The organism is Paenibacillus brevis (assembly GCF_018919145.1).
GTDB classification, from domain to species: domain Bacteria; phylum Bacillota; class Bacilli; order Paenibacillales; family Paenibacillaceae; genus Fontibacillus; species Fontibacillus brevis.
Map to the genome: position 1 here is coordinate 1 of NZ_JAHLQJ010000005.1, position 56706 is coordinate 56706.

57 protein-coding genes are annotated in these 56706 nt (G+C 48.6%); 15 read left to right on the forward strand and 42 right to left on the reverse strand.

From position 1 onward, the window contains the following. Positions 1-229: 229 nt before the first annotated feature. The 4 genes from KQJ23_RS06915 to uptA form a co-directional block, all read right to left on the reverse strand. Positions 230-613 (reverse strand): hypothetical protein, encoded by a 384-nt coding sequence (locus tag KQJ23_RS06915; RefSeq protein WP_044482212.1) that lies wholly within the window; start codon positions 611-613, stop codon positions 230-232. Positions 614-1104: 491 nt separating this feature from the next. Then, entirely contained in the window at positions 1105-1731 is a 627-nt protein-coding gene (locus KQJ23_RS06920; RefSeq protein ID WP_216478123.1) for an MBL fold metallo-hydrolase, read from the reverse strand. Position 1732: 1 nt separating this feature from the next. After that, the gene (locus KQJ23_RS06925) at positions 1733-2302 is read right to left on the reverse strand and encodes a thioredoxin family protein (protein ID WP_216478125.1); all 570 of its coding nucleotides are present in this window, start codon (positions 2300-2302) and stop codon (positions 1733-1735) included. A gap of 1 nt (position 2303) precedes the next feature. Then, on the reverse strand, positions 2304-2918 hold the full coding sequence (gene uptA / locus KQJ23_RS06930) for an undecaprenyl phosphate transporter UptA (RefSeq protein WP_216478127.1): 615 nt from the start codon (positions 2916-2918) through the stop codon (positions 2304-2306). Positions 2919-3074: 156 nt separating this feature from the next. Between uptA and KQJ23_RS06935 the strand changes: the two genes are divergently transcribed. Next, positions 3075-3386 (forward strand): dehydrogenase, encoded by a 312-nt coding sequence (locus tag KQJ23_RS06935; RefSeq protein ID WP_430522287.1) that lies wholly within the window; start codon positions 3075-3077, stop codon positions 3384-3386. On the opposite strand, the gene KQJ23_RS06940 is transcribed toward KQJ23_RS06935, so the two are convergent. From KQJ23_RS06940 to yyaC, 5 genes are all read right to left on the reverse strand, one after another. Then, positions 3383-5626, reverse strand: a complete 2244-nt coding sequence (locus KQJ23_RS06940; RefSeq protein WP_346779359.1) for a tetratricopeptide repeat protein — start codon at positions 5624-5626, stop codon at positions 3383-3385. The genes KQJ23_RS06935 and KQJ23_RS06940 overlap by 4 nt on opposite strands. 180 nt (positions 5627-5806) lie before the next feature. After that, positions 5807-6973 carry a class I SAM-dependent methyltransferase gene (locus KQJ23_RS06945; RefSeq protein ID WP_216478130.1) on the reverse strand — a complete coding sequence of 389 codons (1167 nt, stop codon included), beginning with the start codon at positions 6971-6973 and terminating at the stop codon, positions 5807-5809. Positions 6974-6994: 21 nt separating this feature from the next. Then, entirely contained in the window at positions 6995-7654 is a 660-nt protein-coding gene (locus KQJ23_RS06950) for a DUF6483 family protein (protein WP_216478132.1), read from the reverse strand. Positions 7655-7682: 28 nt separating this feature from the next. Further along, positions 7683-8471 (reverse strand): alpha/beta fold hydrolase, encoded by a 789-nt coding sequence (locus KQJ23_RS06955; protein WP_216478134.1) that lies wholly within the window; start codon positions 8469-8471, stop codon positions 7683-7685. Between the two features lie 310 nt (positions 8472-8781). Then, positions 8782-9321, reverse strand: a complete 540-nt coding sequence (gene yyaC / locus KQJ23_RS06960) for a spore protease YyaC (RefSeq protein ID WP_216478135.1) — start codon at positions 9319-9321, stop codon at positions 8782-8784. Positions 9322-9470: 149 nt separating this feature from the next. Between yyaC and KQJ23_RS06965 the strand changes: the two genes are divergently transcribed. Then, positions 9471-9704: a DUF1128 domain-containing protein gene (locus KQJ23_RS06965; RefSeq protein WP_216478137.1), complete on the forward strand. Its 234-nt coding sequence runs from the start codon at positions 9471-9473 to the stop codon at positions 9702-9704. A 16-nt stretch (positions 9705-9720) separates the two neighbouring features. Here KQJ23_RS06965 and KQJ23_RS06970 read toward each other — a convergent pair whose 3' ends face one another. Together KQJ23_RS06970 and KQJ23_RS06975 are read right to left on the reverse strand one after the other, a co-directional pair. Continuing rightward, positions 9721-10440, reverse strand: a complete 720-nt coding sequence (locus KQJ23_RS06970; protein ID WP_216478139.1) for a pirin family protein — start codon at positions 10438-10440, stop codon at positions 9721-9723. 102 nt (positions 10441-10542) lie between these two features. Then, the gene (locus KQJ23_RS06975; protein WP_216478140.1) at positions 10543-11547 is read right to left on the reverse strand and encodes an asparaginase; all 1005 of its coding nucleotides are present in this window, start codon (positions 11545-11547) and stop codon (positions 10543-10545) included. Between the two features lie 185 nt (positions 11548-11732). On the opposite strand from KQJ23_RS06975, the gene KQJ23_RS06980 reads away from it, so the two are divergent. The 3 genes from KQJ23_RS06980 to KQJ23_RS06990 all read left to right on the forward strand — a co-directional run bounded on the left by KQJ23_RS06980 (position 11733) and on the right by KQJ23_RS06990 (position 12846). After that, positions 11733-12179: a YtxH domain-containing protein gene (locus KQJ23_RS06980; protein ID WP_216478141.1), complete on the forward strand. Its 447-nt coding sequence runs from the start codon at positions 11733-11735 to the stop codon at positions 12177-12179. Between the two features lie 80 nt (positions 12180-12259). Further along, on the forward strand, positions 12260-12580 hold the full coding sequence (locus tag KQJ23_RS06985; RefSeq protein WP_212939846.1) for a DUF5665 domain-containing protein: 321 nt from the start codon (positions 12260-12262) through the stop codon (positions 12578-12580). 41 nt (positions 12581-12621) lie between these two features. Further along, on the forward strand, positions 12622-12846 hold the full coding sequence (locus tag KQJ23_RS06990) for a hypothetical protein (protein ID WP_216478142.1): 225 nt from the start codon (positions 12622-12624) through the stop codon (positions 12844-12846). Positions 12847-12890: 44 nt separating this feature from the next. On the opposite strand, the gene KQJ23_RS06995 is transcribed toward KQJ23_RS06990, so the two are convergent. From KQJ23_RS06995 to KQJ23_RS07045, 11 genes are all read right to left on the reverse strand, one after another. Further along, a complete protein-coding gene (locus tag KQJ23_RS06995; protein ID WP_216478143.1) occupies positions 12891-13862 on the reverse strand; it encodes a magnesium transporter CorA family protein in 972 nt (323 codons plus the stop codon). Between the two features lie 13 nt (positions 13863-13875). Then, the gene (locus KQJ23_RS07000; RefSeq protein WP_216478144.1) at positions 13876-14649 is read right to left on the reverse strand and encodes a sigma-70 family RNA polymerase sigma factor; all 774 of its coding nucleotides are present in this window, start codon (positions 14647-14649) and stop codon (positions 13876-13878) included. Then, a complete protein-coding gene (gene rsbW, locus KQJ23_RS07005; RefSeq protein ID WP_216478145.1) occupies positions 14646-15089 on the reverse strand; it encodes an anti-sigma B factor RsbW in 444 nt (147 codons plus the stop codon). The genes KQJ23_RS07000 and rsbW overlap by 4 nt, the downstream gene beginning before the upstream one ends. A gap of 16 nt (positions 15090-15105) precedes the next feature. Further along, positions 15106-15444, reverse strand: a complete 339-nt coding sequence (locus KQJ23_RS07010; protein WP_216478146.1) for an STAS domain-containing protein — start codon at positions 15442-15444, stop codon at positions 15106-15108. A gap of 59 nt (positions 15445-15503) precedes the next feature. After that, a complete protein-coding gene (locus KQJ23_RS07015) occupies positions 15504-17168 on the reverse strand; it encodes a response regulator (protein ID WP_216478147.1) in 1665 nt (554 codons plus the stop codon). 18 nt (positions 17169-17186) lie between these two features. Continuing rightward, positions 17187-18053 (reverse strand): CheR family methyltransferase, encoded by an 867-nt coding sequence (locus KQJ23_RS07020; RefSeq protein WP_216478148.1) that lies wholly within the window; start codon positions 18051-18053, stop codon positions 17187-17189. Between the two features lie 57 nt (positions 18054-18110). After that, a complete protein-coding gene (locus tag KQJ23_RS07025) occupies positions 18111-21779 on the reverse strand; it encodes a response regulator (RefSeq protein ID WP_216478149.1) in 3669 nt (1222 codons plus the stop codon). Continuing rightward, the gene (locus tag KQJ23_RS07030) at positions 21776-22948 is read right to left on the reverse strand and encodes a SpoIIE family protein phosphatase (protein ID WP_216478150.1); all 1173 of its coding nucleotides are present in this window, start codon (positions 22946-22948) and stop codon (positions 21776-21778) included. Before KQJ23_RS07030 ends, KQJ23_RS07025 begins: the two co-directional genes overlap by 4 nt. Positions 22949-23134: 186 nt before the next feature. After that, a complete protein-coding gene (locus KQJ23_RS07035; RefSeq protein ID WP_044482237.1) occupies positions 23135-23476 on the reverse strand; it encodes a YflT domain-containing protein in 342 nt (113 codons plus the stop codon). Positions 23477-23558: 82 nt separating this feature from the next. Then, positions 23559-24092 (reverse strand): hypothetical protein, encoded by a 534-nt coding sequence (locus KQJ23_RS07040; protein ID WP_216478151.1) that lies wholly within the window; start codon positions 24090-24092, stop codon positions 23559-23561. Between the two features lie 65 nt (positions 24093-24157). Further along, the gene (locus tag KQJ23_RS07045; protein ID WP_216478152.1) at positions 24158-24658 is read right to left on the reverse strand and encodes a DUF948 domain-containing protein; all 501 of its coding nucleotides are present in this window, start codon (positions 24656-24658) and stop codon (positions 24158-24160) included. 229 nt (positions 24659-24887) lie between these two features. Here KQJ23_RS07045 and KQJ23_RS07050 point away from each other — a divergent pair, with 229 nt between their 5' ends. Beyond that, a complete protein-coding gene (locus KQJ23_RS07050; protein WP_216478153.1) occupies positions 24888-25052 on the forward strand; it encodes a DUF1328 domain-containing protein in 165 nt (54 codons plus the stop codon). Between the two features lie 86 nt (positions 25053-25138). Here the strand turns inward: KQJ23_RS07050 and KQJ23_RS07055 are convergent, their stop codons facing one another. Next, positions 25139-25711, reverse strand: a complete 573-nt coding sequence (locus tag KQJ23_RS07055; protein WP_216478154.1) for a hypothetical protein — start codon at positions 25709-25711, stop codon at positions 25139-25141. A 112-nt stretch (positions 25712-25823) separates the two neighbouring features. On the opposite strand from KQJ23_RS07055, the gene KQJ23_RS07060 reads away from it, so the two are divergent. Beyond that, positions 25824-26150 (forward strand): hypothetical protein, encoded by a 327-nt coding sequence (locus tag KQJ23_RS07060; RefSeq protein WP_216478155.1) that lies wholly within the window; start codon positions 25824-25826, stop codon positions 26148-26150. Positions 26151-26251: 101 nt separating this feature from the next. Here KQJ23_RS07060 and KQJ23_RS07065 read toward each other — a convergent pair whose 3' ends face one another. Beyond that, complete coding sequence (locus KQJ23_RS07065) at positions 26252-27259, reverse strand: C40 family peptidase (protein ID WP_216478156.1); 1008 nt, start codon at positions 27257-27259, stop codon at positions 26252-26254. Between the two features lie 283 nt (positions 27260-27542). Here KQJ23_RS07065 and KQJ23_RS07070 point away from each other — a divergent pair, with 283 nt between their 5' ends. Further along, positions 27543-29537, forward strand: coding sequence for a methyl-accepting chemotaxis protein (locus KQJ23_RS07070; RefSeq protein ID WP_216478157.1), 1995 nt, complete (start codon positions 27543-27545; stop codon positions 29535-29537). A gap of 167 nt (positions 29538-29704) precedes the next feature. Here the strand turns inward: KQJ23_RS07070 and KQJ23_RS07075 are convergent, their stop codons facing one another. Continuing rightward, entirely contained in the window at positions 29705-30604 is a 900-nt protein-coding gene (locus KQJ23_RS07075; RefSeq protein WP_216478158.1) for a cation diffusion facilitator family transporter, read from the reverse strand. A 141-nt stretch (positions 30605-30745) separates the two neighbouring features. Between KQJ23_RS07075 and KQJ23_RS07080 the strand changes: the two genes are divergently transcribed. Next, positions 30746-30946: a hypothetical protein gene (locus KQJ23_RS07080; RefSeq protein WP_101781221.1), complete on the forward strand. Its 201-nt coding sequence runs from the start codon at positions 30746-30748 to the stop codon at positions 30944-30946. Positions 30947-31085: 139 nt separating this feature from the next. On the opposite strand, the gene KQJ23_RS07085 is transcribed toward KQJ23_RS07080, so the two are convergent. Beyond that, positions 31086-32711 (reverse strand): ABC-F family ATP-binding cassette domain-containing protein, encoded by a 1626-nt coding sequence (locus KQJ23_RS07085; RefSeq protein WP_216478159.1) that lies wholly within the window; start codon positions 32709-32711, stop codon positions 31086-31088. Positions 32712-33517: 806 nt separating this feature from the next. Between KQJ23_RS07085 and KQJ23_RS07090 the strand changes: the two genes are divergently transcribed. The 4 genes from KQJ23_RS07090 to KQJ23_RS07105 are packed head-to-tail and all read left to right on the forward strand — an operon-like array spanning position 33518 to position 36521. Next, on the forward strand, positions 33518-34624 hold the full coding sequence (locus tag KQJ23_RS07090) for a helix-turn-helix domain-containing protein (protein WP_216478160.1): 1107 nt from the start codon (positions 33518-33520) through the stop codon (positions 34622-34624). 12 nt (positions 34625-34636) lie between these two features. Then, on the forward strand, positions 34637-34840 hold the full coding sequence (locus KQJ23_RS07095; RefSeq protein ID WP_216478161.1) for a PLDc N-terminal domain-containing protein: 204 nt from the start codon (positions 34637-34639) through the stop codon (positions 34838-34840). Beyond that, the gene (locus KQJ23_RS07100) at positions 34837-35760 is read left to right on the forward strand and encodes an ABC transporter ATP-binding protein (protein WP_216478162.1); all 924 of its coding nucleotides are present in this window, start codon (positions 34837-34839) and stop codon (positions 35758-35760) included. Before KQJ23_RS07095 ends, KQJ23_RS07100 begins: the two co-directional genes overlap by 4 nt. Next, positions 35757-36521: an ABC transporter permease gene (locus KQJ23_RS07105; protein ID WP_216478163.1), complete on the forward strand. Its 765-nt coding sequence runs from the start codon at positions 35757-35759 to the stop codon at positions 36519-36521. Before KQJ23_RS07100 ends, KQJ23_RS07105 begins: the two co-directional genes overlap by 4 nt. Positions 36522-36650: 129 nt before the next feature. On the opposite strand, the gene KQJ23_RS07110 is transcribed toward KQJ23_RS07105, so the two are convergent. The 5 genes from KQJ23_RS07110 to KQJ23_RS07130 are packed head-to-tail and all read right to left on the reverse strand — an operon-like array spanning position 36651 to position 43455. After that, positions 36651-38420, reverse strand: coding sequence for a glycoside hydrolase family 2 protein (locus KQJ23_RS07110; protein WP_216478164.1), 1770 nt, complete (start codon positions 38418-38420; stop codon positions 36651-36653). Positions 38421-38434: 14 nt separating this feature from the next. Next, positions 38435-40192 (reverse strand): glycoside hydrolase family 2 protein, encoded by a 1758-nt coding sequence (locus KQJ23_RS07115; RefSeq protein WP_216478165.1) that lies wholly within the window; start codon positions 40190-40192, stop codon positions 38435-38437. A 32-nt stretch (positions 40193-40224) separates the two neighbouring features. Beyond that, on the reverse strand, positions 40225-41655 hold the full coding sequence (locus tag KQJ23_RS07120; protein ID WP_216478166.1) for an ABC transporter substrate-binding protein: 1431 nt from the start codon (positions 41653-41655) through the stop codon (positions 40225-40227). A gap of 48 nt (positions 41656-41703) precedes the next feature. Then, a complete protein-coding gene (locus KQJ23_RS07125) occupies positions 41704-42537 on the reverse strand; it encodes a carbohydrate ABC transporter permease (protein WP_216478167.1) in 834 nt (277 codons plus the stop codon). A gap of 15 nt (positions 42538-42552) precedes the next feature. Then, entirely contained in the window at positions 42553-43455 is a 903-nt protein-coding gene (locus KQJ23_RS07130; protein WP_216478168.1) for a carbohydrate ABC transporter permease, read from the reverse strand. Between the two features lie 342 nt (positions 43456-43797). Here KQJ23_RS07130 and KQJ23_RS07135 point away from each other — a divergent pair, with 342 nt between their 5' ends. Further along, entirely contained in the window at positions 43798-44847 is a 1050-nt protein-coding gene (locus KQJ23_RS07135; protein ID WP_216478169.1) for a GntR family transcriptional regulator, read from the forward strand. A 53-nt stretch (positions 44848-44900) separates the two neighbouring features. Here the strand turns inward: KQJ23_RS07135 and KQJ23_RS07140 are convergent, their stop codons facing one another. From KQJ23_RS07140 to KQJ23_RS07150, 4 genes are all read right to left on the reverse strand, one after another. Then, the gene (locus tag KQJ23_RS07140; protein ID WP_216478170.1) at positions 44901-45830 is read right to left on the reverse strand and encodes an MBL fold metallo-hydrolase; all 930 of its coding nucleotides are present in this window, start codon (positions 45828-45830) and stop codon (positions 44901-44903) included. Positions 45831-45935: 105 nt separating this feature from the next. Then, positions 45936-46046: a cytochrome bd oxidase small subunit CydS family protein gene (gene cydS / locus KQJ23_RS24155; RefSeq protein ID WP_392391862.1), complete on the reverse strand. Its 111-nt coding sequence runs from the start codon at positions 46044-46046 to the stop codon at positions 45936-45938. A 7-nt stretch (positions 46047-46053) separates the two neighbouring features. Further along, on the reverse strand, positions 46054-47085 hold the full coding sequence (locus KQJ23_RS07145) for a cytochrome d ubiquinol oxidase subunit II (RefSeq protein ID WP_216478171.1): 1032 nt from the start codon (positions 47083-47085) through the stop codon (positions 46054-46056). Next, positions 47082-48431, reverse strand: coding sequence for a cytochrome ubiquinol oxidase subunit I (locus tag KQJ23_RS07150; RefSeq protein ID WP_216478172.1), 1350 nt, complete (start codon positions 48429-48431; stop codon positions 47082-47084). Before KQJ23_RS07150 ends, KQJ23_RS07145 begins: the two co-directional genes overlap by 4 nt. A 386-nt stretch (positions 48432-48817) precedes the next feature. On the opposite strand from KQJ23_RS07150, the gene KQJ23_RS07155 reads away from it, so the two are divergent. Next, a complete protein-coding gene (locus KQJ23_RS07155) occupies positions 48818-49948 on the forward strand; it encodes a virulence factor (protein ID WP_216478173.1) in 1131 nt (376 codons plus the stop codon). A gap of 285 nt (positions 49949-50233) precedes the next feature. Here the strand turns inward: KQJ23_RS07155 and KQJ23_RS07160 are convergent, their stop codons facing one another. The 7 genes from KQJ23_RS07160 to KQJ23_RS07190 form a co-directional block, all read right to left on the reverse strand. Continuing rightward, the gene (locus KQJ23_RS07160) at positions 50234-50407 is read right to left on the reverse strand and encodes a hypothetical protein (RefSeq protein WP_216478174.1); all 174 of its coding nucleotides are present in this window, start codon (positions 50405-50407) and stop codon (positions 50234-50236) included. Positions 50408-50428: 21 nt separating this feature from the next. Further along, positions 50429-51121 carry an ABC transporter permease gene (locus KQJ23_RS07165; protein ID WP_249529579.1) on the reverse strand — a complete coding sequence of 231 codons (693 nt, stop codon included), beginning with the start codon at positions 51119-51121 and terminating at the stop codon, positions 50429-50431. Further along, the gene (locus KQJ23_RS07170) at positions 51114-52037 is read right to left on the reverse strand and encodes an ABC transporter ATP-binding protein (RefSeq protein WP_216478175.1); all 924 of its coding nucleotides are present in this window, start codon (positions 52035-52037) and stop codon (positions 51114-51116) included. The genes KQJ23_RS07165 and KQJ23_RS07170 overlap by 8 nt, the downstream gene beginning before the upstream one ends. An 83-nt stretch (positions 52038-52120) precedes the next feature. Continuing rightward, on the reverse strand, positions 52121-53071 hold the full coding sequence (locus tag KQJ23_RS07175) for a sensor histidine kinase (RefSeq protein ID WP_216478176.1): 951 nt from the start codon (positions 53069-53071) through the stop codon (positions 52121-52123). A 1-nt stretch (position 53072) separates the two neighbouring features. Next, complete coding sequence (locus KQJ23_RS07180; RefSeq protein WP_216478177.1) at positions 53073-53789, reverse strand: response regulator transcription factor; 717 nt, start codon at positions 53787-53789, stop codon at positions 53073-53075. Positions 53790-53987: 198 nt separating this feature from the next. Continuing rightward, positions 53988-55115 (reverse strand): transglutaminase domain-containing protein, encoded by a 1128-nt coding sequence (locus KQJ23_RS07185; protein ID WP_216478178.1) that lies wholly within the window; start codon positions 55113-55115, stop codon positions 53988-53990. Between the two features lie 221 nt (positions 55116-55336). Then, the gene (locus KQJ23_RS07190) at positions 55337-56461 is read right to left on the reverse strand and encodes an RNA-guided endonuclease InsQ/TnpB family protein (protein ID WP_216478179.1); all 1125 of its coding nucleotides are present in this window, start codon (positions 56459-56461) and stop codon (positions 55337-55339) included. Positions 56462-56706 lie beyond the last annotated feature (245 nt).

Genomic DNA, 56706 nt, shown 5'->3' on the forward strand with positions numbered 1-56706 from the left:
GTGCCAAAAGGCATTAAAATCCACGGCTGGAGCCGGGCCGAGCACATTTTAGTGCCAAAAGGCATTAAAATTCGCTGCCGGGGCCAGGCTGAGCTTATTTAAGTGCCAAAAGGCATTAAAATTGCGCCGACGTGGCTGGGTGGAACGAATTATATGTATAGAATAGGGGCCCCTTCGTCACCCACGTGACTTTGAAAGGGCCCCATTCATCATATTAGAAGCTTCAATTCTATATCCATGCCCGCAGATTAACTTGCTTAATAAACTCTGCCGTAGACATAGCTTCCTTTGTTGGTTCCTTCTGCTCATCCACATCATGGTCTTCACCATTTAACACATGCAGAAACAGCTTCTCGTTATGCGTAGCCAATGCGTAATCAATTAACGCTTCCTGCAGCGCCCGTTCTGCTTCCCATTCTATCAGCACTGCTTCCGATTCGACATCTTCGGCAGGAACATAATAGTTCCGTCCTGTCTTCGGAGAGCGGATCACATAATCAAAAGCATTATCCGGATTACGGTCATAAGCAATCACGTAACCATATTCCCCAACAGGAAGATTCTGCTCAAAGGCATCACCGACGAATACAATCTTTTCTCCCAACTGTAGCATCGTCTTCCTCCCTGAAATTAAAATGAGTGTTCAAAAAGTCAGATTTTCAGCGCCGAGAAGATTGGATAAAGCCAGGACTGAGCAGCGGAGCTACACGTTTTCGAAGAAAACAACTTCGGAAGCATGCGCTTGGCAAAACCTGCGTGAGTCAAATGCTTTCAAAGGAAAGGCATGCCCCGCAAGCAATGGCTCGGACGGCCCGGCTGAATTCAAGATTCGACGTCGAGTCTGCTTCATGATCTACTTCGCGATCAAAAGATGACTTTCAGAACTACCTCTTAAAGTTATTATATAATCCTACTAAAAAAAATAAAGAAGGGCAACTAGTCAAAAAAAAGAACGCAAACCGGGACAGGCCGCAGCTTGCGTGCTTCGCAAAGGTTACAATTAATTAATGATTAAATATTAGCAAAGCGCTGACAGCTTGTCCAGCCTTTTTGCATTTTTTGCACAGAAATTTGTTGTAAATGCAGAATACCCGTCGAGAAAGCTTAAGATACATAAGGATTGTTCTGCTTCTCAAACCCGATCGTCGTCGTTGGGCCGTGGCCAGGATAGACCTTCGTGCCCTCAGGAAATTTGAATAATGTGCCTCTGATCGAGTTATACAAGTCCGCCTCTCTGCCTCCTGGCAGATCGGTACGGCCAATGCTCATTTTGAACAGGCAATCACCCGAGAATAAATGCTCTCCGCACAAGAAGCTTACACCCCCAGGGGAATGTCCCGGTGTATGAAATACTGTAAACTCATGCCCCGCCAGCTTCAGCTTCTGACCTTGCCCCAGATCATACTCGGCCTCAGTCGTCGCGATCGGAACGGTTACATTAGGCCAGAGCAGGGAGCCATTAAGCTTAGGGGTTGTAAGCCATTCCGCTTCCGAAGGATGGAGGTAAACCGGACAGCCTTTCAGCTTCCGGATTTCGTCCACTCCTCCAATATGGTCGAAGTGGGCGTGCGTCAGTAAAATTGCTTCTATCTCGATATCCTTGATCCGCTTAATCAGAGCGCCAGGGTTCATGCCAGGATCGATAATAATCGCCTTCTGCTTATCCTCTCCATAGATCAGATAGGCGTTGGTCTGGAGCGGGCCAAGCGAAAAGCTCTCTACATTCAACATGCTAGATTAACCCGGAGATCAATTTGCGCAATTCGGTTACGACCGATCCGTTCACTCCGGCTCCTTCCTCATACTTCACAGCCATCGCTTTCCGGACTTCGCCGATCTTCACATCGTAATCCGGTGCCTCCCGGTCGGGATTCTGACGCTTGAACTCAATCATCAGCGCCTGTACATGCTCCGGTCTTGGCCCCCATTGGCCCAGTACCTGCCCCTGGTCGTCGGCAAAAATGATGATCGGAACGGAACGTCCTCCGTTCGTCAGGAAATGCTCCATAAGGTCCTGATGCTGCTCCAGAATAAATACCTCCACCGTTAAGCCCGAAGCTTCAAGCACTTGAAAGACGACGGGTACACTGCGCACCACATCCCCGCACCAATCCGCGGCAAGAATCAGTACGCGCAAATTACTCTTGCCTTGCAGTCCCTCAAAAAAGACAAGGTCTTCTTCACTCTGCCAAGCAAATTTGTCATAATTGGCTTGAAAAGCCTCCTTATTCTTCTGCATGCCCTCCATAAATTGAAGAGGCGTTATTCCAGCTCCGAACTTATACGCAACATTTACACTCATATTAGGCATCCCCTTTCTTTTTTGAAGCTCCGTACCATTTTACGAGAATATACACAATGAACAATGCCGCGGCAACCAGCAAAATCGGAATAACAAGCGGGCCAGCCTTTTCATCTACATGCTGCCAGCCTTCACCCAGCTTGAGTCCCAGATAGACAAACAACACGGACCAAGGAATAACCGCGAGCGTTGTCAGCGCGACAAATTTACCCAAAGGCATCTTGGCCATCCCGGCGGGAATAGAGATCGCATGTCTGGCCACCGGAATAAATCTAGCCGTAAAGATCACGCCAGGACCATATTTTTCGAACCATGTCTCCGAGACATCGATATGCTTCTTTTGAATTAAAATATATTTGCCGTAGCGCTCCAAAATGGGTCTTCCTCCATAACGCCCGATCCAGTAAATAAATATTTGAGCAATCACGCCGCCGACGACACCGAAGATGACAGCCCCTATAAAGTTAATATACCCGCCGTAGACTAAATAGCCGCCATAAGCCAAAACAATTTCGCTCGGAATGACTTCAATCATCAGTCCGAACATAATTCCAAAATACCCCATCTGCTGAATCCACTCCAACAGCACGCTAATCACTTGATTAATCCATTCCACTGCGATTGCCCCGCTCCCTGATTTCCTTTTTCACCAGTCTATTCTATCACAGCCCGGGACATGCATTCTACTTAAGCAAACGAATCCCATTTAGCTTGAGGGAATGTGCCCTTTCAACATTCAGAGGCATATGCTGAAGAGAAGGAGGGAAGCAAGATGATGCCCAAACCCGGGAAACACACTTCACCGCTGCCCACGCCCAGAAAAATCCGCCGCAGCTGCAGCAAGGAGCTGTATCGCACAATCAAGCGGCTGGACACTTATATTCCGGAGGAGCGTATTCAGCAAGGAGAAGCTCTATATTACCGCAAGGTCATCGGCAATCTGCTATGGATCGCGGAAAATATAAGCAATCGGCGGCTGCTCGCCGACTGGTGGGATGAAGCCGTTAGTGCAGAGCTCGCCAAGCTGTGGCAGGTGGACCGAGAGAATCTATCCAAAGCCTTCCGGTCCGCATTTGGCGGCTAATGCGGACCAGGCTGACTGGCGGAATCTGAACCGGGACTCATTCGTAAAGCCGGCAGCGACTCTCTCATTCTCCGAAACTGCTCGCCAAGCCGTGCCACTGTCTCCTCTCTTCCGAAATCCAGATCATTTCTCCGCCAGGGCCCTCCCGCTGTGAATTCCAAATAACGATCGTAAAGCTCCGCTCCTGCGGTGAGCGCTTGCCAGGCAGCCTGCTGCTGTGATTCCCGGTCTGCCATCGTCATTTCTGCCAGCCGGGAGGCTTCCGACAGTGCGGCAACCCATGTCTTATTACTATAGCGATTCAATTCCGTTGCCCGCCGCAGATGCTCCAGAGCGGCCAAATCTCCGCTCCCGGCAAGCAGCTTGCCAAGCGCCAGTTCAAGCTCCGGCTGCCCTCGCTCATAGCTGAGTCCGCGCTGCAGCCAGACGGCGGCGCCTTCCGCATCGGAGCGTGCAGCAAGGGCAAGGTACAGCCCGGGCCTTGCGGGAGCCAAGGCGCTCGCCTGCCGGAGCAGCTTCTCTGCTTCTCGTGGATGCTGAGCCTCTATGGCAAGAGCCAGTTGCTCCCGCCGCAGACTCACTGCTTGTCCAAAGCACAAGACGGCGGCGCAGAGCAACACCAGTACAGCGGCGCCGGGCAGCAGAATACGAAAGAAGCGAATACTTCGGGAATGAGCCAGCAGGACAAGCCGATACATTAACGAATGCGTGAGCAGGCGTCGCCACCTCTGTGGCAGTAACGAAGTTTCTTTCGATGAAGTAATTGGGGCCTCGGCCTTGGCCCAGCGGAACAGCCAGATGAGCAGAAGCCAGATCAGACCATAGCTAAGGTCGAAGTCGATGAGGCTGTGAAGCAGGAGGAGCAAGACGCTGGGCAGCAGCCGGCAGCGGCTCTGGAAGGCGGAGCGCAGAGCCGGGATGATCCAGGCGAGCGGCACCAGCAGGCCTGCAAGCCCGAGATCCAGCAGCAGGTCGAGATAGCCGCTGTGCACCTCGCTGCCCGTATATGGGCTGCTCTGCACGCTGCGATAGACGCTGCGCCAGGTGTCCCCGCCCTGGCCGAGCCAGGGCGCACCGCCGATGAGCCGCAGGGCATCGGCATACATGTCGCCGCGCGCGAGCAGCGTCGCGGCGCCCGTAAGGCGCTGCGGCAACGCCTGCAGCGCGGCGGGCCGTGCCGCCGCCAGCGCCAGCAGGCCTGCGGCTGCGGCGAGGGCGGCAACACCGGCAGCGCAGCGCTTGCCGGTGATACAGCGCAGTGCGCGCGGGCCTGCGGCGGCGAGCGCTGCGCTGACTGCGGCCCAGCCGCCGAGGACGGCGGCAAGGGCCGCAAGGCCCTGCAGTGCGGGCGGGGCCAAGCCCGCACGCATGAGCGGCGCCGCCAGCAGAGCGCCGGCGCCAAGGGCAGCCGCGCTGTGCAGGGCGAAGCGCAGCCGCTCCCCGCGGCGCAGCAGGAGGGCGGCGACGGCCCAGGCCGCCGCAAGCGCCGCGAAGGCGCCGCGCGACTCCGTCAGCAGCAGGCACAGCGCAAAGGCCGGTGCCAGGGCACCGGCTCGCTGCCCCTGCCAGCGTCCCGCGCGGCTGAAGGCCTGCCGGGGCAAGGCGGCAAGGGCGGTCAACCGCTCCAGCAGCGCAGCTCCCATCACGGCTCCGAACGTATTCGGATACTGGAGCAGACCGCCAAGCCTTGCCCCGGCAGCAGCCACCTCGCGATCCGCTGTGCGCAGGATCGCGCCAGGCCACGGCAGGCAGCCATAGACGACGGCCAGTGACGCAAGCGCCAACAGGCCCGTGGCCAGCAGCCAGCCGGACTCCAGAAAGCGGGCAGCCCTTCTTCCTCCGGAAGAGGCTGCCTGTAACGCGGCTGCATAACCCGACGCGAACAGCCAGAATACCGCGGACAAAATAGTCGCTTGTACAGAAGCAGGTTCGAGGCCCAAGTGCAAGATATAAAGAACAGCTAGAGCAGTTGGAGCCAGAACAGCTGGAACTGGAGCCGCCTGACGCAAAGGAGCCGTCATCGGCTCGGATTGGCGAACTTTTGGAGATACTCTCGAGCTTTTTTGAATCCACCTAAGCGCAATAATGATTGTCATCCCTGTCATCCAGAAGGCTATAAGCAGAAGGGTCGCGCTATCCTCAAGAAAGAACATTCCGCCCAATGCGCAGGTGGCAAGCAGAGTAAATACGAGTACGGATCTTAACCCCGCAACAGCCCATCCGCCCTCTCCCGTCCCCATCTTTATTCCCTCCCATTTCTCACACCTTATTTCAGAAACCACGCAAAAAAAGCCAACACTATAAGTGTTGACTTCCTGCTCCCGGAACAAACCGGGATCCTCTAATGATTGCAAGTAGCGGCATGAGCCGGCATCCTGGTAACGATTATCTCTTAACCAGATTCCTATGCCCGATGACAATTACATCATGGGAAGCAAATCGCGGCAGGCCCGTTCCAAATAGGGGGAAGCCCCGAGGAAATCCCGGAACACCATGTATTCCTGCCATAATCTGTCGCGGTCTCCGCTTTCCGATCGAACCGCACGGATCAATATATTTTTCGGGGTATGTTCCATATCAATGAACTCCAGCAGCTGCGTCTTGTAGCCCATCAGATCAAGCAGCTTGGCCCTAATCGCATCGGTTGCCAGTGCCGAGAAGCGTTCCTTGAGAATGCCATGCCCCAACAACGGGTCTAATACAGGCTGCTGAACCTGCTCGAACAACTCATGCTGACAGCATGGTACCGAGAGAATGACGGAGGCGTCCCAGCGGATTGCCTTTTCCAGTGCCGCATCGGTTGCCGTGTCACAGGCATGCAGCGTAACAACCATATCTACCCGCTCTAATTCATCATAGTCCGCAATATCGCCGACAAGAAACTTCAAGTTTTGATAATTCAGCTTTTTCGCCAGCGATCCGCAATGTTCGATGACATCCGCTTTCAAGTCGAGTCCGACAATATTCAATTCTCTTTTCAACTCGATCGACAAATAATGATATAAGGCGAAAGTCAGATAGGACTTGCCGCAGCCGAAATCAATGATAGTTAGCGGACGGTCGGCCGGTAAATGAGGGAGCACATCCTGAACCATTTCTAAAAAGCGATTGATTTGACGAAACTTGTCATATTTCTTGGCAAGCACTTTGCCTTCCGAATTCATGATCCCCAATTCTACAAGAAAGGGTACAGGTATACCCTCATCGAGGATATACCTTTTGGTCCGGTTATGGGTAAGCTCCCCGGGCTTTTTAGTAGCTTGCTTTTTAAGGATGGAAACCTTGTATTTTTTGCTGATCAGGATCTGGTAATCAGCTTCAGACGTATAGATTTGCGCTTGACGGAAGGTCTGCTCGAATAACGGCATTACCTGTCTGCTCAATGAGCCTGCCGGAATATTCTCATGAGTAACCTTGTTTTTATAATGATAAGTCAATTGGTAATTCAGCTTCTGCTTCAGCAGGACGGGCTTAATGACGACTTTGGTGTAGCTCTCCTCATCAGCTTTGCGCTGCTGGCTTAATATAGCCGTAATCAAATGCCCCTGCTGGTCCGTATGCTCTAATAATTCAATCAGCTTGTCCAATCATATCACGCTCGCTTTCTCTTACACTTGATGCTCCCAGGCGGCCAGCCAGGCCAGTTCTCCCTCTTGCACCTCTTCCGGCGGAAGCCCTCCCCGGATCAGTTCTTCCGGAGAGAGGAGAGAGAGTCGCCGGTAAAAGAGGATGCCTTCCTCTTTGGTGATGGCCTTGCTCTTTAATAACCGATAAAGTGTATCCTCCGCCTGATCATACCTGCGAAGTTCCTCCTGATAGTCCAGAAGCAGCCGTTCAGTATCAACGGGCAGCACATAAGGCTTCAGCAGAATGCGCAGGTCGTCTACAGAAGCCTCCAGATTCCATAATTCCCGCTGGGTACCGTACTGGCTGGCAGCCAGGAAAAGATGAAGGGCTTTGATCTGTCTGCGAATTCCCTGATCAGGATCTCCGGAGGATAGAAGGATATCGCCCTCCTCCTTGACCAGCTTGGCCAAGCTTTGCAGCTTATCGGATTCGACGGATCCTCCCGATCTCATCAGTTCAACAAGATCTCTGGCAGACAGCCCTCCGATCAGGTCCGAGTTAAGTCTGAACAAACGCCGATACAGATCATCGATCTGCCAGAGGGCATCGATCCATTTACGCTGCTGCTTCAGGTCAAATATCTTTCCGATCATTTCCGTCATTTCTTCAATCATACGAACCAGATAGTCCTTGCGCAGCATAAGCTGTCCATCCTCCCAAAATCGGCACTTATTGAAGCCCGCTCGCAAACTCCCTGATGATATCGGCGAGCCGCTGCGGTTCTTCATACATACTCATATGTCCAGCCTCATGAATAACTGCCTTGGTAACATGCTCTTTATCTGTTGTGAAAGTTCTTTCCGGAGGGATAATGCCGTCTTTCCCTCCGGCAACAAGAAGCACCGGAATCGGAGCAGAGGAGAGCACATCTCTGCGGTCTTCCCGTTCACGCATCGCCATCGCCGCTCCAACAGCTCCTTGCGGCGGTGTTTTATAGCCAAGTTCCTTCACACGGTCAACAGCCGCAGACAGCTTATCCAGCGACTTCGGAGCAAACAGACCGGGAACCAGCCCGTCAATAAAGGGGGTAATCCCTTCGGAGTTAATGGTCGCTATGGCCTTTACGCGCTTTTCTTTAGCTTCATCACTGTCCGGATATGCGGTGGAATGAACAAGGCCAAAACCGCTGAGACGGCTGTTGTAACGTTGTGCCAGTGACAGAGCGATATATCCGCCCATTGAATGGCCGAGCACCGCATATTTCTCCACGCCAAGCTCTTCCAGCAACAAGGCAACATCGTCCGCCATTTGTTCTATAGTATACGCACCCAGCGGCGCATCCGAAGCTCCATGTCCCCGAAGATCAGGCATAATAACACGGAAGGAATCCGCCAACAGCGGAGCGACATTCTCCCAATAGGCCGAGCTTCCGCAGAAGCCGTGCAACAGGACGAGAACCTCTCCTTCTCCTTGCTCTTCATAAGCGATCGTCAAGCTGCCAACTGTCACTTTCTCCATTATGAGCCCTTCTTTCCTTTAAATTACTATTCATCTCGGATCAACTTGCACTATTAAAAGCATGTGTTCAAAAAGTCAGCTTTTCAGCACCGAGAAGGTTGCGAGAACCCGACGAAGGAGGAACGGAGTGTAGGCAAAACCTACAGGAGTGAAATGCTTCCAATGGAAGCATGCATCGTAAGCATTCGCTTGGACTTCGAGGGTGAACGCAAGATTCGATGTCGAATCACTCCCTTGAAATTCTTCGTGATCAAAAGATGGCTTTTTGAACTACCTCTAATATGGTTCTTTTCCATATCATTAAGCTTGATTAGCCTCTTTGAAACCCTTTGGCGGCCGCGAGCGCAATCTGCTCCGCCATCTGCATAACCAAATGAAGAGAAGTCATCTGCAACGTCCAGTAAGGCTTGGGACTATTAACATTGACCACAGCCGCCACACTGTAGTTGCCAACCGCCGGGAGCTTTGTCCCCACGGATCTTGCAGGGTACAGCGGCTGCTCCGATACAAGAAAGGAGCCTACCGAGGCTGGGGAACCGAGGCAAGCGTCGATAGCAATAATAATACTTTCCGGCGGAATATCGAGAATAAGACGCTCCAGGTTGGCCGCGTCGCAGGGATTTGGCATGGTTCCTATTACATAGTTGAAGCTAAGCTCCATAAGCCGCGAGCCTACCAACGGACCCAGCGCATCGCCGGAGGAGCGGTCGGTTCCCACACACAGAAAGACGACATGCTCTCCGTGGTGGCGCCGCCTTATTCCTTGAAAGAAGTCCGCCAGTTCGTCTCCGGATATTCTTTTGTAATCCGAGCCGGTTGCTGACAATTTGCGGTTATCGTCAAGCAGCATATTCTCCCCCTCTCCTCAAGCTTTTCCAATATGTAAGATAGTATGATTGTATCGCAAGAGATTAGGGACCGCAAAGCAATCGGTTGTGCGATTCAGTCAATAACATGGTACAATAGCCGGGATAATACGATGAAGGGAAGAAGTGAAGAATGGATTTAAGCCAGAGAAGCCAAGAAAATGTGGAGTATATGATTGAAGCCATCAAGACCAAGCTGAAAATGGCAACCGGTGCTGCAATGAACGCTTCCGCCTTCCATGTTGGCCAATATGATGACATTATGGATATTTACGAGCTCGTTATAAACAAAGAAAGGCTCAGCATCTCCGAGGTGGAGGCGCTGGCCCAGGAACTTGGTCATCTTCGAAATAACAGCAAAGCTTAAGCGACGAACATCCCGGTCAGGGCATCTCAATAATCAATAGTTCAGCCGGGTCTTCACCTGTTTTGCCGATACTGATTTCTTCCTTACTTTGAATGCGGGCCGCATCTCCAGGATGCAGAGAAAATGTCTGTTTGCCGCAACTGAAGTCTGCGTGTCCCGCTATCAAAAACAGGTGTATCCGGCGTCCGTCCGGTGACAGATGGACCGGCTTCTGATCCGTTAGAACCGGAGCATAGATCATGACGTCTTGACGGATCTGCAGATTCTCTCCTGTACCGGCATCGCTGCTGATGACAGGCTCCACCCTGCCAACCCGCTGCTCTTTCGGAAAGCATCTATGGCTTAACTTTGGCGCCAAGCCGCGATCCTCCGGCAAGAACCACATCTGCAGATATCGCACAGGCTTGCCGCCAACGGGAGCATGCTCCGAGTGGGTTACGCCCGTCCCTGCACTCAACACCTGAAAGCTTCCTTCTTCCAGCAATTCCTTACTGCCTGCGGACTCCAGCTTATGCAGCAGTTGTCCGGAAAGAACGTAGGTTACGATTTCCAGATCCTGATGAGAGTGAGACTCCAGGCTATGCCCAGGAGCCATCATATGATCATTCAGAACCAGCAGACAGCCAAAATGGGCATTCCCCGGGTCGTCATAGTCGGCGAAGGAAAAGCTGTATTCACTATGAACAGGGCCTTCTTTGGCCGTATGGCGCTCTGCGGAAGTTACAACTTTTATCATCCTGATCCTCCTACCTCTCTTTTAACCTCTGACTGGGATTTATATGTTTTTACCCCTATCGCCGTTCGGTTAATCAAGGCATCCAAGACATGGCTGACTACCCTATTCCAACAAAAATTCCGCTTCCGAGCTCCCGACCTCCCATCCTTCATCATTGTGAATGATCCCGCTAAATGATTCTTTCAGGCGCTGAAGAGTAACGGTATTTTGATACCCCAGCTGCCGCAGGATTTCCTGCACGATCAGACCCCATTCCTCCTCTGAACCGTCCATGATTTTAAAGGCGATTCCCAGACGTTCTTTGCGCAAGCTGAAGGCATAGACCCCTTTGAATCCGCCCTTGGCTACGATGTTATCGTCCTCCAGCAGCAGCGTATCAATACGGCCGCTTCCGCCTACCATCTCAGGATGCTTGTTCATCGCCGCTCCGATCGACCGGGCAGCCTCAGCCGTCTGCGGATCTTCAATCCGGTCCGGGCAGGCAAGCTTCATATATGCCGTTGCCAGCGAGGAGAGCGGCAAATTAAATACGGGTAATCCACAGCCGTCTGTGGCAAGCCGGATATCCTCGGCAGGATAATCAGCCAAATCCGCAAGCACCGCCAATATTTCCCTTTGAACCGGATGCGCGGGGTCGTTATAGTGTTCCTGCGTCATGCCGGCCATCTTGCAATAGGCCTGAATTCCAAGATGCTTACCGGAGCAATTATGATACAGCTTTCTTGAATCTCCTCCGTCACGCAGCAATTGAGCCCGTGCCTTTCTGTCCAACGGCAGGGCAGGAGCACACACCAATCCCTGCTCCTGCAGGCCGGTCTTCCGGAGCAGGCTCTCCAGGGTCTCCACATGGTGATGCTGGGCGCGATGGGAGGCTGTCATAATAGCAACTTCAGCTTCATTTAACCCATAATGCGGAATCAACCCGGCGCGAATCCCGGGTATCGCTTGAATCGGCTTGGCTGCCGAACGGGTAAACACCCGAAAGCGCGGATCTCCTGCCTGTTTCCTTATGGTTCCATGCTCATCAACAATACATATATGTCCATTATGGATGCACTCCAGCATGCCGCCGCGATATTCCTTCACAAGCAATGCTTCCCTTGTCATTCTAATCCCCTCTTTGCAGTGATGTACTCCATTAACTATCCGTCACTACAGTATAGTACAGCGCCCCTCCAATCGCCACATCCCTTTGTTTCACCCTATTCCCTCACGTTTATATACCAAGTAACAGCCTGTAAATATCAAGGCGCTATATTCATTAAATTTATATAAAAAAGGAGCGGATTTTCATGAACGAAGCGGAAAAAGAATATCCAGTGCATAGTAGTGCAACCTTCACGAAAGGACTTGTTATCGGTGCCTTGCTCGGCGCTGCCGCAGCCTTGCTGTGTGCTCCAAAGCCAGGACGCGAGCTTCGCAGCGACCTGTCCGAAAAGATTAGTGTCGCAACAGACAAAACGAAGGATCTGGCTGCGGTAGCATATGATAAGGGCTCGGATTTGGCCAAGACGGCCGTGTCCAAGACAACAGATCTGGCAAAGACCGTAAGTGACGGTGCCAGTTCAATCGTATCCAGCCTGAAGGAGGCTTCCTCGGATGTCACGGAAGATGTGAAGAAGGAAGCGAAGGAGGTATCCGAGAAAACAGAGGATACGGTAAAGGATTTGAAGGATGAAGCCAAAAAGACGGCTGACGAGACCAAGCGCGAATTGGGTTCATCATCTAACTCCCTGTAACGGGGCTGTCTTTAAAAGCGCCAGCTGCCGGCTGGCGCTTTATCATTTTACCGGCAAATCTGCCGCCCAGGAGGTATCCCATGGCCCAATTGAATCCCTATGATACAAAAGAACACCCCTTTGAGCTTCGGCATGAAGTCAAACGTCTGAACGGACGGCTGGATCAAATTGCCGATATGCTGGAAAAGTCGGAATTCAAGGATATTCTCGAAAATTATACGAATCCTAAAAAGCGTGTCATTTCTAACTTTATGGCAGGCATGTCCCGCGGGTTGGGATTAAGTATCGGCACCTTTGTTGTTCTCGGTTTGCTTGGGTGGCTGCTCTCCCTATTTGTGGATCTGCCGATGGTCGGTGACTACATCAAGAATTTACAGGATTACATTCAGTCGCAGCCTTAAGCTCCCCTGAATCTATTTTCAATGAAACGGAGGCCTCTCTGATGCGAAAACAGCCAGGCAAGGAAGAGATCGGCGCTTATACCGAGCGCCAGATTCGTGAAGCTGATCAAGGAGAGTATCCTGGGCATAAAAGCATCGAAACCGCTGAGAATGGCTCCATGGTGAATGATATGGAGGATTTGAAGCAATTAGGTGAGGATATGGAGGAGATGCATACCTCCAGCGAGGATCACAAGCAGGGAGTTCATGTTGATCCGGAACAGTAATTGCAAAAAACCTGAATCTCTGCCATAGGCGAGATTCAGGTTTTTTATACGTTTTCGTCTTTACTTTTTGCTTTTAGCAAATCACCGGTCCAGCCCTTGGCTCGAATCCAGAAGTACATCCCTCCAGAAAGCAACAAAATAATTCCGCACATCAACGCAAATCCGAAGGACCCTAAGTCGTCCCAAGGAAGACGCTTAAAATTCATTCCCCATAACGCTCCGATAACGGTGGCAGGAGTAAAGACAGAGGTCACAATGGTTAATGTCTTCATGATGTCATTACCGCGGAAAGCAGTCACTGCATCATCAATCGAGATAAGGGTATCCATCTCTTTCTCGTAATGCTCAACCAGCTCTTGCATCCGATTACCCCGATACAAAAAACGCAGGTAAATCGGACTTTCTTCAATCTCCTTCAAATAGGCTTCCTTTACTGCAGTAGCGATTTCCCTGCAGGGTACGAACAAATTCGACCAGTATAGGAGCTCAAAGCGAGCGGAGATAATTTGATCCAGCAAATATTTATGATTATTCTTCTGCATCGTTTCTTCAACTTCACGCAGCTTCTTTTCAAATTGATCCATGCCGGAATGCAAATAATGCATCAGCATTCGAATGATGACCAGCAGTCCTTCTGCAGCAAGCGGGGCGGATTTCAGCATATTCAGATGACCCTGCTGCTCCAGATGCCGTCTTGTCTCACCATCCAGGTTTATCGTAATCAGCTTGTCCTTGTTGACATAAAAATGAAGCAACAGGCAAGAATCTTTTTCTTGCATTTCTTCGGAATTTGTATAGAGCAGAGAACCGAACAGAACAGGTTCTCTGCCATCCGGGAAGCGAACCGTTAAATAATTGGTCTCCTGCTTTGAAATTATATCCAGCCATGTCCGGGTATCCGGATGATCCCGGCGCAATTGTTCAATCCCAGGGGAATCCCCCTCGTGGTCTTGGAGATCAAGCCATATCCAATCGTGATCTGTAGGGATTTGCTTCAGCGCGCTAATCTTCTCCAAAGCCAGTCTCACCTCAGGTAAATTCAGAATTGGACATGATCAGTTTCAGCTTCTCGGTTGCCCGTTTCTGAATACGGGATACACTCATTTGCGAGACCCCAAGCTTCTGGGCGATGGCCCGTTGGGACTGTCCCTCCTGGAACGCAAGGAGAAGTACTTGCTGCTCCTGATCCTTTAGTTGACTAAGCGCCTGTTGTAGATCCATGCGTTTTTCTACCGTATCGTAATCATCCGCCTCGGAGCTGATCAATTCGCCGAGCGTTGCGGCACTCTCCTCTTGAGATAACGGGGAGTCCAAAGATACGTAGTGATAGCATTCCCTTCCTGCCAGCACCTCCACAGTCTCTTCAGCTGACAGATCAAGAAATTCTGCAATTTCCTGCACGTTTGGCGATCGTTCCAGCTTAACGGTTAGTTCATCAATGGCCTGCTGAACCAACGCTCCCTTTTCCTTGATTCTCCTTGGCACCTGGATATACCAGGACTTGTCCCGCAGAAAATTTTTCATATGGCCAATCATGCTTTTCATGGCGTAAGGCTCAAAGGGAATGCCCATCTCGATATCATACTGTTGAAGCAAACGAATTAATGCCATTTGCCCCACCTGATATAAGTCCTCATAGAGATCCGGGCGGTTGCGGGCGATTTTCCCTGCCGCCATCTTGACCATGGGTTCATATTTTTTGATCAGGACGGTAGCAATTTCATTGTCCTTTGTCTGCTGGTATTCCCAGATCAGACTGGTTGATTCATTCATGGACTCAGGGGGAGTCACTTTATCGGTCATACCCTTTCCTCACTCTTCACGAGGCGCCTTGTCATAACTACCTTGGTGCCCTTACCGGCTTCGTTCACCACTGAAACGTCATCCATCAGTGCCTGCATTAAATAAAAGCCAAGTCCACCAATTTGCGCGTCGCTAAGATTCTTGTCATGCAACGCCGAGCGTTCTCCCCACGACTCAAAGCTCTCCCCTTCATCCTTGACCGTAATGGACAATGCCTCATTCTGAACTTCAAAGACAACTTCCATCATTCCGGCTCCATCCTTATAGGCATAGAGAACGGAATTATTACACGCTTCGGAGACAGCGACCTTCATGTCCTCTATCTCCTCGTAAGAAAAACCCATCTTTGATGCAATCCCGTACAGGTTTAGCCTTACGATATCGACGTACTCTGCATTTGCCGGCAAACTGATAACTATCTTCTGTACCTCATCAATCATGTGACTCTTTCCTTTCCTATTGGGTGTTCTCCTGAGCGGCAAAGAACTTTGCGATTCCTGTCATATCGAACAATTTCTGAATTTGATCGGGTACTTCTGTTACGAGAAATCCGGCGGCCATTCCATGTCTTGTCTTGAGAATGGACAGCAGAATACCAATGCCTGTGCTGTCGATGTACTTCAAATCCTTCAGGTTCATCACAAGGTCCTGCTTCTCATTTACAGCGAGAGGTTCCATTACCTGGCGAAAATCGGGTGCAACAGACAGGTCCAGTTCACCGCGCAGATACACGGTGCAGGTTCCATTCTCCACTTGCGACGTAGCGGTAAACTTTTCATTTTTATTCATATTCATAGACACTCTCTCCTGAAATATGTTTTCTTTATAGATAACCCGCCAAGCAGGGAATTGAATCAACCAATTCCTGCCTCTGCCTGAAAAGCATTGCTGTACTGAGTCAGCACAGTTTTGACAGAGCCTAGCTTTAACGGTTTGCTGATGTAATCATTCATCCCCGCCTCAATACAACGCTCCCGGGTACCATCCATGACATCCGCGGTCATAGCTACAATCCACGGACTCTTCCCCGAAACCATCTGATCGGCATAGGCTCTAATCTTTTTCGTAGCGCCAATCCCGTCCAGAATCGGCATTTGCAAATCCATAAAGATCATATCGAAGCCCTGTTCACTCTCAAGGGCCATTTGAACGGCCTGATGCCCATCTTCAGCGACCTCGGTCTCATACCCCAGCTTGCGCAGCATACTGACCATAAGCCGCTGATTGACCGGGTGATCGTCCACAACCAGCATCGTGCTTTTGGGCGAAGAGGATCTTTCGACAGCCGCCTCCAGCACAGCACACGAGGAATCATCCGTCTCTTCCTGAAAACGGGATACCTCGATGGTGAATACAAAGGTAGCCCCCTTCTCTTCCAGCAATTCAGCCCGAATACTTCCGCCCATCAGATGCACAAGAGTCTGGCAGATGGCAAGCCCCAGGCCTGTCCCGCCATATTTTCTCGTCATCGAAGAGTCCACCTGGGAGAAGGGCTGGAACAACCGCTCTACCTTGTCGGGAGCAATTCCAATGCCTGTGTCCTTTACTGTAAACTCGAGAATATGGCTATTCTCTCGGGTCTCATGCATGGTAACAAGCAAATAAATCCCGCCCTGATCGGTGAACTTGATACTGTTGGCAATCAGATTTATTAGCACCTGGCGCAGCCGCCCCATATCTCCGAACAACACCGGGGGGACCTGGTCATCAATGAAATGAACCAGTTCCAAGGCTTTTTTACCCGCTTCCACCGAAAAGAGGTTAATGACCTCCTTTATGACGGAATTCAACTCGAACGGAGTCTCTTCAAGCTCCATCTTGCCGGACTCCATCTTCGTAAAGTCGAGAATATCATTTATAATGGCGACCAAGGTATCCGCACTGTTGCGGATAATCTCGGCATACTCTATCTGCTCGCCCTTCAGCTCCGTCTCCATGAGCAGATCGATCATTCCGATGACTCCGTTCATCGGGGTCCGAATCTCATGGCTCATCATGGCCAGAAATTCCGTCTTGGCCTTAGCTGCAATCTCAGCCTCTTCCTTGGCCTGGACAAGCTCCTCATTGATTCGCTCAAGCTCCATCGTCTTCTGCTGGAGCAGCGCGCTCTGGGTCTTCAAACGCTGGTTCGTCAAATACATATCGACAAAAGCATCGATTTTAGAGCGGAGAATCTGCGGGATAAACGGCTTGACCATATAATCAATAGCCCCCGCGGAGTATCCGGCAAATAAATGCTCCGCTTCCTTGCTGTTCGCTGAAATAAAAATGATCGGTATGTCCTTCGTGCGGTCTCTTGCCTTAATCAGCTTGGCTGTCTCGATACCATCCAGTCCAGGCATCTGAACATCGAGTACAATGACAGCAAAGTCATCCTTGAGCAGGCGTCTCAAGGCTTCCTCGCCCGAGGTTGCTTTGACCAGTTCGTAATGCTCGCTTTCCAGAACCGCTTCCAAGGCCATCAGGTTCTCGGGACGGTCGTCAACCAGCAAGATATGAATGGACTCTTGGATTTCCATGGCATCCTCCCGTAGGGTTCATTTTATTTTCCGATAGATCTTCTCCACCCTGTCCAGCGGCTCATAACTATCTGAATACTCTGTAAAATGAAGAGACTCTTTCGATCCTAATACCAGAATGCCAAAATGACTAAGACTTTCGTGAAATAGCGAATGTACCCGATTACGCAATTCATCATCGAAGTAAATCATCACATTTCGGCAAAAAATGACATTGAACTCATTGAATGAGCGATCTGTAGCCAGATTGTGCTCCGCAAAAATCATGTTCTTGCGAAGAAACGGATTAAAAATGACGGAATTATACCTTGCCGAGTAATAATCCGAAAAAGAACGGGTGCCTCCGGCCTCCAAATAATTTTTCGTATACTGCTTCATTTTCTGGATGCCGAAAATCCCTTCCTTGGCGAGCTGAAGCGATCTGGCATTCATATCCGTCGCATAAATTCTGGATTTCTCATATAGCCCTTCTTCATGAAGAATGATGGCCGTCGAATACACTTCCTCACCTGTAGAACAACCAGCATGCCAAATGCGGATATAAGGATAGGTTCTGAGAATCGGAATGACCTTTTCCCGGAACGCTTTGAACAGCGGAGGATCTCTGAACATCTCAGTAACGGGGATCGAAAGGCTGTATACCAGTCTTTCGAAAGCATCCCGATCATGAAGCACCTTGTCCTGAAGTCCGGATATTGTTAATACATGCTCAGCATGCACCTGGTGCCAGATCCGCCGGCGCAGAGAAGGAAGAGCATAGTTGCGGAAGTCATAGCCATAAAGACGGTGAACCCCTTCCAATAACAGCTCGATCTCCAGAAGCTCTACCTCTTTGTCTACCGATGGTATGAATGTATCTATATCCGAAAAATCACTAGGTGCCATAAATTCATCTCCGATATTGATTTTCTCTTGCTACTACCCTTTACCCGTTCATCTCCATTACGAATACAACCACACGCGCATCAAGGAGAGAAGCTGATCGGTCTGTATAGGCTTCTTCACGTAATCGGAAGCGCCCGCCTCGATACACTTGAAGCGGTCATCCTTCATGGCCTTCGCGGTCAAGGCAATAATCGGCAGTTTGCTGAATTCCGGCATTTGCCGGATTTGCCTCATCGCCTCATAGCCGTCCATTTCCGGCATCATCATATCCATCAGGACAAGATCGATATCCCCGTTCTCCTGCAGCATTTCAATGGCCTCCCGACCGTTTTCAGCGTAAATCACATTCATCCGGTATCCTTCCAGCACACTGGAGAGCGCGAAGACATTCCGCACGTCGTCATCCACCAGCAGGATCTTTTTACCTTCAAACAGTTCTTCTTTATTGTGAAGCTTCTGCAGTATCCGCCGTTTATCCTCCGGCAAATCCGCCTCAACGCGATGGAGGAATAGCGTCGTCTCGTCCAGAAGCCGCTCCGGAGATTTTACGTCCTTAATAATGATAGACTCCGCATATTTCCGAAGACGGGTCTCCTCCTGTTTGTCCAGATCCTTGCCTGTATAAATAATGATCGGCAGATCCCGCAGATCCTCGTCGTCACGAATTTGATCAAGCAGATCAAATCCGGTAATATCGCTCAGCATAAGGTCCAGCACCATACAGTCATAGTGCTTCTCGCGCAATTCCTTGAGCGCCTCGCCGCCGGTTGATACGGCCGTAATGATGACATCGTCATGACCGATCAGTTCGATAATCGAATTACGCTGGACATCGTCATCCTCAACAACCAGCAGATGCTTCAGGCTCTTCTCCGTAAAGGACTCGATGTCGGTAAAGGCCTGCTCCAAATGCTCGCGGTCGGACGGCTTTCTCAGGAAAGCAATCGCCCCCATCATCAAGCCATGCTTAGCCTCATCCACGACAGAAATCACATGGACTGGAATATGCCGGGTTTCTGCATTCCCCTTTAGATCATTCAAGATCGACCAGCCATCGAGCACAGGCAACTGAATATCCAGAATGATCGCATCCGGAATGTATTCCTTGGCCATATTCAATCCGATATCCCCTTGAACTGCCACCAGCGTCTTGAAGCCGTGTGCGCGGGACATATCCAGCAGTATCTTGGCAAATTGAATATCATCTTCGACAATGAGCATCCATTTCCCGCCCGCTTCTCCAAGCTGGTCGCGATCATCATCCAACGGATTGTCAATGACAACCGGATGCTCAACAGGACGTGCAAAGCTGCTCTTAGGATAGAACGAGCTCACGGCCGGATTAGTCGTCACGGCCGCCTCCTGCTCGGCCAGAAATAGATGAGACGGCGCCTCTTTAGGCAAGTACAAGCTGAAGGTACTTCCCTCACCCTCTATAGAGGTGACGTCGATTCTTCCACCCAGCAATCCGGCAAGGCCTTGACTAATGGATAGCCCCAGACCCGTACCGCCGTATTTGCGGCTCGTCGTTCCGTCCACCTGCTGGAACGCTTCAAATATGATATCCATCTTATCCGAAGGAATACCGATACCTGTATCCTTGATCGATAGCTTCAAGTATTCCCGCTCCTTGTCCAGACCGTAGGGAAGCTCTTCTCTGCTTGCCGACTGAATAATTAGCGATACGGTCCCCTGCGTCGTAAACTTAAACGCATTCGATAGCAAGTTGCGCAATATTTGCTTCACCCGGTGTCCGTCAGTCACAATTTCCCTAGGGACGCTGCTCTCCACTTCGGTATACAGCTTAATATTTTTGCTCAATGCAACCGGCTCAAAGTTCTGGCTGACAAACCGCGTCATTTCTTCCAGCTTCACCGTCTCCCGGCTGATCTCCATTTTTCCCGCGTCAACCTTGGACAAATCGAGAATCTCATCGATCATCTTTAACAGATCGGCACCGGACATATGAATCGTCTGTGCGTATTCAATCTGCTTCTCGGATAGGTTATCCTCTTTATTCTCATATAGAAGCTGGGACAAAATCAGCAGGCTGTTCAACGGGGTGCGCAGCTCATGGGACATATTCGCCAAAAATTCAGACTTATATTTACTCGTAACTGCCAGTTGGGCGGCGTGCCGCTCCAATTCACTCTTGGTCTGCTCAATTTCCCTGTTCTTCTCTTCCACTTCTTGAACTTGTTCTTCAAGTGCTCTTGTCTTAGCAATTAATTCCGTATTAAAATGCTCCAGTTCCTCCTGTTGACGCTGGAGCAGCTCTTCCGAGCGTTTGAGCGCCACCGTCTGCTTCTCCATGCTTTCATTGGATCTGCGCAGCTCCTCTTGCTGGGATTGGAGTTCCTCCGACTGAACCTGTAATTCCTCGGTCAACGCCTGCGATTCTCGGAGCAGTTCCTCTACACGCAGCCGGCGGTTAATATTGTTCAGGATGATACCCAGGTTAGCTGCCAGCCCGGCTAACAATTCCTCCTGTACAATGGAGAATCCCTCAAAGCTGGCAAATTCCAGCACGGCCAGCACTTCATCCTCAAAGACCGCCGGGTAAATTCGAATATGGTTCGGAGCGGCTTCGCCAAGGGCAGAACGAACCGAGATATACTGTTCCGGAGCCTCATTTAACGAAATCGGTCTTTTATCCAGAGCAGCCTGACCTATAAGGCCCTCGCCAGTGTGAAAGGTCGGCGGCGCATCAAGCTCTCCTTGTCCCCCATAGGTAGCCATCAGCATAAGCTTGTCCGGATCCATATGTTCTTGCTTAAGATAGATGGCTCCATACAGCGCCCCTAACACAGGAGTAAACTCACTGATAAACATCTGCGAGACCTGTTGCAATGAGTTGACACCGTGGAGCAGTTCAGTTACCCGAGCCAAATTCGAATTCACCCAGACCTGATTTTGCTGCATCTCCAAATATTTCTGCTCAGCAGCCTGCTTCTCTTCCAGATCCTGAGACATCTCCTGGAAGATCACGGCTACCTCTCCGATTTCATCCTCGGTCCCCACGGGTACCCTCTGAATTGCACTAAGCTCGCCCCTGCCAAAATACTGCATCATGGCGTTCACGCTGCCGAGCCCGCGGGCGATGCTTGGCAATACCCACAGTATAATGGCAAGCCCAAGCAGCAGGCCGACGGCCATCGTAGCTGTAGTCAATTGAATGGAGCTATCATACGCCGCATTTGCAGAAGCGAGTGCTTCATCAATTTTCACATCATAAAAGTCTCTCATATCATTCAGTTTATCCAGCAAATTATCTTGAATGACTTGACCGTTCTCCAGGCGAAGCTTTATTGCCTGCTCATATTGCTCTTTCTGAAGCAACGCGATGACTTGGTTCTTGTAATCAGTAAAAAGTTCGATTTGCTTATCGACTTCCCCAATCAAACGCTGCTCATCGGTTCCGCTCATCTTGTTCCTGATCGAATCGTAATACCGGAAGGCTTCTTCCATCTTGCTTTCCAGCTTTGGAGTCTGAGATTCTATAAAGGAGACCTCAGGCTCCTGAAGAAGGTTAGTCAGAATGCGGGCTACATCATTGAATTCGCCGCGCATACTGGTTGCTTCTTTAATAATGGTATAGTGGTTTGAATACAGTACATCCAGTTCATCATTCATATACTTCAATCTGTCGTAGCTGATAAATGTCAGCACAAGCAGAATGGCCATCAGTGAACTGAAGCCAATTACAAGCTTACTCCTTATCTTCATCCTTGCTCGTTTCCTCCTTCTAATGTAATCCACACCATACATTTGTCATCTTCACGATCTTGAGGCTGTTCCTCTGCAAACATTAACTCCCTCATATCTTCCTTAGGAAACACATGATCTCCTGCCAGCTGCCGCTCCAGCCAATCCAATTGTTCTTCCTGGGTTCCTTCGACACTTTCGGTTAATCCGTCGGTATACAAGACCAGATGACCGTTTCCTTCATACGTAATCGTCTGTGTAGGTGCTTCAATTTTGTCGAATAGACCGACAGGCGGGCATACCGTCCCCAGCTTCACTACTTCCCCGTTCTCCTGATAGAACAAACCGGGAGGATGCCCTGCATTTACATAATCTATTTTTTTGTAGCGGGTATCAATAACCAGATAGATGGCGGTGAAATAGTACTGCACAAGTTGATTGTCAATATAGAGCATATTAAATCGCCGGTTCAGCTCTTGAATGACCTTCTCCGGTTCCACATAGGTGCTTACCGTGTCCTTCAGAACGGAAGCAATAAACATACAGAACAATGATGAAGAAATCCCATGCCCCATCATGTCCAGCAAAATCACGCCATATCTGCCCTCCCCTAGCGAATACCATGAGTAGAGATCGCCAGCCAGTTCAAAGGAAGGCTTATATAGTGCATCAATTTGGAAAAGCGGATCGGAAATCGGCGAGCTCAGCACTGCGTTTTGTATCAAGGCAGCCAGCTTTAGCTCCTCCTGAATTCTTTGATCACGCTCTTTGTGCCAATCTTTCTCCTGCTTCAGACGTAAAGCCGATCGGATTCTGGCCATGAGCTCCACTTTGTTAATTGGTTTCGTGACATAATCGACCGCTCCGGCATCCAGTGCTTCTGCCAGCTTCTTGGAATCGCCAACCGCTGTAACCATAATGACGGGTATATCCTTCATTCTCTCTCTCTGCTGCAGCAGACGGCAGGCCGAGATTCCATCCATCTCCGGCATCATCATATCCAATAAAATCAGATCCACATCTGACTTCGAGGCTGGACTTGAAAGGGGAACGTCATCGTAGTATCCCAATCGTGCCAGCATCTCTCCGGCCGAATTCATGGACTCCGTATTTCGGTAGCCCTCCTTCTTCAATATTTCGCGAATAATAATAATGTTGGTAGGATTGTCGTCAACGATTAAAATTTTCATATTCTTCTCCTCAAAATCACTTAAATAAAATAAGTTAATTCAAATTTCAGCACCCGCATCCATTTTCCTTCATTTTTGGTCTAATTTAGACAGTATAGATTAAAACGTAGATAAGGAATGGGGACTTGTCCCATTCCTTATCTATGCTTTAATCTGCTAAGTTATCGGCATGCTGTATATGCCTGATTATGATCTTCTGGCAATAACCAATACTTTGCCCAAGTCTAGTTCCTTTTCATAAAAAGCGGCTTCCGCCTCTGTAAAGCCCAGTGCTTCTATTGTCGCACGAAGCTCGTCACCGCGCGAACGGAATAAGTTGGCAATTGAAGTGAAGACGCCCTCTTCCTTGATCCCGATATCGCCTGCATCGGCAGCCTCGGTAATCCGGTCCGTCCTATCCTGATTATGGGCCAGTACATGAATATCTTCCTTGCGATACCCGGCAGCGTGAAGCTCGTGAACCGTCTCTACAGCCTGCACACCATTTTGTACAACTTTGGCATATGCTTTGTTATCGATTATGCTCATCGTTTCTCGCTCCTTTGTAGTTAAGTTCGAGTTCAACCTCTTCAAGAGAGGATATCCTTGAATCATTACCCATCCCTATTCCTCATGAAACAGTATCGTCGAACAGATCCGCCGCGATGATAGATCCCGAGTCATCGCGAAAAAGCTTAAGCGCTGAATATCCCCGGATATAGACATCCCCATCCTCAGCTATGAAATCCGGTTCGCCCAAATAATAGCGAAGCCAGAAATCTTTTAACGGAATGACAATCCCGTTCAGGACGATCTCGTCCGGCCGTCTATCTCTACTTATATAATAGATGCTTTCCTCATACATTCCGACTACGAGATCTCCGTACCGATACTCCGTAAATCCGGTATAAGGATCTTTAACTGCGGAATCCGCCTCACCCAATTTTGCAGTGACATCCTCGAGCCCATCTGCTAAAGAGATCCCGCCAAAGGTCGAGAACGTCTCCAGCTTCCCCGATATACCGCCATCCTGATCCGGCAGTATTGCCGGTTGTTTCCATAAAGCATGTTGAATATTAGATGAGGCTGCCGTCACATGCATGTCCGGCGTCTCCCCGGCCCAGGGGGAGAGAAGACTCCATAGAAGCAAAGCAATCTGTATCATTCTTCTCACCCTTTCAGTAAGTTTGCGGGACACGGGAGGCCATCATCACCTTACTGTTTCAACCGCTATCCGCGGTACTTTTGCCAGGCGCCGGCTGCAATGTCCACCCATTTCATCCAGCCAGGAACGGCGGCAGCGGATGAAGCCGGGGCAGCATAGGCTGTTGCCTGGGGCGGAATCTCGCTGCCCGTCACTACAGGCACCGTATTGCTGCTGACTTTGGATGGCTTGCTTTTGGAAGGACTTTTAATTTTATCAATCAGTGCAGTGGATACCTGCTTCGTTGCTAAAGTAACCTCATTCAGAATATCGCCGACATTCTTCACGGATTCCAGTACAGGATCAATTTGCTCCATCTTATGTTGAAGATCGCCTGTAATCTGATTGGCCTGTCTGACCACGCTCTTCACTTCATAGCTTAATTCATCGATCGTCTTCTGAACTTCCTGCAAGGTCTGTGTTGTTTTGTCCAATGAATGTTCGGCCGCTTTTAAGGTTTTGACCAGGAATACCACCAATACGGCAAAAGCCACCGCGATAACTGCAACACTAATTTCCCAAATCATTCAAGTTCCCCTCTTTCTGTCCGGTTTCTGCTTTCGTTAATGGATAGTTACCCTCACCCAGCAAGCCCGAAACAAACCAAAGTCCCTTGCTGCTCCAAGGTTTTCCAGTCTGTTTCAAGCCAAATTGCAGGGGTTAATGGTAGCTACAAGCTCGAGGGGCTATGTATCATTCAGCGGCCCCTAATATAATCACTATACCTTATTTTATTATGAAAAGGAGATGGATCTCATGTTGAGATGGGCTTTGATTTTTCTGGTAATCGCACTTATCGCTGGCATATTCGGATTCTTCAATATCGTAGCGGCTGCCGCTTCCATTGCTAAAATTCTATTCTTCGTCTTTATCGTTCTGTTCGTCATATCCTTGATTACCGGGCGCCGTCGATCAATGTAACATGTGAATTACCCGCTTCTTAGTTGATAAAAAGGCCTTGGCACACGCATATCGAGTATGCGGCGCCAAGGCCTTTTTATTGTCAATCATATTAATTTAAGATAACGAGCCACTTCAAGCCAATCCAGTGAGAACTTGAGCTTGATCGATTTGCCGAGAAAATCGATTTCTTGTACTTTGACCACATCAGGAAGATATTCCTGAAGATCAATCGTTACCGGTTCAAGCCCTACGGTCCCGGGAGGCAAGGAGATACCTTTTACAGCTACCGATTCCGGATAAAGTTCAAGCTGCCCCGAACTGTAGTTCAATCTAAAGCTGGCTGTAATTGCCGCATCAAGAAATCCCCGGGTCACATTGAGCTCGGAAGTGATCTGATTCCCGTAGAGCCGGAACTCCGCTCCGGTCACTTCCACAGGGAGTGTATGTTCGGCCAGATATTCAACAAGTTCCTTCTTGGCCAGCTGGTTCACTTCCTGTTCTGTAAGAATGATCTCCGCACGTCTCGTCTCGGCCATCCCTTGGAGCTTATCCTGCCAGGATACATTCGTATAGGACAAGGTATGCTGCTCGGTCGGCCGGATATAGAGTATTACGCTTGTGATGAGCACAACCAGCAGAAGAAGAAAAAGTCCGATGAATAGCCTGCTTTTCGACAATCGTAGTCCTCCCTCATTTAATTATTTTCAATTTAATGATTCTTTGGATGCTTGGCTGTGTATTACATAAATAGACTAGTAACTACTAACCGATTCAGAGGAGGAGTACCTTATGAAAAAGTTTACCGCCATTTCCGCAACCCTTATTCTGGCCGCCGCACTCGGAACATCCGCTTCAGCTGCTACATTAGAGGATCCAGTAGTTCCGGTTCTAGATGAGCCCATCGTTGAAGCAGAGGATGTCTTCTTTGCTCCAAATCCGATTACTCTTCTAGAGATTACTTATTTCTACAATGCACCTAGCGGTTCGGCAATTAGCGCGCTTGCACCGCAGGATGTTCATCCGACTGGCCAAGTTCTTGGAGACTGGGTTGAAATCTATACTTGGCTGGGTAAGGCCTGGATCAATGTTCCCGGCTATATTCCATCCTACTTCTAATTTATAAGAGAATACCAGAACTACCGCTCACAAACAAGATCGCTCTACGGATCAGGACACCCCTACCGCAGAGCGATTTTTGTTGTGATATGAGTTGTTTGTTACTTGAGCACGCTTCCTCCATACAGGAAACGATATTTCCAGGAGCCCGTCAGCTTGTCCACCCGCACTCCTCCTGAGGAGTTAGAATAGGTATGCAATATCTCCCCGTTTCCGAGATAGATTCCCACATGCGTAATCCGTTCGGTATTCGGGTTCACCCCGGTATAGCTGGAAGCCGATGAGCCTTTGTAGCTCATGAAGAATACCAAGTCACCACGCTTTAAACTATCCATGCTGTACACCGCAGTCCCATTATCCTGAATCCATGTCCCTTGCTTCCTTGAATCTGCCGGCAGGACAATCCCGATCGATTCCCGATAGGCTTGTCTTACGAAGTCAGAGCAGTCAAAGGTGGCCGTCGTATTTCGATCGGACCCGTATTCATAGGGTGTTCCTAGATATTTCTGTCCCGTCTGGATCACTTGCTCAATCTTTGCATTAACCGATGCCCCCGGGGCCGGTGAAGGAGTTGGCGAAGGTGCCGGCGATGTTACCTTGCCACTAATCTCCAAATACTTGGAAGATGTACTAACGTACCCCTTCAGCCCATTCTCCGTCTCGACTTTATAAAAATAGCTGTTGCTCTGCTCCACAATGGTTACCTTCGTACCCTTGGAAAGCATCTTGATGACCTTGCCGCCAGTAGAAGGCTTATCCCGCAGGTTGACTCCGTAGATGACAACTCCTGTAGCTGCATTGCCCCCGGCCTTCTGCACGCTTATGTACTTGTCGGCCGTACTGATATATCCGGTCGTACCTTCCGAGGTTCTTACTTTATAGAAATAATCGTTGCTCTGCTCCAGAATCGTCACTACAGATCCCTTGCTGACAAAACCGATGATTGAGCCTGATAATGAAGGCTTTGAGCGCAGATTTACACCGCTAATAATTTGGCCTTGCTGTACAGTCTGGACGGCCGCCTCTGCTGCATAGGCTTGTCCCTGCCACGTAGATAATGACGTAAATATCAATGCTCCTATGACCAGTATCGACATGCTCTTCTTCATTTGGTATACCTCCAGTTGTCTTCTCGATGTCAAAAGGCGAATCTTTGCCCTCCCTCCTTTCTTTGGCGCTCTTCCCATTATAGACCATGTCGAATTATGTCTAAATCGGTCATTTATCATAATATGAATAGTAAAATATTCCTTTAAATTGATTCCATGTACCTATTTTGTGAAAGTAAGAGAAGGTTCCATAAATTTTCACATTACTGTGTAAATATCATTCTTTTTTCAACCGATAAAATAATTAGCTTACATATAATGACTAGATTCTGGAGGGTTAGGAATGAAAGGGAAAAAGGGTTTACTCAATTCGATTTATGTAAAATGGACGGCGCTTCTTCTGACGATCTCGATTCTCCCGCTGCTTGCTTCAATTTATTTCTTTACAAGTTACTTTGGGAATCTTCTGGAGCAGGACAATGAGCAAATTGCCAACCAGGCATTGGAATTCAATCTCAATCGGGTGGATGAATGGATCGGCACCAAAGTCGGAGCTGTATCTGATTTGATTGCACAGCACGAAGAGTTCCGTACGATGGATCCTGAAACGTTGTTTCCATTACTGAACATTTTAGATCAGAGTGACAATCAATCTGAAGGTTATAGTCTGATTGATAAGAACGGCCTACTGCAAAATATGCTCGGCATGACTTCGGATATGAGCACGGCAGACTACTTTCTAAAAGCCAAAGAAACAAAAACTTATTCGGTAGCCGATATGTCCTACCTAGAGGCTCTGGATCTGTATATCATTCCTCTCATTGTTCCGATCACCGATGCGAACGGGGAGTTTCTGGGCGGGGTAGCCTTCTCGGTAACTCCTAAAGTTCTAGGCGATATGGGCAATAATATTAAGCTGGGTGAAACCGGTTATGCCTACTTCATTTCCGGTGATGGTGCGTATTACTCCCATAGCGATATGAGCCGGATCGGCAAAAATGTTGCAGAATTCGAAGATACACCGGAGCAGGCCAAGGCATTCCAGACCATTCTCGAACAAGAACAGGGGATGGTAAGCTACAAAGATGAAGGTAAGGCGCTGCTTAGTTACTTTGGAACTGTTCCGAATACGAATTGGAAGCTTATCATTACCGTGCCTGAGCAAGAAATCACAGGCAAGCTTACCCAGGCCTATCAGCTCATTACGATTATTTTCATAGCTTCCATCATTGTCGTTACCTTAATTGCTCTCTTCTTCTCACGCATGATCGTCAAACCGATTCTTCGCATCTCGCACATTGTCCGCATCGTAGCGGAAGGAGATTTGAAGCAGCATGTCGAGGTCAAATCACATGATGAGATCGGACAAATGAGTGAAGGTATTAATCTGATGATTTCGAACATGGCCGGTATCGTGCAGCAGATCAACACCACGATTGAGCAGGTCTCTGCTTCTTCCTCCGAGCTGCTTCAATCGGCCAATCACTCTGCACAGGCTGCCGGCGAGATCGCCACTTCCATCCAGGATGTTGCGGCAAGCGCAAATACACAATTGCAAAGCGCCGAGCAATCCTCCAGAGCTATGGAGGAAATGTCCGTAGGTGTTCAGCGCATATCGGAAACTGCATCAGGCGTGTCCGGTCAGTCTGAGCATGTGACAAGCGAGGTTGAAAATGGCTTCACTGAACTGCAGACTGCAATCACACAGATGAACAAGATTGGCCAGTCCTCTATGGAGACAGCTTCACAAATCAAAACAATGGACGAGCACTCCGAACAAATCGGTCAAATCGTCGATGTTATTTCTGAAATTTCAAGACAGACCTCCTTGCTGGCCCTGAATGCTTCCATTGAAGCAGCCCGTGCCGGAGAACAGGGGAGAGGCTTCGCCATTGTCGCCAGCGAAGTGAAGAAGCTGGCTGAGCAAACTAACAATTCTATTGAAAGTATTTCTGAGATTGTTAAAGAAATTCAGAACTTCTCCTCTGTCATCGTGGATGCGACAGAACGTAATAATGAAGAGATTGCTAGCGGAATCGAGCATATCCGCCAGGTGGGCGAACGGTTCCAGCATATCCGCCTCTCCATTCGCGAGGTATCTAATCAAATGCAGGATGTGTCCGCCACCACACAGCAGCTATCGGCCGGCTCCGAGGAAATTACAGCGTCAGTCGAAGACATGTTCAGTACGGCGAAGGAATCTGCTGGAAATGCATATGCAGTATCTGAAGCCTCAGAACGCCAGAACGAAATTATGGATAGCTTCGTACAGTCGTTCAAAACACTCGATGAAATGATGACCGCGCTGAAGCAGCAGATTCAGGTTTTCAAATATTAAAGATTTATAGATAACACAAGAGGCCAGCCCCCTGGAAGATTTCTTCCGGAAGGGTTGGCCTCTTGTGTTACGTTCATAAAGTCGGATTTTCAGCACCGAGAAGGTTGCGAGAATCCGAAGAAGGAGGAACGGAGTGTAGGCAAAACCTACTTGAGTGACTACCTGAACTACTTCGTGATCAAAAGATGACTTTCTGAACCACCTGAGCTTGGCTCGACATGAACATGCACATGCATCACATTCTTCACTTTCCTCATCTGCTCTTCTACCCGATCGCTAATCGCATGGCCTTGAATGACTGTCAAATCAGGTGCCACCTCGATGACAACGTCTACTAGTACATGATTGCCATGAACCCGCGCCTTCAGATCACGAATGCTCTCCACACCTTCGATCCGGGCGATCATCCTTCTAAGATCGCTTAGCTCCCCCTCATCAAACCCGTCCGTAAGGTTGTGTGTGGCATCCCTGAAGATGTCCCAGGCCGTCTTGCAAATCAATATGCCGACTGCGATAGCTGCCGCCACATCAAGCCATGGCAGCCCAAATTGGGCTCCAATTATACCGACAGCTGCTCCGACACTGACCAACGCATCGGACAGATTATCCTTAGCCGCCGCCATCAACGCCTGATTGTTGATTTTCCTGGCCAAATTGCGATTATACCAATAGACACCGCCCATAGCGACTGCACAGATCAAGGCCACTCCTGCAGATATAATGTCCGGTTTTTCCTTCTGCCCTTCAAATAAAGATTCCACTGCGGTAATAATAACCTGGATGCCGACCATTGCCATAATAAATGAAGCCACTAGCGCAGCAATTGTCTCGGCCCGGAAATGCCCATAGCCATGATTGGAATCCGGCGGCTTCTGGGATATTCTCAAACCGACAAGCACCGCCACCGAGGCAACAATATCCGTCAAATTATTAAATCCGTCCGCAAGAAGCGCGCTTGATGCAAACCAATAGCCGCTGAACAGCTTAAAAGCAGATAGCAGCAGGTAAGCTGCGATACTGACCCAGGCGCCGCGCTCTCCTTTTCGTATATCATCGTAAATATCCATCCATTCCACACCTCCAAAGCCTATCACGACGGTTAATAGGTCCCAATCTCACGGAAAAACTCAACTCAAATCATTATTCCCGTTGTAACCCTTTTTAAAAACGTATATGATAAGGGCAAGCCCCTTTTCAACAACGAGGAGATGATTTTTGTGTCTGAAAACACTAATGAACCGCGTAAAATCGACCTGGCCGAGGCCATGCGGCAGAAGCTTCAACAAAAGAAAGAGCAGCAAAAGAATGCCTCCAAGCCGGGAATGAACGGCAGCCTGCAGACGAAGGCATTGAGAACCCAGAACAACAAAAAACCTAACAATCAGCGTCGTCGGACCGGAGGATCATAATTCGGAAAGATGAAGAAGCTGCTTCTGCCTATAATCGGCGGAGCAGCTTTTGTTATAACATCTCATATTCACAATATATAAAATGACCTTGGATCGAGTGACACCGAACCAAGGTCATTTATTTCAAGTAGTGTATTTATTATTGTTCTTCCGGATACATGCTCTTGCGTAGTTCTTGAATTTCTTCATTTTCCAGATATTCGTCGTATGTCATGACCTTATCGATAACGCCGTTCGGCGTAATCTCGATAATCCGGTTGGCAATCGTCTGAATGAACTGATGGTCATGGGACGTAAACAGAATTGTGCCGTCAAAATCGATCAAGCCATTATTCAACGCAGTGATCGATTCCAGATCCAAGTGGTTGGTCGGCTCATCGAACAGCAGCACGTTGGCGCCGTTCAGCATCATTTTTGCGAGCATACACCGAACCTTCTCGCCCCCGGACAATACGCTTGCCTTCTTGAGTGCTTCTTCACCGGAGAATAGCATTCTGCCAAGGAAGCCGCGCAGGAAGGTCTCATCCTGATCATTCGAATATTGACGCAGCCAATCGACCAAGTTCATGTCCACGCCATCAAAGTAGTTGGAATTATCCTTCGGGAAATAAGCCTGAGAGGTGGTCACCCCCCAGCTGAATTCACCGCTATCCGCCTCGATCTCACCCATCAGCACCTGGAACAACGCAGTTTTCGGCAAGGAGTTCGGACCGACAAATGCGATTTTATCACCTTTATTGACGACAAAGTTGAGGTTATCTAATACCTTCTCGCCTTCTAAGGTCTTGCTAACATTGTCTACGGTAAGCAATTGCTTACCCGCTTCGCGCTCAGCCTTGAAGTGCAGGAACGGATATTTACGGTTGGAAGGACGAAGGTCATCCAGCGTAATCTTATCCAATTGCTTCTTCCGGGAAGTTGCCTGCTTCGACTTGGAAGCATTGGCGGAGAAGCGTTGAATGAACGCTTGCAGTTCCTTGATCTTCTCTTCCTTCTTCTTGTTTGCGTCCCGCTGCAATTGCAATGCAAGTTGGCTGGACTCATACCAGAAGTCGTAGTTGCCGACATACATTTGGATCTTGCCGAAGTCGATATCGGCGATATGGGTACATACTTTATTCAGGAAGTGACGGTCATGGGATACTACAATAACTGTACCTTCATAATCCATCAAGAAGTTCTCCAGCCATTGAATGGATTCCAAATCCAAATGGTTGGTAGGCTCGTCAAGCAGCAGGTTGTTCGGACGGCCGAACAAGGCTTGCGCCAGCAAGACGCGAATCTTCTCATTGCCGCTCAGTTCAGACATTTTCTTGTCATGCAGATCACGTGGAATTCCGAGGCCAATCAAGAGCGCAGCCGCATCAGGCTCAGCATCCCAACCATTCAGCTCGGCGAATTCACCTTCCAGCTCACCCGCACGCATTCCGTCTTCTTCCGAAAAGTCAGCCTTCGCATACAAAGCATCCTTCTCTTTCATAATAGAGTACAGACGGCTGTGGCCCATAATGACCGTCTCCAGCACGGCATACTCATCATATTCATAATGGTTCTGCTTGAGCACAGCCATACGTTCGCCCGGCGTCATGCTTACATCACCCTGGTTCGGCTCGATCTCTCCGGAGAGAATCTTCAAGAACGTTGATTTCCCTGCCCCGTTCGCTCCGATCAAACCGTAGCAATTCCCCGGCGTAAACTTTATATTTACATCTTCAAAAAGTGCCCGTTTTCCATAGCGGAGCGTCACACCACTCGTACTGATCATTGAAATAATCCCATCCTTTATGAGTTATCACACTACTGACTCCGTATTATAACACATATTTCCCGGGAAGTTGAGCCTTCCCGGATATTGGGGCTGCACGAGCCGCGGTCTTTGTCCGCAGAAATGGAGGGGGGATCGCTGCGGGGGTCTCAGGGTTAGAGTGCCGGAGTCTCGGAGCTTGAGTACCAGAGGCTCGGGGCTAAAGCACCGCAGTCTCGGATCTCGCAGCTCAAGTGCCGGAATCTCTGGGCCCAGTGCTGGAATTGCGGATTATATGGGGAGGTGGGGGTGGCAGGGAGCGCTTGCTTTTCGAGGTTCTCGCCGCAGTAGTATCTTTGTGGTGGTTGCGGCGGTACGGTGGTTATGGTGGTGTGGTTATGGTTGTTGCAGTTGGTTGAAGAAGTTGCGGTTGATTGAGGTGGTTTGTACGAAAAATCGTATAAAATTCTCGGAAGAAGGGCGGATTATTGAGATTTTATACGATTTCTCATACAAATTGTGCAAACTAGAGGCCTACGGGATACGATTTATACGGAATTTCGTACAAATTCCTTGAAGCACGCGGCAATGATTCGCACGGTTATGTAGATTTCGATTGTTAGTACTGACAAGTGTACCTCAAAGAGTACCGACAGGGTGTACGGCAGAGAGCACCAACAGACGAGTAACACAGCGAGTTCTGATAGGGACCGGCCTTCCTCTATCCTATGTTTCCTTCCAGTTGATTTATTCAACCGAAATCAACTACAAATCCCTTATGCAACACAACAGATTCTTATAAACTGGAAGTAAAGGCGGTGATCAATATGAAAGAGATCAATATTGCGCATGTACTGGTCAGCAAAAGGAAGGAAAAGGGGATTACACAGGATGATCTGGCCCATTTTATCGGGGTGTCCAAGGCATCCGTGTCCAAATGGGAAACCGGGCAAAGTTATCCGGATGTGACCTTGCTGCCCCAATTAGCTGCGTATTTCAATATCAGCATCGATGAGCTAATGGACTACAAGCCGCAGATGGTGAAGGCGGATATCCGGAAGATGTATCTGCAGCTAGCCGCAGACTTTGCCTCTGAACCCTTCGACAAGGTCATGAATCGGTGCCGGGGCATAATCAAAAAGTACTTTTCCTGCTTTCCGCTACTGTTTCAAATGGGTGTACTGCTAGTGAACCACAGCGGACTGGCTGGGTCCCCCGAAAAGACGTTATCGGTGATTAAAGAAGCCCTGGGCCTGTTCCTCCGTGTCAAGCTGGAGAGCGATGATCTTGGGCTGGAAAAGCAGGCCTTATTCATGGAAGCCTTGTGTCATATTTCACTTGGTGAGCCGCAAGTAGCACTTGAGCTTCTGGATGGTGCCCCGGCTCCGGCCATGCCCCCGGAAGTACTGCTTGCCTCAGCCTACCAGATGACCGGCAAGCTCGAGGAGGCCAAATCGGTTCTTCAGATCGGAATATATCAAAACATTGTGGTGCTGTTTAATTTCTTTATTCCCTATCTTGCTTTATGTGCAGATGAGGCTGATAAACACGACGAAATATTGCGTCGGGCTTTGCTGGTAGCTGAAGCCTTTGACCTGAAGCATCTGCACCCCGCTATCTATAGTCCGATCTATATTACAGCCGCACAAACCTACATCATGCAAGGCAAGAAGGATCAGGCACTTGATATGCTGCAGAGCTACACCAGAGTCGTAACGGGAGACATCTATCCATTGCGGCTGCACGGAGATAAATTCTTCGACTTGCTCGACAATTGGCTGGACGAGATCGATTTGGGGAATAACCTTCCACGGGACGAAAGAACAGCCCGGCAGAGTATGTTCTCAATCGTTGCAGACAATCCGATTTTTACCGTACTAGCGGATGAGCCCAAATTCCAACAAATCGTGAATAGCCTTAAAAATAATAGTTAGGAGGCGGTTCTCATGGAAATATTGGCCCAATACTGGCTCTTTATTCTTCCCCTTTTCGTCATCCAACTGGCTCTGGCACTAACAGCTCTTGTTCATGTACTGAGGCATCCCCATTACCGGTTCGGTACAAAAGGGCTTTGGATCATCATCGTGTTGCTCCTCAATACGATTGGACCGATTGTTTACTTTGTCTTCGGCAGGGGGGAGGAAGAATGAATGTATTGGAAATACATCAGTTGAACAAACGTTTCCGGGAGCATCAGGTAATCGATGGGCTGGAACTAACCGTCCCGGAGCATGCTGTGTTCGGCTTTATCGGACAGAACGGCGCAGGAAAGACGACAACGATGAAAATGGTCCTGGGCTTGCTTAAGCCCGATAGTGGAAGCATTACCATCTGCGGCGAGAGCGTCAGGTATGGGGAGACGAAATCCAACCGTCATGTGGGCTATCTGCCTGATGTGCCGGAATACTACGGGTATATGAATGCAAGAGAATATTTGGCCCTCTGCGGTGAAATCACCGGTTTGCCGAAGAAGCGCATCCAGGAACGAAGCGGCGAGCTGCTGGAACTAGTGGGGCTTGGGAGCACCAAGAAAAGGATCAGCGGATTTTCTCGAGGAATGAAGCAGCGGCTCGGAATTGCACAGGCTTTGCTTCATGAACCCCGGCTTTTAATCTGCGATGAACCGACCTCAGCACTTGATCCGGTTGGGAGGAAAGAAATTCTCGATGTATTGTACGCTGCAAAAGGAAAGACGACCGTGCTCCTCTCCACGCATATTCTTACCGATGTGGAGCGGATCTGCGATCATGTTGCTATTCTGCATGGCGGTAAGCTGGCATTGAACGGTACTTTATCCGAGCTCAAAGAAGGACACCGCCAAGACGGCTATGCCCTTGAATTCAGAAGCGCCGAGGAGGCAGCAAGATTTGCGGAGTGCATGAAATCGAACCGGTTCGCGGCAACTGTCGCGCAGGAAGGAACTGCCATAAAGGTGCAACTGCAACTGTCCGGTACCCTTGGCGGCGGGCAGTCCATCATCGGCCTTCTCGCTCATCAGCAGCTTACTCCGGTCCGGTTTGAAGCGCTTGAGCCCACACTCGAGAATCTGTTTATGGAGGTGATTCAATGAGCGGCTATTATGCATTTCTCAAAAAAGAGCTGCTTGAGAGTATAAGAACTTATAAACTGCTCATTTTAATCGCCGTATTTTTCATTTTTGGCATGCTCAGTCCGCTAACCGCGAAGTTGATGCCAGATCTGCTTTCCTCCTTTTTACCGGAAGGAATAACGCTGACGGTCGCCGAACCCACTGCCCTTGACGCCTGGATGCAATTCTTCAAAAACACTTCCCAAATGGGTCTTATCCTGACCGTCATTCTGTTCAGCGGCATACTGGGTACAGAGCTGACTCGGGGAACGCTTATTAATATGCTGACAAAAGGACTTTCCCGTCATGCCGTCATTCTATCCAAACTGACCGCCATGATCTTGCTGTGGACGGTCAGCTATATGACAGCGTTTGTCGTTACATGGGGTTATACAGCTTATCTGTTTCCGAACGATGTTCCGCCTCATTTAGAGCTATCCGTATTTTGCCTATGGTTGTTCGGGACTTTCCTGATGACCCTGTTCCTTTTCGCGGCAACACTTGTCAAAAGCAGCTACGGAGCTCTGATCCTTACAGGCGCTGTATCAGCCCTGCTGGCGATGGTAAATATAGCTCCGCTTGCACAGAAATACAATCCTCTAATCCTTGCCCTCAACAATACGGCATTGCTCACAAATGCAATCCAGCCATCAGAGATGTACAGTGCCCTTACCGTAGCTTCTATCTGCTTTCCACTGCTGATCGCTGGCGCTGCTGTAACATTCAAGAAGCGGCTGCTATAGCAGCCGCCGCTTCTTTTCCGTATACAAAGCATCTTGATCTCCTTTGCAGGGTAGCCGAGGCTGGCTAACCCGATTCCGCATAAGACATCGCCTCCGTCATCAGACCGGCAGCAGCGGCTATGCGTCAGATCAAAAAGATGTGTGCCCTTCATTGATTTTCTTAATGATATTCAGTGGAACCTTTGGCTCCCGATTCCAGGTAAGCAAACCGCAAATTTCCGTCTCCGTATCGGTCAGTTGAGTGTAGCAGTAGCCTTGAACTAGCTTTGAAGAAACGTACGGATGAATGACATCTACCAATTGCTGCACAAATTCCCCCTGATTCTCCGCCTTTGGCTCTACGATCGGAGCGGTCGGCTCGCAATGGTAGTTCACTCCTCCAAATTCAGTGCAAAGAACCGGCTCGCCTTGATAGGAAAACCCCGGGTTATAAATGAACTTCTTCCCATTCAATCCAGGCATGTCAGTAATGATATTCTTAATATCCGAGTACCGTTCACGCAAAACTTCAGGATCCTTGCAGTAGTCATGGACGGTGCATAAGTCTGATTTACAATGCTCCCAGCCGTCATTGGAGATGACCAGCCTAGTGGAATCGACCGACTTCGTAAAGTGATACAAGGACTGGGCATGATGCTGCTGCTTCTCATTATAATAAATGTCGGCAACTCCCCAGCTTTCATTGAGCGGCACCCAGACAACGATAGAAGGATGATTATAATCACGCTCGATGACTTCTTTCCATTCATCCATCATCCGATGGGCGTACTGCTCAGTGTATATATAAGCAGCTGCCATCTCTCCCCATACTAGAGCTCCCAATTTATCGCACCAATACAAATATCGCGGGTCGGCAACCATCATATGCTTTCTAAGGCCATTGAAGCCCATTACCTTCGCGAGCTCCACATCCCGGCGGATGTCTTCATCCGTTGGTCCTGTCAGCAAGCTTTTCGGAAAATAGCCCTGATCCAGTACAAGCTTCATTTCATAGGGACGGTTATTCAGGCTTAGCTTACCATTATCCACCGAAATTTTCCGCATTCCGAAGTAACTCTCGATCCGATCAACAATTACTCCGTCCATCTTTAATTCAAAGAGCACATCATAGAGATTGGGATGTTCTGGCGACCACCATCTTCCCATTCCATGATCGTTGAAGTCACGCAAGTTAATTCTCCAAGCTTCCACACTAGCATGCACAACTCTTTGTTCTTCAGAGATAACTTCTCCATTGAATTGAATGATCGTCGAAAGCTCCAACTTTTGATCCTTGTTCCAACCCTCGAAAAAAGGCTGCACCTCGATTTCATTCGTATCTAGATGTGGAGTAAAACGGACTTTACTCATATGGACTTCATCCATATACTCAATCCAGACAGACTGCCAAATGCCTGTCATATTTGTAAACCACATGACTTCCCCTTTTTCTTTCCAGTATTGCTTGCCTCTCGGGATCGTCAAATCGTCCAAATAATCTTGAGCCATGAGTGTAATTACTGCCTGATGCTCATGGATTAATTCGGTAATGTCTAGAGAAAAGGAAGAAAATCCCCCTTGATGGCTTCCGGCGCGCTGTCCGTTCACCCAGACTTGGCATTCATAGTCCACTGCCCCAAAATGCAATACAGCGCGTTTATTGCTATATTCCTCCGGAATGCTGACCGTTCTCTGATACCAGACCCGTTCATGGTTGCTTTTATCTTCAACGCCACTTAACTCGCTCTGATAGCAGAAAGGCACGGTAATTTCCATAGGAAACGTTTCCTTGCCCAGGTACCATTTCTGTTTCAGTCCTATCTTTCGATCGTCGAATGCAAAGGACCAGCTTCCGTTGAGACTCTGCCAGGAATCCCTGACGAACTGAGGACGAGGATATTCAGGTCTAACACTTGTCATGGTTTCCCTCCTATTCAAAACTTACCTTCATTAAAATCTCTGATCACAGCCAACGGAATTTTCGGTTCGCGGTTAAAATCCAGTAATCCGTTGATTTCTTGCTCTACATCCGTCAATTGAGTATAGCAGTAGCCCTGAATCAGTGTTGAATCATACATAGCTTTGATAACGGCCCGCACACGTTTTTTGAAATCTTCCGTATCGCTGGCCCCCGAATATCCCCAGCCGGTAACGTCACCCATTTGGAAAGATATCCCTCCAAACTCAGTCATTAGAATCGGTTGTCCATCATATTGGAAGCCCCGCACATATACATCACGATTCTGAGGAGCGTCCATAGCCGATTCAATCTCGCTATATTTCATGACCAGTTTATTGTAATCCCATTGATAATCGTGAATGGTGCATAGATCCGATTGAACATGCTCCCAGCCATCATTTGAAATGACCAATCGGGTAGGATCAAGCGACTTCGTCAAATGATACATAGCCATTGCATGAGAACGCTGTTGCTCATCCACCTTGATATTCGGGATTCCCCAGCTTTCATTTAAAGGAACCCACACCATAATGGACGGGCTGTTGAAGTCGCGATTCACCGCTTCAATCCATTCAGCCGTAAACTTTCGAACATAATCCTCGCTAAAGGCGTATGCGTTAGCCGCTTCTCCCCACACAGCAACTCCAAGGTGATCGCACCAATATAAAAAGCGGGGATCTTCAATCTTTTGATGCTTTCTCACACTGTTAAAGCCCATCTGCTTGATTAATTCGACATCCCGTTTCAATGCCTCGTCAGAAGAAGCGGTGAGGATACCTCCCGGAAAATAACCTTGATCCAAGACCGACTTCATGAAGAAAGGCCGGTTATTCAGACATAGCTTCCCGCTATCTACCGAGACCTTCCGCATCCCGAAATAGCTTCTTACCACATCCCTTTCAATTCCGTTCACAAAGACCCTGTACTCAACATCATAGAGGTTCGGCTTGTCCGGACTCCACCAGCGTCCCATACCATGATCGTTAAAATCATGAAGCTCTATGCGGCGTTTCTGTCTGGAAGAAATCATTTGATACTCTTCATTTGCGACGATCTCTCCTTGGAAGGACACCCGGGTGTTTACCCGGATATCCGCTTCACCTGTCCAGTTTTCAACCACATATTGGATTCCGATTTCATTACGATCAATATCGGGGTAGTAGCTTACCCGGCTTAAATGAATCGGTTCTACTGCTTCCATCCATACAGATTGCCAAATTCCCGTAGTAGAAGTGTAAAAGATCAACTCTGACTTTTCCTTCCAGAACTGTTTGCCCCGAGGCAAGGTTACGTCTGTGCTGTAATCTTGTGCCTGAACCGTAATGTCGTTTGGTTCATCCGGACGAAGGAATTCCGTAATATTTGCCGAAAAGGGGGTGTGTCCGCCCATATGGGTTGCTGCCAGATGCCCGTTAACCCATACTTTTGAGGCGTAATCAATAGCTCCAAAGTGCAGAATGATCTCCTTCCCTTTCATTTCCAAAGGAATGCTGACTTTTTTCTTATACCAGACGGTATCATGAAATTCGGATATCCCTATTCCGCTCAGTTCACTCTGGTAGCAGAAGGGAACCTGGATCTGACGATCCAAAGCCACCTCCCCATACCAACGCTCTGTCTCACCAATCTGAGCATCGTCAAATTGGAACTGCCACTCTCCGTTTAGGCATACCCAAGCCGTACGCTCGAATTGCGGTCGCGGATACTCATTCCGCAAATAACTGTTATTCATAGTTGTAATCTCTCTCCTCTACCTATCACGCTTTACAGGCTTAGGCCTACGGCTTTAATTTCCTTTATAAAATTCTCTTCCATTTCATCGAGCGCTTCCTGAGGAGACAATTCTTCTCTCAGCACGCCTTGAATTGCATTTTCCATAATATCGTTCAGCTTAGGAGAAACGTAAGGAACATCCGGATCCACTAAAATCTGAGCAGCTGACAGGGAATCCAGCAGCGCCGGGTACATCGGGCTAGAATTCAGAATTTCCGGCTGATCGTAGTTGGACGTCCGGGTTGGGTCCATCGTATAGTCGATTTTCAGAAGCTCTCCATCTTTTGAAGTCACATATTCCAAGAACTTATAAGTCGCATCCGGGTATTTAGCCGATTTGGTCATTGCGATGGCCCATCCACCCATTGTAGGGGCTCCGCCTGGCGTTACACCGAAACCAACTTTCCCCTTTACCTTAGATTGCTCACCTTCAATTGTGCTGAATAGTCCCGGCCATTGCTCCATCATGGCAACATCGCCGTTTGCGAACAGGGTATTAGCTTCATCCCATCCCAATTGCAGCCATTCGGACGGAGCATACTTCTTCAATTCCAACATCGTTTCCATAGCTTTCAGTCCGGCTTCATTGTTAAAAGCAGGTTCGAAATTCTCATCAACGTCTTTCCCGCCATAGGCTGCCAACCGGTTTTGCCAAATCAAACGACTGTTTGTTTTGGAGGCCATGGAGCTGTATCCATATTTAGTTGGAGAATCCGGATTGTATTTCTGAGAGAAAAATTCAGCAGTAGACAAGAAGTCTTCAACCGTAGTAGGAACCACCAAATCCTTCCCCGTCTTTTCCTTATAGAGCTGTTGAATCTCCGGATCCTCAAACAAGTCCTGACGATAGAAGAATAATTGCGAATCGGGCTTGTAAGGGAAGGCTACCAATCTATTTTGGAATAAACCGTAACTCTTCAATAAGCTTGGAATAAAATCTTCAAGATCCAGATTCGGACTGGCGATCCTGTTAATGTACGGCTGCAGGTCCTGGACCAGCCCACCTTCAGCATAACTATGAATATTCGCTACCGGCATTAGGACAGCATCAAACTGTTGACCGGTATTCAAATCCAGCTGAATCTTCTCAATGTCGTTTCCTGCAGGGAAGCTTTGAACCTCTACCGTTGCGCCTGAAGCTTCTTCAAAATACTTTGCGGCATTCTTCAATGCATCCGCAAAATCCCCTGTCCGGGTAGCAACTACAATCTTTTGCCCTGCGTATTGTCCTCCCAGAGTTCCTCCACCGTTCAAGTCCGTCAATTTAATTCCTAATACATCCGGCGCCTCCACGGTCGCTTCTTTAAATTCCGCTTGCGGTTCGGCGGGCTCGGACGAAGATTCACTTTTGCCGCCGCATGCGCTCAGCACGAATGATAGCGATAATAGGCAAATAAGAATAAGGTTGAATTTTTTCTTCATGGGTTTTGACCTCCAGATTTAATAAATTGAACTGATATACATAGGGGGTTAACCCTTTACAGCCCCTGCTGTAATTCCTGCTTGAATATATTTCTGAGTCGTCAAGGCCAGGATAAGCGCCGGTATAAAGGCTATGGTTCCAGCAGCTGCCAAAGTGCCGAATGGAGTATCCTTTTGCAGTTGAATCATCCCGCTAATGCCCAAAGGCAGGGTCTTATTCTGATCGGTAAAAATAAGAACCAGGGATAAGCTGAATTCATTGTACGCGGCCAGAAAGACAAGTATAGCTGCCACAACAATTCCGGGAACGATAAGAGGAAGCGCAATTCTCCAATACGTATTGAATTCATTGCACCCGTCTATCCTTGCGGCTTCAAAGATCTCGGTCGGCAATTCATCAAAGAACCCCATGAAAAGCCAAATTGCCAATGGCAAGGCAGCTGTTACGTAAACGATAATGAGGGTAAATAAAGTATCCAGAATGCCTAACTTTTGAAAAATAATGTAGTAAGGAATGATGAATACAAGCCCGGGCACCATTCTCATCACGATAATCGCATATTGCCAGAATGCTCGTCCTTTAAATTTAAAGCGGGAGAATCCGTATCCAGCGAACGTAGCCACGATAATTGCACATGCAGTACTTGTGATCGCCACAAACATACTATTGAGAAAATACGTACCAATTTGGTGCTTCGTAAAAACTTCAATGTAATTCTGCAGAACCCACTTCGAGGGGATGAACTCCGGCGGAACCTTCATGATCTGTCCGGTCGATTTAAAGGATGTCGTAATTGCCCAGTAAATTGGAAATAAAAACAAAATTACAAAAAAAGCAAGCAGCAAGTAAAGTACAATCTTCTCTGCGCTATTTCTTTTCAAAGTCAGCCCTCCTTGCTACTGCCGATCATTTCGGATTAATTTCATAAATATAAGCGTTACGAAAATTATAATGATAAAGAAAATGATCGCGCCTGCCGAACCAGCGCCCACATTCATATATCGAAATGCGGTTTTGTAGATCATCGTGCCCATTGTCTCTGTACTGTCTCCAGGGCCTCCGTCCGTCAAGATCATAATCGAATCGAATATTTTCAAAGCGTCCATGACCCGCAAAGAAACAACCAGTGCTATAAAGTTGCGGGTAAGAGGGAGCGTAATCTTGAAGAAAACTTTTACACGGTTGGCCCCGTCAATGGATGCACTTTCATAGATATCCTTTGGCACCGTTTGCAAGGCAGCAATTAAAATTAACATACAGAAGGGAGTTGCCCCCCAGACGTCAATAATAATAACTGCGATCTTTGCGGGCAAAGTTTCCCCAGTCCATGCGACAGCCTGTAAGCCGAGCGATTCGAACAAATAATTGATCGGACCATAAATAGCTCCAAACATAATCTTCCACATCGTCGTCGAGACGACCGGTGCGAGCATCATCGGCAAAATGAACAGACTCTTAAAAATTTTTGTTTGTCTGCTGACCTTTTCGTTGTTTAAAATCAGGGCCAGAATCATTCCCAGCGTCACATTCAGTAATACGGTAAAGAAGGTGAACACCAGCGTCCAACCAATAGACTTCATAAAAGGGCCATTAGTCAGCATGTATTTGTAGTTATCCAGCCCTGTCCATCTGATCATCGAATTCGGCAGCGACAAGTTATAATTTAATAGACTTATATAGATGGAGTAAGCCAGCGGCACAATTGCTAATAATGCGATGAGTATGACCGCCGGCCCAATAAATAAGTAGGGCGTAGCCCTTTCCGACAGTTTTTTGACAGCCCCTGCACCTGATTTCATGAAATTTCCACCTTCATTCCTTTCTGGATAGCGCTTACACATAAATAATAAAAACTACGACCTCTAAACCCCCTTTGAAAATCCCAGCTCTCCTTTCTAAAGTCGTTTAATAGATTGAGATACATTGAATTAAAGTTGCTTTTTTATACTATTATATTATTGAAGAATAATATATACTAAATACAGTATAAAGTATATTTAATATATTAAGATGAATTATTTTCTTGTTTTTAAAGGTTTTTTTATATACTAATATCGTTTTAATTTATAGACTTACCTGATAGTGAATTATATAATCTACTTGGTATAAAAAATATTATGTTGTAGGTGTGATCATTCAATATGAAAGAACAACCGCTGTACAAGCAAATCCAAGAGAAAATCAAGGAGCAAATACGCTTGGGGATTCTTCGCCCGGGGGATCGGGTAGGTTCGGAAAAGGAACTGTCTCAACTGTATTGTGTCAGCCAGATCACAACAAAAAATGCTCTAATCGGGCTTGCCGAAGAGGGGTGGGTTGAGCGGGTTCAAGGGAAAGGGACCTTTGTATCTTCGCAATCCTCTGAGTTGCATCCAGTATCTACACATCCTGTATTAATTGGGGTCATCCTTCCCAGCATGAGAAACATGATTGACCAGCAGTTGCTTAACTATATTGAACAGTACACCTATGAGGAAGGATTTCAAATCCTGCTGCGCATAACGAGAGAATCTGTAGAAAAGGAGACCCAGTCGGTTAGGGATCTGCTGGAGCTCGGAATCAAGGGCTTAATTATTTTCCCTACAGAAGCAGAAAACTATAATGAATCTATCATACAGTTGTCCTTTGATAAGTTTCCTATAGTACTAGTTGACCGCTTCTTCAAGAACATTCGTGTCCCCCATGTGATCTCCGATAACGTGACGGGAACCTTCGAGGCAATTAAACACCTGCTAAATAAAGGGCATCGCCAAATCGCTTACATTTCGCCTGAAATCACAAATTCAGTTACTGAAGACCGGGCAGCCGGCTATGAAAGGGCTCACCTGGAGCATCATATTCCCATCGATAAATCGCTTTGGTGTCTTCTCAGCTTGAATTCGATTCAGCAAAATACTGCGGAGCAAAAGATCGCGGATTTTCTAGAAGCTAAAGATAATGTCACCGCAATTTTTACCGTCAATGTCCGGCTAGCACATATCGTATATTCCTATTTGCGAAAGCACGGATTATTGGATCGGATTGAGCTCATAACTTTCGATATCCCGGACATTCCCGGAGTATCTTATGTGGCTCAAAACATTGAAGCCATCAGTCGGAAAAGCATAGAAATGCTGAAGGCCCAATTAACCGGGGGAAATGTGCCACAACAGCACTTGGAGCCGGTAAAGCTATGTTTGCAATCCAATTAAAAAAGTAGCGTGAGCATCAAATATTCGAACTTGTGCTCACGCTACTTTCTCATCTACATAAGCCGCAATGTCTCCCCGTGCAGCAGCACCTTAATCGCATCCTCGGGAATTCCGCGCTTTGCCCGGTCTGCCTCCAGCCGATCCAGCGCCTCTCTTGCGGTATCATCGGCAAGCCGGAATGTGCCGTAATGCATAGGCACCATCAGCTCCGCCTTCACATCGAGAAAAGCCTGAACAGCTTCCTCCGGGGTCGTATGCTGGCTGGTCATGAACCATTCCGGCTCATACGCTCCGATCGGCAATAGCGCCACCGAGATATCGAAGCGTTCTCCGATCTGCTTGAAGCCGGGAAAATAACCGCTGTCTCCGGCAAAATAGATGCTTCGCATCGAGCCTGAAACATCCTCCAGCACGAACCCGCCCCAATGCGAGGTGTTCGTATCGAATGGCGTTCTCCGCGTCCAGTGCTGGGTCGGGACAAAGGAAATCCTGGCGTCCCCAATCTGCATGCTTTCCCACCAGTTCAGCTCGCGGACACGCCGGAAGCCCTTGCGGGCCATCTTGCGGGCTAACCCGATCGGAACGATCAACTGCGTGTTCTCTCGATATAATCTCCGGATGGAGGATACATGCATATGGTCGTAGTGCGAATGTGAAATGAGGATCACATCCACCTCCGGTACATCGCTGATTGGCAGTCCCGGCATCCCCAATCTCCGCTGAAATCCCATTCGCATTGCCCAGACCGGGTCTGTAACGATATTAAGACCGGCGAATTGGATCAGAAAAGTGGAGTGCCCGATCCATGTAATCGCAAGCTCGCTGCGGTTGGAGCTTAAATAGTCGAGCTGCGGAGGAGAATTGGGAATTAAATATGAATAGTCCTTCTTCTTCCGGCGGCGTTCCTCCCGCCATTGCCTGAATTGCTTTAAGGTTTTATCCGTACTGATATTGTCCAGATTGGTATAGCGCGTCTTCGGCATTTAAAGATTCCTCCTTCCAGCCCCTGATCTATCTCTTTTTTCATTGTAGGGCACCTCGACCGAATTTTCCAACATCCCGGTTCAGGTGGTACTGGACGGCCTCTCTCATTCGAGCTCATCGGCTCGGGGTTTTGATTTTGCCGCATACACGAACAAGAACACTACCGCCGCTACAATGACCAATTCAGGAGCGATCATGATGATAAAGTGTTCCATCGGCTCCTCATCCTTTCTTCAGCGGACTGCCGCTTACATATTTAGCATCGAACAGGAACAGGCGCATCATTAAGATCAACGATGGAATCAGCACGAGCAAGCCGGCGAGAAATGCGGCAATCAGCGCCCCAGCCATCACATCGTTGGTTATACTGTCCGCCGTACTGATCTGGTCATACAGGATATAGGGAAGATGCGATCTTCCATAGCCGTACCAGGCAAATCCGAACTGCAGGATGACCAGCAGGAATGACCAACCGAGATTTTTCTTCTTCCATATAAAATAAACCGCCAGTAAAAAACAAATCAGTGAAGCGATGAACATCCAGGCCATATCCAGCATGTTGCTGAAATGGGCCGGGTTCTGCCGGTTGATCTGAAAGAATGCGAACAGGCAGGCCAGAATTGTCGGTCCGCTCCAAGATAGAGCATATGTGCGAAGTACGGAAAATGCTCCTTCATCCCCCGCCTTGTGAGCATAGAAAGCTAGAAACATCGCAGAAATGTACAACACGGACACCAGCGCTAGGATAATGACGGACCACGTATACGGATTTGTGAGGAACCGGGCCCAGTCAAGTACGACCTTCCCGTTCTCTTCCCGGATAATTCCTCCTTCGGATATCGCCAGGATAGTGGACAAGGCTGCCGGAATCAAGAGACCCGTCGCCCCGTAAATCGCCATATAAGTTATATTATCCTCTTTGCTGCTTCCGTAAGTGTTATAGGCGTAATATGCGCCGCGCAGGGCAAGCAATACTGTGACGAGACTGCCCGGCACCAGCAATGCCGTTCCATAATAATAAGCCGAATCGGGAAAAAAGCCGATCAGCCCGACCACAAAGAAAATCAGGAAGACATTCGTTACTTCCCATACCGGCGATAAATAGCGCTGAATGATCGTATGCACCTTATTATTGTGCCCGGTGATCTTGCTGTAATAGCTGAAAAATCCCGCACCGAAGTCCACAGAGGCCACGATCAGATAGCCGAACAGAAACGTCCACAGAACAGTTATTCCTATGATTCCGTAGCTCATGACCGTCCTCCTTCCGGGATCCCCAGCTGCTTCATCTCATCATTGACGTCTTTGCCTCTGAACAGCTTGACAAGCACGGCAATACAGGAAGCACACAGCACAATATACAGCAGTACGAACAAAATCAGCATATAACCTACGCTGTTAGAGGTGGTTGCCGCTTCCGATACTTTCATATAACCTCGTACGATCCATGGCTGCCTTCCGATCTCCGCAAACATCCAGCCAAGCTCAATTGCCGCCATCGCTAAGGGGCCCAGCGCCATCACCCCCAGCAGCAGCCAGCGGGGGTAGCCTTTACTTTTCCCGCGAAATCTTCTTCGTAATAAAAATAAAAATGGAATAGCAAGCAAGACAACGCCAATCGTCACCTTTAAATCAAACATATAGTGAATGAGCAATGGCGGGCGCTCATCCTCCGGGAATTCCTCCAGACCGATCACCTTCGTATTCGGCGAATTTCCGGCCAAAATACTGAGCGCGTACGGAATTTTCAAGGCATAATGGACGTTACCGTTCTCATCGCGCACACCGCCAAAGATCAATGGAGCCTGCGTCATGGTCTCAAAGTGCCATTCAGCCGCCGCCAGCTTCTCAGGCTGATAATGAGCCAGAAATTTTCCGGAAAAATCCCCGATAATAGCCGTACTGGCAGCAAAGATAAAGGAAGCCATCACAGTCAGGTTTAAAGCCTTTTTGAAATAAACCTCCTTGCGCCCCCGCAGCATGCTGTATGCGGCAATACCAGCCAACAGCCCGGCGCTCAGCGTATAGGATGAAGCCAACACATGAGACACCTTGGTCGGGGTAGCCGGATTGAACATGGCTGCCAGCGGCTGCACATCGGTGAAGACTCCGTTCCTTAAAGTGAAGCCTTGCGGTGAATTCATAAATGCATTCAGACTCGTAATGAAGAATGCCGATGCCGAAGAGCCGATCGCCACAGGAATAAGCAATAATAAATGAAGCATCGGCTTTTTGAAGCGGTCCCAGGTATACAGATACATCCCGAGAAAAATTGCTTCGATAAAAAAGGCAAACGTCTCCATGAATAGCGGCAAAGCAATTGCATGGCCGGCAACCCGCATAAAGGTAGGCCAGAGCAGGCTCAGCTGCAAGCCAATCGCCGTGCCTGTTACAACGCCAACCGCCACAGAGATGACAAAGCCCCTTGCCCAGCGGCGGGCAAGCAGCGTATAGTGGGGATCCTTCGTTCTGATGCCCCTCCATTCCGCCAACGCGATCATCAGGGGGATTCCCACGCCGATGGAGGCAAAGATAATATGTACGAATAATGTGAGCCCGGTAAGTATCCGGCTTAAGGTAACGGGATCCATCGATAGCATCGGAATTTCACTCCTTAAGGATAATATTGCATGAAACGAAGCGTACTTCGGACAAATGCCGCCAGCATAATGACAGCGATGACAAGACAGACGAAGATTAAGGTTTTTTCCTGCTTCTTGAACATGCGCTCTCCTTCCTTTATCCAACACCTCTGATCAGAAGCCGACTTCGAGGGTGAACGCAAGATTCGATGCCGAATCAACCTCTTGAATTACTTCGTGATCAAAAGCTGACTTTTTGAACTACCTCTCAAGTTAGTGTGTCAATTCGATTCCTTTTTATTCCTTTGCTCTTTTCCGGATTATAAGGCAGGAACTTGGGCTTCTCGAAAACATAAGATACAATAGATTTGAAGTATTTTTTTGAAAGGAGCTTTTACACGGAGATGAAAATTGTCTTTATTGAGCCTACCCCAAGCCCTAATTCCATGAAGCTCCATCTGGATGAGACGCTGGAGTCCGGGATCCGCAGAACATACACGACCGATAACATTCGTTCCGCTCCTCCATGGATTGCCGACATGCTTCGCATTCCGGGAGTAAAAAGTGTCTTTCATACAGCGGATTTTATCGCTCTTGACCGTAAAGGCGGGGCGGATTGGGCTGCCATCCTTGCTGAGGTTGAGCACCAGTTCGGCCAGGAGGGCATCTCCTCCGCTTGGGACCCTGAGGCTGCCAAGGCTGCCGGCTACGGCGAATCCGAAGTGCTGGTGCAGTTTTTCCGCGGCATCCCGATGCAGATCCGCGTCAAGTCCGGGCAGCACGAGGAGCGGATCAGTCTCGGGGAGCGCTTCGTCTCGGCGGTGACCGAGGTGGCAAGCGCCACGCTCATCAAGGAGCGGAAGCTGACGGATTACGGCGTCCGCTATGGAGAGCCGGCCGAGATCGCCCGCGAGGTCGAGCAGGAATTGGAAGCCGCTTATCCGCCGGAGCGGCTGGAGACGATTAAGACGCAAGCCATCGCTCACGGGCGCAGCGAGGCTGAATTCATCGAGCAGCGCCGCACGCTCGGGCTTGCGGAGGTCCGCGGGATGATGGAGCACGCGGACTGGCATGTGCGCTACGCGGGGCTCGAGGCGCTTCAGCAGCCAGGCCCCGAGGCACTGCCTTTGCTGGCGGAAGCGCTGCGCGATCCGCAGCTTCAGATCCGGCGCCTCGCGGTCGTGTACCTCGGCGACCTGAAGACGCCGGAGGCGGTGGAGCTGCTGTGCGAGGCGCTCCGCGACCGCTCGCCGGCCGTTCGGCGCACGGCCGGCGACACGCTGTCCGACATCGGCGATCCTTCGGTAACACCGGCGATGATCGCTGCGCTGAAGGACAGCAGCAAGCTAGTGCGCTGGCGGGCAGCGCGCTTCCTCTATGAGGTGGGAACCGACGACGCGCTGGACGCGCTCATTGAAGCCGTCGATGACGTTGAATTTGAGGTCGGGCTCCAGGCCAGAATGGCGGTCGAGCGAATTCAATCTGGAGAAGAGGCGGCGGGAACAGTCTGGCAGCAGATGGCCAAGCGCAAATAAACCTCAGCAGCAGTAAACAGTGGAGCACACAATGTGAAACACAAACAGAGCGAAGCACACTGGTGCAGTAAGGTAAGCAAAAACAACAAAGCTAGGCCTTCAGAGCAAGCAGAGTTCAGCCATCAGAAGTCAGCCTTCAGAGCAAGCAGAGAGGATGCCACAAGTGAACCTTGTAGCATCCTCTTCTTTTATGCCATATAAAAGACCGAGATACCTCCCAGGTTCTGCGGTCTTCTGCCGTAAACGTAATAGCAGCTCTCTATGCTCTTTGCCGGAAAGGCAAGCCTACCGCTTTTTTCTGACGATTCCCAGGTACAAGGCCAATACGAGCCCCAAGCCGGCATTACCTGCAACGTTAACGAGCAGCGTGCGATTGCCTGTGCCTGCAAAAAGCAGTACGTTCACCAGCAATGAAGCGGCACTTAAAATCAGCAGCCATTTCAGTATGGTATTCAGCATCTCATTTCCTCCCCAGCGCTATTAAAGTACGTCGTCACGTTCAACATTACGAATGGAAAGGTAAGCGACAGCCGCACCGAGTAGCGCCATACTCACCGGGACGGCGACAATAGAAAAGAGGTTGAAGCCCTCAACGGTCTGGCAGACAACCGCAGCGACCAGGAACGACGAAACAATGGTTGCTGACACCGAATGCTTGCGCATGCCAACATACAAGGGGATCAGGCTTAAAAAGCTGGTCGCCAACGCACTCATGACGATCGTCGTCAACGTTTTGAACACAATCGACAAGGTCAGAGGCTCCGGGATGATTGAGATGAACTGGTTTACTATATAGATGCTTATTCCCACCACCAGATTTGTCAGGATATAGGCCGAAAATACAAACACGATGATGACCAGCAGCTTGGCGGCAATAAGCTTTTTCCGGTTAATAGGGTACATAAACAGGACGTTAATAGATTTGCTCCGATACTCTTCTATTACAATCCTGGCAAGAAGCACGGCAGCGAATACGATATAGGTCCCCCGGACGAGCACATCTAGAATAGTGAACCAATTTTCATAGTTCATTATGGGGAAAATTTCTCTCATTTCCGCATTCAAGCTGAAGGTGCACATCAGGATAAAAATAACGGCAGTCGCAAGTAAAGCAGCGTAAATATACGAGCTTAAACGAAATTTACGCATTTCCAGCTTCATAAGCTTAAGCAACAGTGCCACCTCCTTTCAGGATCGAAAGGAAATAATCCTCCAGCGACCCTTTTTTCTGATGGACAGCCTCAAGCTCTACCTCATGCAGCACCAAGCCCTTCATTAGTTCACTTTGAGAAATGGGGCAGTCATAAATACGAAGCTCGGCATCTCCGGTGATCCGGATATTCGTGAGGTTCAAATAGTTCTCCAGCACATAAGCGGCTTTATGGGTTGAAGGGGTAGTGAGTTCGATATATTCCGCAGTCTGCTGAGCGATATGATCCATGGAAACCTCCTGCAGCAGCTTCCCTTCATTCATCACCGCAATCGTATCCGCAATCAGCTCAATCTCGGCAAGAATATGACTGGAAATAAGAATCGTGATTCCATACTGCTTGCACAGCATTTTGAATAAATCCCGAAACTCTTTGATCCCCACCGGATCGAGGCCATTAATGGGTTCGTCCAGAATAAGCAGCTCCGGCTTAGTCAAAATAGCCCTTGCAATGTTAAGGCGCTGCTTCATCCCCAGCGAAAAATCCTTAACAGGCTTCCCTTCAACTTCCTTCAGACTCACCAGCTCAAGCGCTTCAGTAATCGACTGTTTGTTGTAATAGCCCATGTACTCACAGTGAAGATCCAAATTCTCCCGGGCTGTTAATCTTTCGTAAAAAATTGGGTTTTCAATGATCGTACCCATTCGCCCTAATAAGTGGTATGAATGAGGAGTCAGCTTTTTTCCGAAAATTTCAATCTCCCCTGCTGTCGGTTTGACCAGATTGGTGAGCATTTTCATGACGGTTGTTTTTCCCGCTCCGTTGGGGCCGAGCAGACCGTAGATTTCCCCCTGCCTGATGTTCAGATTCACATTGGAAACAGCCTCCTTGCCGTTATAAGCACGGGTAAGCTGTTTCGTTCTTACCGTATAAGTCATCCTTGTATCCCTCCTTTATTCCCTGCAAGATTTATTCTAAGGATTAGTCTTTCCTTCTTTCTTACTCGTTCCTTACGAATTTCTTACTTTGAAAAGGAGATGTGTTTTAGCTGGACGGTAAAGATCGTTTTTTCATAGGGCTTGCTGTGGATGCGGATAACGCCTTCTTGCGCCTCCACCAGCCTTTTGGTAATGGTTAGTCCCAGACCGCTGCCTTGAAAAAATTTATTGCGTGAGTCCTCGAGGGTATACATTCGTTCAAACACCCGTTCCTGATGAAGCTCGCTAATTCCCTTGCCCCGGTCCCAAACCTCCATATACACAAAATCATCATCGGCCCGCAAGGTTAACCCAAGCGTTTTTCCTTCCCCGCCATGCCGGATGGCGTTGGAGATTAGATTGTTCAGAATCCGCTCCAGCGCCTCCTCATTTCCCCATACGAGAAGCGGGTTGTCCGGAATTTCGATCAACACCTCAAATCCCTTGGCCGTAAGGGTGTCGTAAAAGGCTAATATGTTTTTTCGGGACACTTCATTGATGTCAACGGGCGAAAGCTCAATCCGCTTATCTCCGGACTCCAGTCTGGCCAGATCAAAAAATTTGTGAATCAGCTCCAGAACCTCGTTGGCCTTGACGTACACTTTGCCTTGCAGCGCCTTCCGTTCCTCCTCGCTAATGCCCGGGTGAAGATGAAGCGTCTCCAGATAGCCAAGCACCACCGTGAGGGGAGTCTTTAAATCATGAGAAATGTTGGAGATCATTTTGCGCATCGCTTGCTCCATCTCCATAAAATCTGCGGCTCTCTGCTGATTATGCTCCAGCAGTCGGTTAATTTCGATCAGAACGGGAATCAAGGCTTGATCCGATGTAAACACGAGCAGCTTCTCGTTCGTCCCTTCCGTGATGATGCTGTTCAGCTGATTCTGAATGTGCTTCAGGTTAGCGCTTCTCACCTGATAGGCATAAAATTGAACCGCAGCAATGACCGCCAGGACAACAACTAGGACAACAAGAATAACTAGAGCAATCACCATGTTATTGACCATCCCATTTATAGCCGATGCCCCACAAGGTTTTTATATAGCGGGGGTTAGATGGCTCGTCCTCTATCTTCTCGCGCAGCCGGCGGATATGTACGTTTATGACATTCTCATCGCCATAATATTCATCGTTCCATATAAATCTGTAAATCTGCGCTTTCGTAAACACCCTGTTAGGATTAGTGGCAAACAGCTTGAGAATTTCAAATTCTTTAGCCGTCAGCTTAAGATCTGTCTCGTCCCTCCTGGCTGAATAATTGTCCAAATCTATCTGTAAATCCCCGAAATTCAAAACCTTAAATTCAGGGGCCTGGTCTTGGAGGACCGAAGTCTCTGGATTTGAATACATGGTAGCCCTGCGGATCATCGCTTTAATCCGGGCCGATACTTCAATCAGGGAGAAGGGCTTCGCAATGTAATCATCCGCCCCGAAGCCGAGTCCAATCGCCTTGTCCACATCGCCGTCCTTGGCAGACACGATGATAACGGGAATAGCGCTTTGATTCCTTATTTGTTTAATGACCTCAATCCCGTCGAGTTGTGGCATCATAATATCCACGATAACCAGATCGAAATGATCCTGTCCAAATCGGATGAGCCCATCCACCCCATTCAGCGCAGCCGTAACATCATAGCCTTCTTTTTCTAAATAACCCTGGAGCATTTCCACGATTTGTGTATCATCCTCAACCAATAGTACTTTATAAGCCATGAGATTCTCCCTCTTCTATATAAATAAAACGTTCCCGTGCTCAAGCGGGCCTTGCTCAGCTTCTATATATATACTGCTCCCGGCTTTATGCTCCCTTCGGAGGGCAGCAGAAAGCCAACAGCTCCCCATATGAAAAAGAGGTGTCCCCAAAGTCACTGACTAGGAAGCACCCTCTGATTATTACTTATTTTCTTCGAATCAAAGCTCCCAGGCAATCCACACTTTCAGATCTCCAGTATCCTCAAATGGTTCGGACATATACGTGATCCGGTCGATTGGGAACTGATACAGCTCCGGCAGGTCCTCAAGTAATTGCTCCAAGGTTCCGGCATAACGAATCGTGATATTCATGCCGCCGTCCTTGAGCTTTGCCGCAACCGCATTTTTAAGCTGAGCCTTGGAAGTGATCACGTTCTCCCGCTTATACAGGTCGTAGCCCAACTCTACTTGAAGCTGTTGATAGAAAGCTGCCCGGTTATCCCCCTTAGACTCCAACACCTGCAATGCATCCCGATACAACGTTGAAGCTACGGGCACACTGACACTCCAGCTATGATCCTTCCTGATCTGCTGATCATTGAGCAGATAATACTTATAGCTGATGTCATCGGGAAGCGATCCGATCGGATCGTCCCACGTCGTGTCCAGATGGTACCATGCTCCATTGATCTGAACTAGGTTCCAGGCATGCCGCTGTCCTCCAGCCATTCCTTCTACAATTAAATTCTTCATTCCTGATTGCTCCAACAGCCTGTAGGTAAGAAGGGCATAGCCCTGACAGACCGCTTCGCCTGAATAGACGGCATCATAAGCCGTATATTTTTTCATTTGAGTGTCATATTTCATATTTTGAACGACATAGTCATGTATTGCCTTCACTTTCTCATGCTCATTCATACCGGCAACCAGAATTTGCTTGAGAATTTCTGCGGCGCGCTTGTTCACATAATTGCTCTGGGCCGCATTTTCCCGATAAGTCACCTTTAACGTGATATTCACAATCCCGTTCTTGGTTCCTTCCCAAGAGTAGTTATAACGCTCCACTACATATTTCGTGTAAGGGTCGCTTTCCAGAGCCGCATTCATCGCAGTCTGGAGCAGACTCCCCATTGATTTTGTAGAGCCCTTGTATTTGAAGCTGATTGAGGTTTGACGGGCCTTCATGCCCGTGACGAACTCTTGCTGAATGCCCTGAGTTGTAGTCACATAAGCCTGCTTCGCTGCGGCTACGACGATAACATTGTTCCAATTGGCCGGAATACTGCAAAGGAGCACTGTTCCTGCAATTCCCGCTGAAATCCAGAAGTGGCCTCGTCCTTGTCTCATGCTCGCTTCCTCCCTTGGAAAATTCCGCTATCTTTTCTATTGTAGCACAGGATTAACCGCAAAAGTCTTCTAGTTTTGTCAGTAGGACACGCTTTGTCAACAACTCACGACTGAAGTCGCAAACTTGTAACTGCCCGGAAGTGAGAACGATAGTTAGCCTCCTTCCTTATAGGTGGCGTTACATTAGGCAGGCTGACAGCTGCCCAGCTATGTAGGTGTACCTACATAACCCCTTCAGCGATGTACTTCATTCCAATACGCTGAAGATTCATTGCAGCAACACGGTCATCATTGGATCTATAGCCACATGCCCTACAGCAAAAACAATGCTTCTTTTTATCCCGATTCGCTTTGTTTTTGTAAGTACACTTCGGGCAGGTCTGTGATGTGTACCTGGGATCAACTGCGATTACAACGGCTCCGCGGAGGGCTGCCTTGTATTCGATCATCTGTCTAAGCTGGTAGAATGACCATGACACGAACTCATAACGGTCTTTAACTCGAACCTTTTCAGTAGCTTTTCGGATACCCGTTAAGTCTTCTACAACAAATAGGGTAGATGGCTTGTACCGTTCAACGAGTGCCTTTGAGATGACATGGTTCACTTGGGTCATCCAGCGGTTTTCTCGTTCACCGATTCGTTTCAGCTTCCTGCGTGATGAAGGTGTGCCGACTTGTTGCAACGTTTTACGTAGAATCTTATATTGTGACCGCTTATCCTTAATCGGTCTGCCCGGATAGAACACACTTTCCCCTGCGGTATCATAGGTAGTTGCAACAAAGTTGATGCCTAAATCAATACCAACAACTTGATTGATCAAGGGAAGGGCAGTTTCTTCGACTTCTCTGGTCATGGGAATGTACAGATACCACTTTCCGCGCTTTGTAACTAACTTGGCACTACCAAAAGACCATGTAGAGCCAAAATAGGTCTCCATCCCTTTCATAACAAAAGGGACCTTGACGCGCCCTTGAAGCGTATTGATAGAGAAGAGTTGCTTGCTCAGTGAATAGTCGCGATGCCAGACAAGGTCGTACTCGGGCTTTTTGAAGTGAACCCGAGTCCACGGATGACCGTTACTGACAGCTGACTTATACCGAGCAACCACCGTTTTCAGAACAGATTGTGCCATCTGTGACCGTAGATTGAAGGTGTTTCGCAGTTCATGGTAGTGAAGCTTGTGAAGCGAATGTACATGACGAATCCTCGTCATATAGACAGTCTGAGAGACCAGATTGCACGCTTGCCGATAAGCACGAATCGTTTGAAGCATTTGCTCCGCTTGCTCGGGTGACGGAATAAGCTTCACTTTAGCGGTTACTGTGATCTTTTTCTTTTCTTCCATCCTACCGATCACCACGATTCATTGGATTAATGGGGGCAAAACCAAAATCAGGTTCTGATTACCTACATAACCATTATTCCAAACAATTGTTCGCATCGGAAGACCACTACATGTATTTAATTAACAATTATTTAGAGGGAGGCAGTTAAAGGAACTGAACTAAATACAGGCGGCAGAACACGTAAATTCCTCTCGCGACTGAAGTCACGAGTGTTCCTTTACGCAAATCATGAAGTTTCTGATAT

Excerpts from the sequence above, each read along its gene's own strand:
- cydS (WP_392391862.1), bottom strand. The coding sequence starts at position 46,046 with ATGGAACACTTTATCATCATGATCGCTCCTGAATTGGTCATTGTAGCG.
- KQJ23_RS06975 (WP_216478140.1), bottom strand. The coding sequence starts at position 11,547 with ATGACAAGGGAAGCATTGCTTGTGAAGGAATATCGCGGCGGCATGCTG.
- KQJ23_RS07065 (WP_216478156.1), bottom strand. The coding sequence starts at position 27,259 with ATGAAGAAGAGCATGTCGATACTGGTCATAGGAGCATTGATATTTACG.
- KQJ23_RS07140 (WP_216478170.1), bottom strand. The coding sequence starts at position 45,830 with ATGCCGAAGACGCGCTATACCAATCTGGACAATATCAGTACGGATAAA.
- KQJ23_RS06990 (WP_216478142.1), top strand. The coding sequence starts at position 12,622 with ATGCGAAAACAGCCAGGCAAGGAAGAGATCGGCGCTTATACCGAGCGC.
- KQJ23_RS07075 (WP_216478158.1), bottom strand. The coding sequence starts at position 30,604 with ATGGATATTTACGATGATATACGAAAAGGAGAGCGCGGCGCCTGGGTC.
- KQJ23_RS07180 (WP_216478177.1), bottom strand. The coding sequence starts at position 53,789 with ATGGCTTATAAAGTACTATTGGTTGAGGATGATACACAAATCGTGGAA.
- KQJ23_RS07010 (WP_216478146.1), bottom strand. The coding sequence starts at position 15,444 with ATGAATATGAATAAAAATGAAAAGTTTACCGCTACGTCGCAAGTGGAG.
- KQJ23_RS07115 (WP_216478165.1), bottom strand. The coding sequence starts at position 40,192 with ATGAATAACAGTTATTTGCGGAATGAGTATCCGCGACCGCAATTCGAG.
- KQJ23_RS07000 (WP_216478144.1), bottom strand. The coding sequence starts at position 14,649 with ATGACCGATAAAGTGACTCCCCCTGAGTCCATGAATGAATCAACCAGT.
- KQJ23_RS07185 (WP_216478178.1), bottom strand. The coding sequence starts at position 55,115 with ATGAGACAAGGACGAGGCCACTTCTGGATTTCAGCGGGAATTGCAGGA.
- KQJ23_RS07025 (WP_216478149.1), bottom strand. The coding sequence starts at position 21,779 with ATGAAGATAAGGAGTAAGCTTGTAATTGGCTTCAGTTCACTGATGGCC.
- KQJ23_RS07085 (WP_216478159.1), bottom strand. The coding sequence starts at position 32,711 with ATGATCAGTACGAGTGGTGTGACGCTCCGCTATGGAAAACGGGCACTT.
- KQJ23_RS07070 (WP_216478157.1), top strand. The coding sequence starts at position 27,543 with ATGAAAGGGAAAAAGGGTTTACTCAATTCGATTTATGTAAAATGGACG.
- KQJ23_RS07020 (WP_216478148.1), bottom strand. The coding sequence starts at position 18,053 with ATGGCACCTAGTGATTTTTCGGATATAGATACATTCATACCATCGGTA.
- KQJ23_RS07095 (WP_216478161.1), top strand. The coding sequence starts at position 34,637 with ATGGAAATATTGGCCCAATACTGGCTCTTTATTCTTCCCCTTTTCGTC.
- KQJ23_RS07150 (WP_216478172.1), bottom strand. The coding sequence starts at position 48,431 with ATGCTATCGATGGATCCCGTTACCTTAAGCCGGATACTTACCGGGCTC.
- KQJ23_RS07120 (WP_216478166.1), bottom strand. The coding sequence starts at position 41,655 with ATGAAGAAAAAATTCAACCTTATTCTTATTTGCCTATTATCGCTATCA.
- KQJ23_RS06950 (WP_216478132.1), bottom strand. The coding sequence starts at position 7,654 with ATGCTGCGCAAGGACTATCTGGTTCGTATGATTGAAGAAATGACGGAA.
- KQJ23_RS07050 (WP_216478153.1), top strand. The coding sequence starts at position 24,888 with ATGTTGAGATGGGCTTTGATTTTTCTGGTAATCGCACTTATCGCTGGC.
- KQJ23_RS07160 (WP_216478174.1), bottom strand. The coding sequence starts at position 50,407 with ATGCTGAATACCATACTGAAATGGCTGCTGATTTTAAGTGCCGCTTCA.
- KQJ23_RS07130 (WP_216478168.1), bottom strand. The coding sequence starts at position 43,455 with ATGAAATCAGGTGCAGGGGCTGTCAAAAAACTGTCGGAAAGGGCTACG.
- KQJ23_RS07170 (WP_216478175.1), bottom strand. The coding sequence starts at position 52,037 with ATGACTTATACGGTAAGAACGAAACAGCTTACCCGTGCTTATAACGGC.
- KQJ23_RS06920 (WP_216478123.1), bottom strand. The coding sequence starts at position 1,731 with ATGTTGAATGTAGAGAGCTTTTCGCTTGGCCCGCTCCAGACCAACGCC.
- KQJ23_RS07040 (WP_216478151.1), bottom strand. The coding sequence starts at position 24,092 with ATGATACAGATTGCTTTGCTTCTATGGAGTCTTCTCTCCCCCTGGGCC.
- KQJ23_RS07145 (WP_216478171.1), bottom strand. The coding sequence starts at position 47,085 with ATGAGCTACGGAATCATAGGAATAACTGTTCTGTGGACGTTTCTGTTC.
- rsbW (WP_216478145.1), bottom strand. The coding sequence starts at position 15,089 with ATGATTGATGAGGTACAGAAGATAGTTATCAGTTTGCCGGCAAATGCA.
- KQJ23_RS07030 (WP_216478150.1), bottom strand. The coding sequence starts at position 22,948 with ATGAAAATTTTAATCGTTGACGACAATCCTACCAACATTATTATTATT.
- KQJ23_RS06965 (WP_216478137.1), top strand. The coding sequence starts at position 9,471 with ATGGATTTAAGCCAGAGAAGCCAAGAAAATGTGGAGTATATGATTGAA.
- KQJ23_RS07175 (WP_216478176.1), bottom strand. The coding sequence starts at position 53,071 with ATGGTGATTGCTCTAGTTATTCTTGTTGTCCTAGTTGTTGTCCTGGCG.
- KQJ23_RS06970 (WP_216478139.1), bottom strand. The coding sequence starts at position 10,440 with ATGATAAAAGTTGTAACTTCCGCAGAGCGCCATACGGCCAAAGAAGGC.
- KQJ23_RS06915 (WP_044482212.1), bottom strand. The coding sequence starts at position 613 with ATGCTACAGTTGGGAGAAAAGATTGTATTCGTCGGTGATGCCTTTGAG.
- KQJ23_RS07090 (WP_216478160.1), top strand. The coding sequence starts at position 33,518 with ATGAAAGAGATCAATATTGCGCATGTACTGGTCAGCAAAAGGAAGGAA.
- KQJ23_RS07135 (WP_216478169.1), top strand. The coding sequence starts at position 43,798 with ATGAAAGAACAACCGCTGTACAAGCAAATCCAAGAGAAAATCAAGGAG.
- KQJ23_RS06980 (WP_216478141.1), top strand. The coding sequence starts at position 11,733 with ATGAACGAAGCGGAAAAAGAATATCCAGTGCATAGTAGTGCAACCTTC.
- yyaC (WP_216478135.1), bottom strand. The coding sequence starts at position 9,321 with ATGCTGCTTGACGATAACCGCAAATTGTCAGCAACCGGCTCGGATTAC.
- KQJ23_RS07045 (WP_216478152.1), bottom strand. The coding sequence starts at position 24,658 with ATGATTTGGGAAATTAGTGTTGCAGTTATCGCGGTGGCTTTTGCCGTA.
- KQJ23_RS07110 (WP_216478164.1), bottom strand. The coding sequence starts at position 38,420 with ATGACAAGTGTTAGACCTGAATATCCTCGTCCTCAGTTCGTCAGGGAT.
- KQJ23_RS06985 (WP_212939846.1), top strand. The coding sequence starts at position 12,260 with ATGGCCCAATTGAATCCCTATGATACAAAAGAACACCCCTTTGAGCTT.
- KQJ23_RS06940 (WP_346779359.1), bottom strand. The coding sequence starts at position 5,626 with ATGGGGACGGGAGAGGGCGGATGGGCTGTTGCGGGGTTAAGATCCGTA.
- KQJ23_RS07060 (WP_216478155.1), top strand. The coding sequence starts at position 25,824 with ATGAAAAAGTTTACCGCCATTTCCGCAACCCTTATTCTGGCCGCCGCA.
- KQJ23_RS07080 (WP_101781221.1), top strand. The coding sequence starts at position 30,746 with ATGATTTTTGTGTCTGAAAACACTAATGAACCGCGTAAAATCGACCTG.
- KQJ23_RS07155 (WP_216478173.1), top strand. The coding sequence starts at position 48,818 with ATGAAAATTGTCTTTATTGAGCCTACCCCAAGCCCTAATTCCATGAAG.
- KQJ23_RS07015 (WP_216478147.1), bottom strand. The coding sequence starts at position 17,168 with ATGGAAATCCAAGAGTCCATTCATATCTTGCTGGTTGACGACCGTCCC.
- KQJ23_RS07035 (WP_044482237.1), bottom strand. The coding sequence starts at position 23,476 with ATGAGCATAATCGATAACAAAGCATATGCCAAAGTTGTACAAAATGGT.
- KQJ23_RS06925 (WP_216478125.1), bottom strand. The coding sequence starts at position 2,302 with ATGAGTGTAAATGTTGCGTATAAGTTCGGAGCTGGAATAACGCCTCTT.
- KQJ23_RS07105 (WP_216478163.1), top strand. The coding sequence starts at position 35,757 with ATGAGCGGCTATTATGCATTTCTCAAAAAAGAGCTGCTTGAGAGTATA.
- KQJ23_RS07100 (WP_216478162.1), top strand. The coding sequence starts at position 34,837 with ATGAATGTATTGGAAATACATCAGTTGAACAAACGTTTCCGGGAGCAT.
- KQJ23_RS06935 (WP_430522287.1), top strand. The coding sequence starts at position 3,075 with ATGATGCCCAAACCCGGGAAACACACTTCACCGCTGCCCACGCCCAGA.
- KQJ23_RS06955 (WP_216478134.1), bottom strand. The coding sequence starts at position 8,471 with ATGGAGAAAGTGACAGTTGGCAGCTTGACGATCGCTTATGAAGAGCAA.
- KQJ23_RS07190 (WP_216478179.1), bottom strand. The coding sequence starts at position 56,461 with ATGGAAGAAAAGAAAAAGATCACAGTAACCGCTAAAGTGAAGCTTATT.